The organism is Parasediminibacterium schistidii (genome assembly GCF_046546515.1).
Lineage (GTDB): Bacteria > Bacteroidota > Bacteroidia > Chitinophagales > Chitinophagaceae > Parasediminibacterium.
Map to the genome: position 1 here is coordinate 1 of NZ_JBKHKJ010000029.1, position 57,671 is coordinate 57,671.

Below are 57,671 nucleotides of genomic sequence, written 5' to 3' on the forward strand. Positions count from 1 at the left end.
TAAAGCGAAAAACTCCTATACAACCAATTTGCCACGAATGCACGAATAGCACTAATTTTTTATATTAATTGGTTGTTTTTAGCTAAACACCAGTTGCTTGTAGGGAGACTTTTATGCACCCTGTCAGGCTGTATATAAATTCATTGCACTACTTTTGGGTCATGTTGAACTAGTCCGCCTGTTGCTCATGGATAGGGTTCAGCTTCTTAAAAGAGTTAGAAAAAATCGAAAAAGTAACTATCACTTCTTTTGACCTGATAGAATAAAATTACTGCCAATAGTAAAATGAATAGCCCAAAGTCCATAACAATTACCCCTTCCCATCACCCTTTGCTTTAAAACTCCACTCAAACGTAAACTTTGCCACCACTACTCCCAACTCGTTGGTGCCAACAGAATTAGCTTGCAGCACAATTCCCTCGCCCGTTTTAAGTGTTGTGTACATGGCTTGCTGTATGGCCAACCCATCGTTGCAGGTAAACCGGATGTTGCCAACGGCTTTTTTGTAAAAATCACCTTGGCATTTTACTATCAACATGCTGATATCCTGTTGCCCAGAATGTGCAAATGCCAATATGCCCGTGCTAAATTCTGCCGCCATGGCCAGCACAGCAAAATAAATAGAGCGGAATGGGTTTTTGTTTAGCCAACAAAACCGTACCCGCACCACTGCTCGCTCCTCCTCTAATGACAGTACTCGCAACCCTGCCACCAAGCCCATTGGCAGGTGCGCCAGCATGAACTGGATATAAGAAAACCGATTGGTTATTTTCTGTTTGAAAGTATAGAACGAACTTTGCATGGCAATACAATTTACAAGCTACTGCAAGCTATATTTTTAAAACGGCTTAATTATTGTAAAGTTTATATATGGGTAAATGTATTTGCCATAAATGCAAGGGTCTCTAAGTGGCACAAAGAAAAAAGAAGGATATATGCCCTGTCTTTATTCTTCCCTTTAATGCCTTTGTACATCTTTGTCATCTCGTGCCTTCGTGGCTATAGTATAAGATGGCAGAGACAATTGCCTTAATCATTCAAATCATTTAATCAGAGGTCTAGAATGGCATACTTAAAATATTTCATTTTCCTGTTGTTTGTCTCCTGTGCTACTTCTGCCAGCACAGAAAACCCAGCGAGCAATACCCCTACGGTAAAAGGCATGGTTTCAAAAGCACAATTTGAAGCCATGTTCCCCCATCGAGACAAACTTTACAGCTACGAGGCGTTTATAAAAGCCACGGAAAGGTTCCCCAAGTTTGCAACCGAAGGCACAGAACTGCAAAACAAGCGTGAGTTGATGGCTTTTTTTGCCAACGTAGCCCACGAAACCACCGATGGTTGGCCTGAGGCAGAAGGCGGCCCTTATGTTTGGGGGCTAGTTTATAAAGAGGAACAGGCTTGCTTAAAAAAGCCATGCCCTGTTTACAACACAGGCGGCACCAGCAAGTACAAGCCTGTGCCAGGTAAAAATTATTATGGCCGTGGACCTTTGCAGCTTTCCTACGCATATAACTATGGACTTGCGGGCGAAGACCTGCATTTGCCGCTATTGCAAAAGCCAGAACTAGTTTGCACCAATGGCACGGTAGCTTTTACCTTGGCCTTATGGTTCTGGATGCGGGAGCAGCTACCTAAGCCTAGTTGCCACGATGTGATGTGCGGAAAATGGGTACCAACAGCAAAAGACATTACGGAAAAACGTGTGCCAGGCTTTGGCATGGTCATTAATATTATCAATGGTGGGCTGGAGTGCAATACCAATGTAAAAGAAGTAAGCGACAACCGCAACGAGCGCATAGGGTTTTATAAGTTTTTTTGCAAGCAGATGAACATACCCGTTGAGGATACTTGCGATTGCAGGGTAATGGGCAACTATAAATAAATTTGGGGTAGTTTTTGTAGCCACAAAGGCTCGAAGGCTCAAAGTAACACGAAGAAAAAAGAAGAAATAGCACATGCCTTTTTCTTTTCTTTAAAACTTTGTGCTTCTTCGTGTCTTTGTGGCAGATTAAACAAAATTGCACCCGAGTAGTACACAGATTTTAAGTAAATAGAAAGAAGAATGTTATATTTAATGCGATTAAATGCTTTGCCAGCCGTGAGATATGTTGCCATATTGCTGTTTAGCCTTGTGCTTAGTAGCCCTTTGTATGCACAAACAGAAAATGAAGTATATTGCTATATCAAAAAAGCAGGGATAAAGCACCCGGAAGTAGTACTGAAGCAAGCTATTTATGAATCAGGCCATTTTAAATCGAATATTTTTAAAAAAAGGAACAATCTTTTTGGTTTTAGGCATAACAAATATATTGTGTTTGATAGCTGGCAGTCTTGTATAGACTATTACAAGCGGTGGCAGGACAAGTATTATAAAGACGATAGCATAGAGTATTATAAATTTTTACAACACAGGAATTTTAGCGGCAGGTTAAAATTCCGCTACGATACCCAATTAAAACACACCAAAATAAAAGATGATTTAGTATGTTTGGACGATAAAAATGAAAACACAAAGCAATAAAATAGGGCAACCATTGATATTAATGAGCTATGCTATTGTGCTGTTGTTAATCATTTCCTTGTTTAAGCTACCTGTTGGCATGTTTAATGGCCATCCAAAAATTGATATATTGGTCGATATTAGGAAAGACACGCAGCTAAAGTTGGCGATAAGCACTATAATTAAAGAAGATACTGTTTCCTTTTCTAAAAATATCCACCCTCCCAAAGACTTTACGTTGATTGCCGACTATGGCTTTGATTATGCCAACTCCCTGAAGGGTTTTTACCAAAAACTGGATGGCATTAAAAAAACACATTCAAAAGTGCGCATTGCCTATTTTGGCGACTCATACATAGAGGGCGACCATGTAACTAGCCAAATACGCCAGCAGATGCAAAAAATGTTTGGGGGAAGTGGCATCGGCTTTATGCCTATGGCATCGGCCGTGGCAGGATTGTACAAGCAAATAAGCCTAAGCGGTGCTGGCTGGCTTGATTATAATTTTAAAAACAACCCCAATGGGGGTATCCTAGGCTTGTCTGGCCATGTTTTTTACCCTTATGGCAATGCAGCAGCTATTTTTAGTGCCAGAACAAGCGAGCCATTGAACGTTGTGAAATTATACACAGGCCAAACCGCTGTCAATGCAAAAGTAGAAGTGGCAAAAGATGGTAAAAGCCGTGATATATTGATTAATGGCAGCAAGACGATTAATGAAACGGTGCTAAACAGTGGCAGCCCTATTAAAACAATAAAAATTTCCAGCACAGACGAAAACCTACCGGTTTATGGCGTGAGCATTGAAGATAAAGAAGGGGTTTATTTAGACAATTATTCGTTCAGGGGCAATAGTGGCGCATGGAACCTCCAAATAAACAAAGAAACCATGAGTCAGCTAAACAGCTACCTGCATTACGACCTGATAGTGATGCAATATGGCATCAATGCCGTGGAGCATGACAAGCAAAAAAGCCCGTGGTTTGAAAACAGTATGAACGTGTTTATTAAAACCATGAAAAAAGCATTCCCTAATGTGCCGATATTGTTGGTAAGCACAAGCGACATGGGGCATAAGTATGAAGGCAAGTACCTTACCGAAAAAGCAGTGCCTTATATGGTGGCCACGCAAAGGCAAATTGCCCGAAACAACAAAATAGCTTTCTGGAATTTGTTTGAAGCAATGGGCGGCGACAATACCATGGTAAACTGGGTAGAAGGAGATACTGTTTTGGCAGCGAAAGACTATATTCACCTAAATGATAAAGGTGCCGTGAAGGTGGGCGATTTGTTTTTCAACAAGCTGATGGAATCTAAAAATTATTACCAGCAACATACCCTTACAAAAAAATAAAAAAGCAGATGCAAGGGATAGACATACATAAATTGGCAGAAGCACTACTATATCAGGAAAAAGACCCGCTTTTTTTTAACAGTGCTTTTTTTATGCTGTTCTTTGGGCTTTTCCTGCTGGTATATGTGCTTAGCTATCAGATAAACAAGCTAAGGGTGTATTTGCTCACTTTTTTTTCGTTGTATTTCTTTTACAAAACCTGTGGCTGGTATGTGGGTTTTATATTGCTGGCTGCTTTTTTCGATTATAATATCAGCCATACTATTTACAGCACCACCAATAAAAACTCTAGGAAAAAACTATTGGTTTGCAGCATTATAGCCAATGTGGGGCTGTTGTTTTATTTTAAATACACCAACTTTTTTTTAAACATTGCCAACGATTTTGCTGCCCACAAAGTACACCCCCTGAAACTCATACTGCCCGTGGGCATTTCTTTTTATACGTTCGAGAACCTAAGCTATACCATTGATGTATATAAAGGCGTGTTTAAGCCCGTAAGGAAATTTATCGACTACCTTTTTTTCCTCTCCTTTTTCCCAAAATTGCTCATGGGGCCTATTGTGCGTGCGGCAGACTTTGTGCCACAGATACACAAAAAACCAGTGGTAACCAACCAGCAAGTGGGCGAGGGGCTGTACCTGATAACGGCTGGCATCATTAAAAAAGTAATCATTAGCGACTATATCAATGCCAACTATGTAATTAATATTTTCGACAATCCGGGGGCACACACGGGCATAGAATGCCTGCTGGCAGTATATGGCTATCCCATGGTTATTTACTGCGACTTTTCTGGCTATTCCGATATGGCTATTGGCATGGCAAAATGGATGGGCTTTGATATCAACATCAATTTTCTTTCTCCATACCAGTCGGCAACCATTGGCGAGTTTTGGAAACGTTGGCACATTTCGCTTGCATCTTGGTTAAAAGACTATGTATATATACCACTAGGCGGCAACAAAGAAGGCAAATTTAATACCTATAAAAACCTGATGATAACCATGCTGCTAGGCGGCTTTTGGCACGGTGCAAGTTGGAATTTTTTATTTTGGGGCGCACTGCAAGGCACAGCCCTGATAGCGGAAAAACTGCGCACTGGTATGGGGCGGCAATACTTGCTGGTGTTGCCATGGTCTGCCAAGGCAACCAGGGTGGCAGCCACTATTATCACGTTTCATTTTGTATGCCTTGGCTGGGTATTTTTCCGCTGCGACACGTTTAGCAATAGCTGGGTAATGCTAGGGCAGATTGCTGGCAACTTCCATTTCAATTTGTTGAAGCCCCTTTTCAATGGTTATAAAATGGTTTTTGTCATGCTGTTTATTGCCATGGTGTTGCATGGTATTTCCTTTAAAAAAGAAGGCAGCTTTAGGCAATTGGTTGTAAACCTGCCCTTGCCCTTAAAGATTATTTATTTCTTCCTTTGTATTTATATAGCCATACAGTTTAAACAGGCGGAGATAATAAAGCCTATTTATTTGCAGTTTTAGGAGTTGTTTTTTCGCCACAAAGGCACGAAGGCTCAAAGTTGCACGAAGGAAAAGAAGAAAGAAAAAAGGCTTCGTGCTATTTCGTGCCTTTGAGCCTTTGTGGCAATATCCCCCCTACTCCACCAAATACCCCAGCTCCTTCATCCTGTTTTTAAACTTGGCTGCGTTTTCATTGGTTACCAGCAGGTTAAAGCCCTCGGCTTTTTGTACTACTTGTTTCAGCACGCTGTCTTGTGCCACCAATCGGTGCAGTTCCTTGCTGGTTGCTGGCAATGTAAAAACTTGCACTAGTTTGTTTGCCTTTACTGCCGTAGCGTTGGCAATCAAATCGTCAAAAAATTGGTTCCAATAAGCCGGGAAGGTGGTGTTAACCGTTTTTTTAAGAAGGGCAATCTTGTTTTCAATGTCTTTTTTGTTTTTGCAGTCCTTCAAAAATAGCTTGCTGGTAATGCGGAAGCGGTTGCTGCCTACTTTCTCCGAATAGTTGTTTAGCATCACCTCTATCACGTCCATATTGCCATTGGCAATAATCATCATGGAATCTTCTGACAAAAGGATTTCGTTTTTTGGCCTGCCGCCCTCCGCCTCGTAGGTGGGGGTCTTGCCAAATATATAAGCCCCCAGCTTGGTAAGCCGGAAATACATCAGCCCATCGTATGGTGAAAAATAAGTGCCGCCCAGCACGCTTGCGTCCACACCGGTATAGGCTATTTCAAGGAGCCCAAGCGAGGCATATAAAAACACAGTGCCTTGTATATAAGGGTTTAAGATAAAATCGGGGTAGGTATCCGAGCCTATGTATGCTTTGTCGCTATAGCCCCTCTCCGAAACTATGTCGATATACAACCTGTTCCCCGCACCGGTTTCCGATATAGGCTTCACGGGCAGCGACCTGCATTCTGTCAGTTCTATCAAATTGGTATCGCTTATCCAACTACCCACCGTCATTTCCTTGAAAACTTCATATAGCGTTTGCTCTGTAAGTTCCTGCATTTCGTATTCATCGCTTACAAAGCCCCAGCCTTTCAGGTGGTTCAGGATGTATTTGGAAGAATAAGACTTAAAATATTGCTTGTTGAACAAGGTTTTAATAATGTCCACGCTGTCCAAGTCCAGGTTCTTCTGCGAGAAGCCATATAGCACACCAGCCAGCAAGCAGCTCCGTATTTTGTTTAGCCCATCTATGTCAGATGGGTAAAACTCTGCAATAGCACAGCTTTTTTGCAGCTTGCCCAAGGTGCTTTCCATTGGGCGGCCGTTGGCCGTGTATTTGATATTTCCCTGCAAATAATACGAAATTAGGCGGGGCAGCTCGTCCAGTATCAAAGGCTCAGCATTAAAGCGGTAAACTGTTTCAAGGGGCTTTTCAATGGGTACAAGATAATAATGCCTTGGCTTGGGGTAATAATTTACAAGTACTTTTTTCACCTCTGGGTGCAAGAAAAGGAAGAAAGAAGGCCTGTCGTTATTGTGAAAATTGTACAATTCTTTTACGGTAAAAAAATAAAAAGCGGGTAGCAATTCTTTAGAGGAATAGCTGTAATAACCTGTTGAACCAGTACTTTCCGTGATAGGGTGCTTTAGGAAAGCAGTTAATTGCTTGTCGTCCATGCCGTCGTTCCACAACAATTTTTCTATCGCCTTCACCAGCGATGCTGGCAAACTGGCTAGGAATGCTTTGTAAACGATTTCGTTGCTAAATACAGAAAAGCACACCAAAGCAAGTTCAGCCCTGTTCTTGGCCTTTTTAGTATTGAAAATTTCTGTTATCCTTACATAATCTATCCCGTCAAAATGGGTATTGGAATTGGCTGCATAAAAAGCCTTTACAAGCTTGTACAAGCCTGTTTCCAGGTTGCTTTTTGTATAAGCCGTTTCTAAAGCCACTTGTATTTTTGCACTTAACATAATTTGCCCATTTTTTAAACGCCCAACATAAATTGAATATCATCCTCGCTAATGGCTTTCAGCGATGCACTGTCTGACGAGATGATACTATTGAAAATTTCTGCCTTTTGCTCTTGCAGCAACAATATCTTTTCTTCTATTGTTCCTTGTGTGATCAGTTTGTATGTAAGCACGGTTTTGTCTTGCCCAAAACGGTGGCTACGGTCTATGGCTTGGTTCTCGGCAGCTTTGTTCCACCATGGGTCAAAGATGAATACCATGTCTGCCGCAGTCAGGTTTAGCCCAGTGCCGCCTGTTTTCAGGGTAAGCAGGAACACTTTGCAGGAACTGTCTGCCTGGAACCGTTCTACCAGTTGCTGCCTGTTCTTGGTACTGCCGCTCATGCTTACATATTCCACGCCCTGCTCTTCCAGTTTTTCGCCAATTAGCTCCAATGCGTTCAGGAAATTTACAAATACCAGCACTTTGTGCTTGTTGGCTACTGCATCCAGCACTTGTTCTATCAACAATTCTATCTTGGGCGAAGGTATCGTGCCATTGCTAAGCCCCTCGGGCGTGGAAGCAAGTTGCCGTAGCTCGCTCAATGCTTGGAACACAAAAAACTGTGTGTTCTGTATGCCCTTCATAGCTATCTGCTGTTGTATGGCTTCTTGGTAGTACTGCCTGCGTTGCTCGTACAGTTTTTTCTGGGCATCGCTCATTTCCACATACAATGTCTGCTCTATCTTGTCGGGCAATTCTTTCAGCACGTCTTTTTTTAGCCGTCGCAAAATAAAGGGGTATATTTTTTTCCGCAGGTCGGCGGTAATGTCTTTGTCGTTGTTTTTCTGTATGGGGGTAAGGTAATACTGGTTAAAATTATCGATGCTGCCAAACATCGATGGGTTCAGGAAGCGGAACAGGGAATACAGTTCGCCCAAGTTGTTTTCTATGGGCGTGCCGCTTAGTGCCAGCCTGTGCTTGCATTGCAGCAGCATCACCGCTTTGCTGGTTTGGGCAGCCATGTTTTTAATGTTTTGCGACTCGTCTAGTATGGCATAATAAAAGGTTTCTTCCTTTAGCTTTTCTATATCGTTCCGCACCATGGCATAAGTGGTAAGGATAATATTATGCTCCATGGCTTCTTCCAATACCCGGTTATTGGCATAATAGGTATACGATGTAAGCTGCGGCGCAAATTTTTTCAGTTCCTTTTCCCAGTTGAACAATAGGCTTTTGGGCATCACAATCAACGTAGGCGTTGATTCTTTTGGGTAAATAGATGCCAGCAGGGTAATGGTCTGCAGGGTTTTGCCCAGCCCCATGTCGTCTGCCAAGCACCCCCCTAGCTTCACGCTGTGCAGGTATTGCAGCCAGTGATAGCCCTGTTCCTGATACGGGCGTAGTGTGGCGTTTACTTTAGGCAGCTTGGTTTTGCCTTTTCCTTTGCCCAGTGTGTTGAAGCCCTCAAAAACTTCCCTCGATTTCTTGAAACTGTCTGCTGCTACTTTTTCGTCTATCAGCTCTTCTACCAGCGGTAGGTCGAAGAAAGAAACGTTTACCTTGTTTTTCTTTTTGGTAAACAAGCGTTGCAGCTTCTGCATGTAGCTTTCATTCACTATGGCGTGTGTGCCATCGCTTAGCAATATGTATTTGTTTTTGTTGTATTGCTGCAAAGCATCAAAAAGCGAAAACTGCTCGTTGCCAAAACTCAAGTTGGCATCGCCTTCCAAAAAGTCTATACCGTGGCTTAGTTTCAGGTTCAGCTTTGGCCTTACGGTGGTTATTTTATATGCTTTTAGCTTTTCAGCACCTAAAATTTTATAGCTTGATAACAGGTTGGGCAAATCTGTATAAATAAATTCTGCCGCTATTTCTCTAGGTATGATGAACAGGTTGTCTTCCAGCAATATCTCTGCACCACCCTTCTTTTTCCCTTGCTTGGCGGTATGCTTCTGCAGCATTTTTTCTATTGCCTGTATGGCCATGTCGTTGCTTTCCTGCTCTATAGGTTTTACCTCTATCAGCTGTTCCAGCTCGTTGATAGCCGTGTAGGCAGACAGTTCATAATCGCTCAATAACCCTGCATCAATACCCGGCAACACCTGCGACACACGCATGTGCAGTGCTTCGTCTATGTCTAGTTTATCAAACAATAAAACGGGGGAAGTAGGTATTGCTTCTTTGCTAAACACCACGTTATAGTCCTCATAAACCAGTTCTATGTTCCTAGTAAACGAAAAAAAGATAGAGAGAAACTTGGTTAGGTCGCCCGGTGCAACCAAAGTGTTAAAATAAGGAAGTGTCCTGAAATTGCTGCCGATGGGGGCTGTTTCCACCACGCCTCCATTTACAAAAATATGGTCTTCGTTGATGAACTGGAACTGGGTGTGCACTTCGTTGTTCATCCATAACAGCACTTCTGAAGCTAAGCTTTTGCCATCTGCCGAAGGTGTTAAAGATAGTTTTAATGAATTAGCTGCTTCCAAGGCTTCTATAACCGTTCCATCCTGGGTTACCCATAGCTTGCTTTGCAACAAAGGCTCAATTAAAAATTCATGCTCGTGGAGGTAGGTTTTGTCAGATGGGTTTTCCCAATCCACGATATAATCCGACCGTTGCTGGATGGCTTGGATTGATTTAAGGATTGTGCGTGTAGGGCCGCTGTATTGTTGGTAGTCGGCTTCTACAGATTTGCCCTTGTCGTTCTGCACTTCTATATATGCCCCAGCATCGTCAAAAGCCAACCGGAAAACAATAGAAGCCACTTTGCCCGACGAGATGGACACGCTTTGCTTTTCCTTTTTAAATATTTCAAATACCGATTTTGCTGCCATAGTTGTAATGCTGTAAATCCATCAAACCTATTTTATTTTAGTCAGTTTGCCGAAAAAAGTGGAATAATTGCTTTTTTGGGTGAATAACCTGTGTTTTGGCTGTGGAAAAACAAGGGATAACATCAACAGGATGGTGAAAGTAATATACGATATTACAAGGAATTTGATAAGGTGCGGGAAGCACGGTTGAGTTTGTGGTAGCAAATACTGGCTTGTCCATTAACGAGGTTAAAATGCTGCAAAAGGGGATATAAATAGTTGCAAATAGTTGCAACTATTTATATCCCCTTTACTTTTTCTTTTAAAACGACATGCCCCCTATTTCTTCTATATGGGCGCGTTTGCAATTTCAAGAATTAAACACCCGTCTTTACCAATGTGCCTACGTTCATGCCTTCTACTACCCTTAGCAAATTGCCAGGCTGGTTCATGTCAAAAACAATAATTGGCATTTTATTTTCCATGCACAGCGTAAAGGCTGTCATGTCCATCACTTTCAGGTTCTTGCTGATGCAGTCCTCAAAAGAAAGTTTTTCAAATCGTGTAGCTGTTGGGTCTTTTTCTGGGTCAGCGGTATAAATGCCATCAACCCTGGTGCCTTTTAATATCACGTCTGCCTTCATTTCAATCGCCCTTAGGCTGCCAGCCGTGTCGGTGGTAAAGTATGGGTTGCCTGTTCCAGCCCCAAAAATTACTACCCTGCCTTTTTCCAAATGCCTTAATGCTTTACGGCGTATATAGGGTTCCGCCACTTGCTCCATATGTATGGCGCTTTGCAGCCTTGTATATACCCCTTTGCGCTCTAGCATAGCCTGCATGGCCATAGCGTTAATAACGGTGGCCAACATGCCCATATAATCGCCATGAGCCCTTTCAATGCCGCTTTCGGCTTCGTTCATACCACGGTAGATGTTTCCCCCTCCTATCACAATTGCCACTTGCACGCCGAGGTCTGTAACAGACTTAATGTCTATTGCATATTGCTCAATAATTTTCGGGTTAAATGGGTCGCCATTTTTCTGGTTGCCCAGCAAGGCTTCGCCCGATAACTTCAATAACACACGTTTGTACTTGGGTAGCATCTAACATTTTTTTGTTCGGCTGCAAATAACCTCTTTTTTTGGGGATGTTCCAAAGGCTATTTTAAAAAAGGGGCAAGTATTCATGATAGGACATAGGATTACAGAGAAAAGGAGAAAAATTATGCAAACCTTTATAGGGTTCAAAACCCTGTAAAGGCTTTTAGCCTAAGCATAAAAATGAGCAATAACAGGGTTTTGTTTTATTTCGTTGCAAATGTCGATACTAATGGCTTTTTCGTAAAAACCAATTACCTGTGGGTATTCCCAAGCTTTTTCCCTGTCTTTTTTGTCTAGGGACGAACTGATCATCACAGCATAAATCTTATTAGCATTAGGCATTTGCTGTATGGCATTTAGCAAGCCCCAACCATCCATTACGGGCATGTTGATGTCGAGTAACAACAAATAATGGTCATCAGTATTTGGCGGATTGCTAATGGCTTCAAATGCAGCTTTGCCATTAAAATAAGCTTGAGGGCTAGTGGCAATGCTACTGGTAGTAACCCGCCTTTTGTGCATCATTACAAAAGCGGGGTCATCGTCTATTATTAAAACTTGTAAGCTCATGTGCCTGTTTTTAGTAAAAAATACACAATAAAACAAAAGCAACATTACTACATATCAATAAAACAATATACCCCTTAAATAAAGGGGGTGCATTTGAAATCTTCGCTTTTTATTCCCTTTTTTATTTATCAGCAAGATAGATAATTGATGGTGATAGGCGTACCCTAATTCCCGACCTCACCCCAACCCTCTCCAAAGGGAGAGGGAGCAAGAACAAGGAGAGGGAGCAAGAGCAAACGAGGGGATAAGAAGAACTAAGCGAAGATTTGGAATGGCTTATTTTCTGCTTTTAAGTGATTTATTTTTTTGCTTTTTCTCCTTTTTGCCTATAACTCATTGATATTCAGTTGTTTGTGTTTTTTAAGCCTCATTTTTTATTATAATTTAAATGAATTTTACGATAATGTATTGATAATGGAATGATAGTTTTACTATAGTAGAATGATAATTTATTGATAAGAAACTGATAAGATTTTGGTAGTGGATTATTATTTTCCTAAACCAACTAACATCAGATGCGAGAGGCAAGGCCAAGATGCCCGTAGTTCCTCCTTTCATGTAAAATTGGCATGAATAGGCATATAGTCCAAAATAAAAATCCTATATGGGGGAAATATTCCCTCATGAGTATCCAAAATTTCCCCCATATCGGATACTTTTTAAACCTAGATTTTGCAGTTGAAATCTATTGAAAACAATTAAAAACGAAATTTTGAAATGCACCCAATAAAGGGGGCAGCCTTAACTTTGCCCCATAATTTCATGGTTCAAATTTTAAACAAATGCACAAACATATTACTTCGTGGCATAGCCCAGCACTAAATAAAAACATGCCCATAGCCACTTATGGCCATTATGGGTTTTGCTTGCTGCTAATACCTACGGCTGCAGCAGATTATTTGGAATACGAGCGTTTCCAACTCATAGAGGCACTTGCCCCATTGATTAATGCTGGCAAACTGAAAGTGTATAGCATAGACAGCATGAACAAGGAAAGCTGGATGAACTATAACATGGTGCCTGCGCACAAGGCCATCAGGCACAACCAGTTTAACAACTATGTTTACAACGAAGTAATACCTTATATCCGCAGCCAGAGTGGGCAGGGAACTTTTATTTATACCTGTGGCGCATCTTTTGGCTCTTTACATGCCATGAATTTGTTTTTGAAGCGACCAGATATTATCAACGGGGTTATTAGCATGAGCGGGGTTTATGACCTTACGGAATATACAAGGGGCTACTGGGACGAGCAGGTATATTACAATAGCCCCTGCCATTACATCCCAAATTTAACAGACGATTATTACTTGTCTAAAATAAAAGCCAGCCACCATATACATATTTATACAGGCAGTGGCGAGCATGAGGACCCTGAAGCCAACAAGCGGTTTTCTAGCATCTTGTGGGGCAAAGGCATTTGGCACGACCTAGGCATATGGGGCAGCGACATAAAACACGATTGGCCTACCTGGCGAAAAATGCTGCTATATATTCTGAACAATAAATTTTAAAGACTGGTAGCCACAAAGGCGCAATGACTCAAAGTGGCACGAAGGAAAAGGAGAATGCTTCGTAGCAACTTAAACGCTTTTATACAAAAAACAGTTAATTCGCTTGGTGTTTTAGCATATATATACAATAGTGGCTTAATATTACGACACATAATTCTTTTTTTTTGAATAAACAGGTTATACAAATCGTTTGCTTGCTTATACTTGCCATTGCTTGGCTGCCTTCAAAGGCACAATTTGTAACGGTTAGCGGTACTGTTTATGATATTACAGGCCGCAACCCTGTGGAAGCCATAGCGGTTTTTAGCAAATCGGGAAGGGGTACTTTTACCGACTCGCTGGGCAGGTATAGCTTCACGGTAAAAGCAAAAGACTCTATCTGGTTTTCGCTGATGAACAAATCAACCATGAAATATGCCATAGATACCATCAGCAACCTTAGCAGTTTCGATATCAGCATACATGTGAGGGCGACAGATTTGCCAGAAGTAACCGTAAGAAGCAAGAGCTACCGTTTAGACTCGCTTCAAAACAGGAGGGATTATCAAAAATATTTCGATTTTAAAAAGCCAGGCATCAAGCTAAGCAACAACCCCGGCTATAACCCTGGTGGCCTTACAGTGGGGCTGGACCTGGATGAGTTTATAAATATGTTCCGGTTCCGGCGCAACCGCAATTTGATGTTTTTGCAAAACCGCCTGATACAGCAAGAGCAGGACAAGTATGTAAACTTTAGGTTTAGCAAGGCAATGGTGCATAAGATTACCAAATTGGAAAGCCCAGAGCTGGATACATTCATAAAAAAATACCGGCCCGACTATGATTTGCTGCAAACATTCAACGATTTAGAAATGGGTTACTATATTGAGCAATATTTTAAAGAATACCAAATAAAAAGAAACAGGAGTAGTTTAAAGAAAATAGATGATTAATAAATTTTCCATATTAAACCGCTGGCTTTTTATTTAATCATTACTTGGCAAACCCCCTAAAAAACGCGAACAATCATTATGAAAAAAAAGCTTACCCCCCTCATCCTCCTTTTCATCATCCTTTCTGTGTATGCCAATGCACAAAAAATAGACTCTACCTTGGCACAATATGCCGATGATTACCCACAAGAAAAAATACACTTACATTTCGACAAGGGCATTTATATAAAAGGGGACATGATTTGGTTTAAAGCCTACTTGCTAACAGGGCTAGACCTATCGGACAACAGCAAAAATTTTTATGTGGATTGGTTTGACGATAAAGGCGCATTGCTAACACATACAGTAAGCCCGATATTTGAATCGAGTGCAAGGGGGCAATTTGAAGTGCCAGCAAACTACACAGGCAAGTTCCTGCACGTGAAGGCATATACGCAATGGATGCTGAATTTTGACACCGCTTTTCTTTATAACAAAGACATAAGGATAGACCAAACAGTAGCAGCACCATCTTCAACCGCTTCTGCCAAACCAGAAACCACAAAAAAATCAGCAAAGCAGCAGGCTAATTTGCCTGTGCCTGAGGCAGCCAAGCCCAAAACCCCAACAGCCACCATCCATTTCTTTCCCGAAGGCGGTGAATTGCTAAACGATGTAACTACAAGGGTTGCTTTTTTAATTGAAAATGAATTTGGCTTGCCCGTAAGCGCAGCAGGGGCGTTGAAAAACAATAAAGGCGAACTGATAGATTCCTTTATTACAGAGCACGATGGCATGGGCAGCTTTAGCATACAGCCAGACAGCACGCAGCCATATTCTGCAACCTGGCTAGATGAGTATGGCATTGCGCATACTACCCCTTTGCCTTTGGCGAAAACCGTTGGAGCAACCCTAGAGGTGCAGCCTGCAAAAGCAAAAGCGATGTTTTTTGTAAACAGGAGCAAAGAAGCTACCCCCAACTTGAAAACAATGTTTGTAATAGCCACCATGCACCAGCACGAGGTATATAAATCTAAAATAAACTTGTCTGAAAGACTGGCCGCCATCGGCGAAATACCTACCAAAGATTTACCCACAGGCGTATTGCAAATAACTTTGTTCGATGCCGATTATGCCCCGTTGGCAGAAAGGGTAACTTTTGTAAACAATTATCAATTCCTGTTTACGCCCCAAGTAAGGGTTACGAAAGCAGGGCTAGACAAAAGGGCTAAAAACACCATTGAAATACAAGTAGATGATTCTGTGGTTAGCAATATGTCAGTAGCAGTTACTGATGCTGGTTTGCTTACTGATGCAGGCACCAACATTGCATCTGACTTATTGCTAAGCGGCGATATAAAAGGCAATATCAACAACCCAGCTTACTATTTTTCTAGCAAGGCCGATTCTGTAACCCATCACTTAGACCTAGTGATGCTAACCCATGGCTGGCGGAAATTTAACTGGAAAGACGTGGCTAGTGGCACGCTGCCTAAAATTACGCACCCAAGGGAAACAGAATTCATGGAGCTAAAAGGGACCATTTATGGAAACATGAATAAAAGCGCGATGCTGAACCAAAAGATAATTTTATTGATGCAGGGGAAAGACAGCGTAAAACAAAGCTTGTTTTTGGATGTGGATAGGGCTGGTAATTTTGGCCGAAAAGGCGTTCTTTTTTACGATACTATTTATGTTTTTTACCAGCTAATGGGCGACAAAAGGCTAACTGACAGGGTTGAAATTGGTTTTCAAACAGGCCTGATCCAGCCGCCATCGATGAAGTACAGCAGCATTACCACCTCCCCTTTTTTATGGGCTTATAACTCTAAAGACTCAAGCCTGCTGGAAAGGAGCAGAATGTTTTATAATGAAAAAGAAAAAGTGAAACGGCAATTAGCTGCTAACGAACTGGCAGAGGTAACCGTTAGGACTAAGGTAAAAAGGGCCGTGGACGTGCTGGATGAAAAATATACCAGTGGGTTATTTGCTGGTGGCGACAGCAAACAATTTGACCTAACAACAGATCCTTTTGCAGTTGCTGCACAGGATGTGTTTTCGTATTTGCAGGGCAGGGTAGCTGGTTTGCAAATCAACAATTCAGGAGCGGATGTAACGCTTAGCTGGAGGGGCAGCACACCCGAGTTGTACCTAGATGAAACGAAAGTAGAGGTTGATCAACTAAGGAATACACCTATGACAGATGTGGCATACATAAAAGTTTTCCCACCGCCGTTTTTTGGAGCCACGGGCGGCGGTGCTGGCGGCGCCATAGCCATTTATACACGCAAGGGCGTTGATGTGAAGCCTACCCCTGGCGTAGGGCTAAACTTTAAAAGGTTGGCTGGCTACACTCCGTATAAGGAGTTTTACAACCCCGACTACGCTACAAGCACGCCTACCTATACCGAAGATGCAAGGACAACCCTATACTGGAACCCTTTTGTATTAACCTACGGTAAAAACCATACGGTGCAGCTTGAGTTCTATAACAACGACATTTCTAAAAAACTGCGTTTGGTAATAGAGGGCATAAACCGGGATGGCAAAATTGCAAGGGTGGAGAAATTGATAGAATAGTGATTTGTTATTTTGAATGCTAAATTTTAAATTAAAAATCCCAAAGGGCATAGTCCTTTGGGATTTTTTTGTGATTTAATAGCCAAACTCAAATGATTGGCCTTAATTTAAAATAAACCGATTAGTGTTTAAAATGCCTCAAATCTGTAATAACCATTGCTAGGTTTTGTTCTACACAGTAGCTAATGCTGTCTTTATCGCGAATTGAGCCACCCGGTTGGATAAATGCTTCTAAGCCTGCCTCGTGAGCCATTTGCACGCAGTCGTTAAAAGGAAAAAAGGCATCACTGGCCAGAACGGCCGCATTCAAATCAAACTGGAATTGTCCTGCTTTTTCTATGGCCTGCCGCAATGAGTCCACACGGCTGGTTTGTCCACAGCCCTTGCCTACCAGTTGCTTGTTTTTAACCAGCGCTATGGCATTGCTTTTTAGATGCTTGCAAATAATATTTGCAAAAACGAGGTTGGCTTTTTCATCCTCCGTCGTTTGCCTGCCGCCAACTTCTTTCCAATTGGCAAAGTTGCCCTTGTCGCTGCCTTGGTGCAATGTGCCGCCCAATAGAGATTTAAACTGGCCATTTCCCGTTTCGCCAACACCAACTTTTAGCTCCAGCAATATCCTGTTTTTTTTGCTTTTCAATACTGCCAATGAATCCTCGCTAAAAGAAGGGGCTATCAATACTTCAAAAAATATTTCATTAATGGCCTCTGCCGTGGCTTTGTCTATCTGCCCATTACTTACCAATACGCCGCCAAATGCGCTTTCGGGATCACCAGCCAAAGCCGCATCCCAGCTTTCTTTTACAGTAGCCCTTTCGGCAATGCCGCAAACATTGGTATGCTTGATAATAGCAAAAACAGCAGTATCCCCCGCTGCGTCAAATTCTGTTATCAACTGTATGGCAGCATCTACATCTACCAAGTTATTATAAGATAACTCCTTGCCGTTTAACTGCGTGAAAGATTGCGACAAGTTGCCATAAAAAACAGCTTGCTGGTGTGGGTTTTCACCATACCTCAGTACTTGTTGCTCACTGCTGGTTTGGAAAGTGGTATTGCTAGGGTTGAAATAGTTGCTAATAGCAATATCATAGTTCATCACTACTGCAAATGCCTTGGCTGCAAATGCCTTGCGTTGCTCCAAGCTAATAACACCTTCTTGGCTTTTTAATATATCATTTAATACGGCATAGTCTGCCTTGGCTGCAATAACTGTTACGTCTTTAAAGTTTTTGGCAGCAGCCCTTATCATGGATGGGCCTCCGATGTCTATTTTTTCAATTATCAGCGCTTCCTCAGTAGTGTTTTTCAATGTTTCCTCAAAAGGGTAAAGATCTACTATTACTAGGTCTATCTCGGGTATGCTGTATTGTTTCATCTCAGCCAAGTCTTGTTCTACATACCTCCTGCCCAGTATGCCGCCAAAAACGGCAGGGTGCAAGGTTTTTACCCGGCCACCCAAGATAGACGGGTAAGTGGTAAGGCTCTCAACAGGTACACAGGCAATGCCCGCTGCTTCTAAAAAGGCCTGTGTGCCCCCAGTAGAATAAATGGTAATGCCTAGGGATTGCAACTGCTTGCCCAAAACTTCCAGCCCGTTTTTATAAAAAACGGAGATCAATGCCGATTGAATTTTTTTTTCCATGATATTTATTGATAAGGTTGGCAGGAAAGGCACAGGCAAGAAGCCCATGTTTTTTTAAACTTGCGGCAAATGTAGCTTTTGAAGGCTTTGGTTGGGCAGGTGATTTTCTACAAAAAATTATGTTTTTATTGGAATCGCTATTTTATAAATACAATAAATGATTATTTTAGCATCAAATTATTAATAGTGGGAAAGGTAAAAGGACAGATAACAAAGGGCATTGGTGTTGCTCCATTAAAATCCGCAACTAAAAACAGTTTCTTGTTGAAAAAACATGCTAATGAAATAAAACCTAAGCCTAAAAACTATCTTCGTATAAGAACTTTACTAACCAATATAGAAGGTTGTTTGTCTGATACCATTTTGGAAGGACGAAATGGTAGTTTATGATTTATTATTTCGACACTTCATTTCTATGTGAAATTTTCAATTGTATTTTTTATATTTGTAAGCATGAAAGATAAAGAAACAGAAATAGTGATAGCAAATTTGCCCAATTCAAAAGGGGCGGTCATCTTCAAGAAAATGAGTGATGAGAAAAAAGCTATCCGTGCCCATATTCAAAATGGCGGAAAAATTTCAGAACTAAAAGGAAAATTTAACATTGTTAAAACCGTATCCATTACAGCAAAATGATGAGTACTCTTTTGAGTTCACCACTAACCAGAAAATAAAGTATGAAGTTTATTTTCTTGATTACAGGTTTATGTTTGCTGACTATCCAAATATTGCTTGCCCTATATATTCATTTAACATTGAGACAAAACAAGGAAATCCAGATAATACGTTTGGCGACGAAAGGGTTGGCTTAACTGTTGCTGTTATTTTTAATTATTTCTTTAACAATATAGAAAATGTTGCTTTGTATATCTGCGATAGTATAGATAAAAGGCAAAACGCACGAAAGAGAAAATTCGATTTATGGTTTTTTGTTTACAATGATGGCAGCCTTTTTAAAGAAGATGGTTTAGCAATAGTAGAGGGGGAGGAAATATATAATTCATTGTTATTGCACAAAGAAAACTTTCAATTTAAAGATATAATACTAGCATTTAAAGAACTAAATGAAAAGACAAGTGAAAAGTAGGTATGTTTAAATTGTTGCTTTATTTTAAAAAACCATCACCTTGCTACTGCTACTCATGTATAGCTACTAGCGGCACATGACTATGGAAAGCCAATTCTTTTGAATGGCTACTTATAAAAATATTTTCCAGCAGGCTATGTTTTTTAGGTATGATAATAGTTACATCCACTTTGTTTTCATCTGCAAATGAATTGATGGCTTCCGAAAAATTGGGGCTAACAATGAAATGGAATTTGGGGTTGTGCCCTGCAAATATTTTCTTTAAAGCCAAGCACTCAAACGAATCTTCATAATAAGAATGATGTGAGGTTTCTGCAACGTTCAGTATCAGTAAGGAGGCTTTGGTGTCGTTTAAAATGTCTTTGATTTGAGAATATGGCTTAGCATCTATTACATGGGCAAAATCTGAGACAAGCAAGAAACGGTCAATATGTTTATAAGAACGATTTGCTGGTACAATAATTACAGGAACAGAAGCAGTTTTTGCAATAACCGTAGTATTGCTGCCCAGTATTTTTTCATAGAAAACACCGCCACTAGTAATGCCCATCACAATAACATCTGCATTTATTTGCTGGCAAATTTTATTAATCTCCGAGGTAAAAGAGCCATAATCTGCTATTGTATCTATTGAAATGCCAATTGGGCAATCTTTTTCCAAGCTTTGCTTTAAATGCTGGAGCTCATTTTGCGAAGCTTGCTTAATGGTATCAAATTCCATTGTCCCTATGCTGGAAAGCAATGGGTCTGGCGTAACAACTATAGGGAAGGTAAAACCATTATACAGTACTATTTTGCTTGCGCCCACTTGCTGGGCAAGCCCAATAGCATATATAGCAGCATTTCTTGACGTACTGGAAAAATCGGCAGGCACAAGTATCGTTTTCATAACTAAAAAATTTAAACCTAAAGGTAGTTAACTAGTGCCTATAAAACATGATATTGGTCATGAAAAGCAGAATTTTAAAATGCCCCCAATCAAGCTGGCTAAAACGTGCCTTTGTATCTTCTCTTCATTAACCCCGATTTCAAAAACTAGCCCCAAAATTTTATCCTAACCAATTACTTCCCTATTTGTTCTACCTTTGAAACGAGGAAAGGCAAACATGGCAAAAAAAGCAAAAGCAATTACAGATACAAACAATACCCCCACACCAACAGAATACATAGAAGTGTTTGGCGCAAGGGAACACAACCTGAAAAACATAGATATTTCTATCCCTAAAAACCAATTGGTGGTGTTCACTGGGGTTAGCGGCAGCGGCAAGTCTTCCCTCGCTTTCGATACCATTTACAATGAGGGGCAGCGCCGCTACATGGAAAGCTTTAGTGCCTACGCCCGCCAGTTTATGGGTGATATGGAACGCCCTGATGTGGACAAAATCACTGGCCTTAGCCCTGTAATATCCATCGAGCAAAAAACCACTGGCAAAAACCCCCGCTCCACCGTGGGCACTGTTACCGAGATATACGATTTCCTGCGCTTGCTTTTTGCCCGTATAGGAGAAGCCTATAGCTATAACACAGGCAAAAAAATGCTGAAATTCAGCGAGGAAGAAATAGTTGACAATATTTTCGAGAAATTCAAGGATAGGAAAGTTTCGATACTCGCCCCATTAATCAGGGGCAGGAAAGGACATTACAGGGAACTGTTTGAAGACATCCGCAAAAAAGGCTTCCTGAAAGTACGGGTAGATGGCGAAGTATTGGATTTGAATGCCAAAATGCAGGTAGACCGCTATAAAATACACGATATTGAAGTAGTGATAGACCGATTGGCGGTAACAGCGGATATGCGGGTGCGTCTTAGCCAAAGTGTGCAACAAGCCCTGAAAATGGGAAAAGAGCTGATGTTCGTTGCCCCCCAATCGTTGGATAAAGAAGCTAAAAAAGCATTGACTTTTGAAGGATTAGGCGAACCAGCGGGTGAAATGATGTATTCCAAACAATTGATGTGCCAAGATACGGGCATCAGCTATGAGGAACCATCCCCCAATGCATTTTCCTTCAACTCGCCTTATGGTGCCTGCCCTACTTGCAAAGGGTTGGGCAATGTATTTACCATTAGCATGGATGCGGTTATACCAGATAGCAGCAAAAACATAAAGGATGGAGGCATTGCGCCCTTGGGCGAAAAAAGGGAAGCGCAGCTGTTTAAGAATGTAGAAGCAATTGCCAAAAAGTATAAAGTAAAACTGGAAACGCCTATAAAAGACATCTCTGTCAACGCCCTGAATATGATATTGTATGGCAATGAGCAGGGTATTAGTGAAGATATACTAGATTTTGAAAACCTGCCAGAAAGCAACCCATACCAAACAGAGTTTGAGGGCATTATTCCTATGCTGAAACGCTGGTTTGCGGGTAGCAATAGTACCGAGACCATGAGGGAATGGGTGGAGAAATTCATGGAGCTTAAAAACTGTCCATCTTGCAATGGGCAGCGGTTGCGGAAAGAAAGCCTATGGTTTAAGATAGATGAAAAGAACATTGCCGAACTGAGCGACCTAAACTTGGACAAACTCCAGTTTTGGTTTATTGGCGTGGAGGAACGCCTGTCCAACAAGCAAAACCTAATTGCCAAAGATATTTTAAAAGAAATAAGGGAGCGTTTGCAGTTTCTGCTGGATGTGGGGCTGACTTACCTTACCATCAACCGCCCCTCCCGCACCTTGAGCGGTGGCGAAAGCCAACGTATTAGGCTGGCAACACAAATTGGCAGTCAGTTGCAAGGTATTACCTATATTTTAGATGAGCCGAGCATCGGCCTCCACCAGCGGGATAACCACCGTTTGATTACCGCCCTGCAAAACCTACGGGATATTGGCAACAGCGTATTGGTGGTAGAACACGACAAGGATATTATGCTGGCTGCAGATTACCTGATAGATATTGGTCCTAAAGCAGGTCGTTTTGGGGGCAATATAGTAGCACAAGGCACACCCAAACAGGTATTGGAAAGCGGGAGCGACACGGCAGCTTTCCTAAATGGATCGAAAGGGCTGGAAGTGCCCAAGGAACGCAGGAAGGGCAATGGTAAAACATTGGAACTAAAAGGCGTGGTAGGCAATAACCTGAAAGGGGTAAGCGTTAGTTTTCCATTGGGCAAACTGATTGTGGTAACTGGGGTAAGCGGCAGTGGGAAATCGACATTGATTAATGAAACGCTGTATCCTATTTTATCCAAGCATTGCTACAATAGTCGCACAGCACCGATGGAATTTGAAAGCATCAAAGGGTTGGAAGCCATAGATAAGGTAATAGAGATTGACCAATCGCCCATTGGCCGTACGCCGAGGAGCAACCCTGCTACCTATTGCGGTTTTTTTACCGATATACGCACATTGTATGCCACAGTGCCAGAAGCCAAAATTCGTGGCTACAATGCTGGTCGCTTTTCCTTTAATGTAAAAGGCGGCAGGTGCGATGTATGCGAGGGTGGTGGTATGCGAGTGATAGAAATGAACTTTCTGCCAGATGTATATGTGCCTTGCGAAAAATGTAATGGCAAACGATACAACAGGGAAACGCTGGAAATACGCTACAAAGGCAAATCTATCAGTGATGTATTGAACATGACTGTGGATGAAGCAACGGACTTTTTCCAACCGGTACCTTGGATGTACCGGAAGATAAAGGTTTTGCAGGATGTAGGCTTGGGTTATATAACCCTTGGGCAAAGTGCCGTAACCCTTAGCGGTGGCGAAGCACAGCGCGTGAAACTAAGCACCGAGCTTGGCAAAAAAGACACGGGCAAAACCTTTTATATATTGGATGAGCCTACTACTGGTTTACATTTTCAGGATATAGAATTATTGGTCGGCGTAATTAATAAGCTTGTTGACAGGGGCAACACGGTATTGATTATAGAACACAACTTAGACGTAATTAAAATGGCCGACCATGTCATAGACCTGGGGCCAGAAGGTGGCGATGGTGGCGGCAAGATTTTGTTTGAAGGCACACCAGAGGAAATGCTGGACAATGCTATCAGTCATACGGCTAAGTTTTTGAAAATGGAGATGGGCGGCTAGGTATTTGTCGAAAAATTGTTTACTAATTTAAATATTTTACATTATTTTCGTTAAACAAAAAAGACAACTCCTCAATCAATATATTTTCCTGTAAAATCCCGGATGGAAACTTTAGGATGATTTGTCATTTTGGGGTTTTCATTTTTTTTGTATAGGCCATACTTTTATGCCTAGCTATTAGTTAGTTGTCATTTTTTGCTAATTCTTTTTTTGAGGTACTGGTGAGCCTCAATTCCTAATTCCCCCACCATGGGGGCATTTTGGGATACTCGTGGGAGCATATTCCCCCCATATAGGATTGTCCTTTTGCACGGATTCAAAATCAATACCAACTTTGTAGTAAAAGGCCCCTTGTTTTCATTAGAACAATCCCTGTAGTTAGCATAACCTTAGCTTGCTGTCTCGAGGGGTTTAATGCAAAAAAAAGATATTATGAACTACATCCGTACTCAAAAAACACTCAAAAAGCACTCAGTTTTCCGCGGAAATCACTCACAAAACACTCACATTTCACTCACAAATCACTCACATTTCACTCATAAAACACTCACCTTAAAAAACAAAAAAGCACTGTATTTCAATGAGTTATGATGCATAAATACCTAAAAATTAAATTCAGGAAGTCAAAAGCAGCCAAACCAAGCAGGCAATGCCCCTGAAAATGGGTCATAAAAGTTTTAGCTTTACCCCATCAAGGTTGCATTAAATGATAGGTTGGCACTCGCCAGCACCTCAAAAAAGAATTAGCTTCATTTTTCTAAAAACTTTCACTTTATCCAAGGCAACAAAAAGCCTTGTATAATGTCTCTACCATACTTAACCTTGGCACATGCGCAAAAAAAAAGAAATTCTGTTGTTTGTTTGTTTTGTTTACTGTTCCATTTATAGCATTGCCCAAACAGATACAACTGCTTTTTCTTTGCCAACAAAAGACAGGTTGTCCGTTCATGAACGAGACTTTTCAGATGTATTACATAGCTTTTCCAAAAAAGAAAAACACAAAGACACGGCAGCCAATGCTGCTGCCAAGTATTACCATACATCTTTAATACCAGCAGTTGGCTACACCTTGCAAACAGGATTTGCGGGCATACTAAGCGCCAACCTTGCTTTTGCAAACGATAACAAGCCAGACACTAAATTGTCCAGTATTACCACCAGCCTTACCTATTCGCAGTACAGCCAAACAATTGTTCCTGTGCTGGCCGACATTTGGACAAAAAACAACACTTACAATTTTGTGTCTGACAACCGTTTTATAGCTTACCCATCCGATATTTATGGGCTTGGCGGCAGGACAGACCCTAACAAAGGCTTAACCATCAATTTTACAGGCTTAAAGCTGCACGAAACCATATTGAGGTCTGTTCGCAAAAACTTGTACGCAGGAGTTGGGTTTTATTTCGATAAATTTTGGGGTATAAAAGCCCTTGATTCTTTAAAAAGAAGAGACAACACCCGGTTTACCCGTGAGTTAGGCTCCAGCGAAACGGCAGTGGGCGTGGCCCTAAAACTATTGTTCGACAGCCGTTTGAACCAAATAAACGCAACCAATGGCTGGTATGCAAACGTTGTTTACAGGCCTAATTTCAAGTTTTTGGGCAGCGACACCCGTTGGCAATCGCTGCTGGTGGATGTACGCAAATACGTTACGTTCCCTAAAAACTCTAGAAATACGCTTGCTTTTTGGAACCTTTACTGGCTTACCACCGCTGGCACTCCCCCCTACCTGCTGCTGCCAAGCACCGGGTGGGACGACCAGTACAACACAGGAAGGGGTTATATACAAGGGCGTTTCCGGGGCGACAACATGTATTATTTTGAAACCGAGTACCGCTACTGCATTACCAGAAATGGGTTGCTAGGCGGCGTTGTATTTGCCAATGTGCAAAAATTTTCAGGCGAAATTTCCAAGCAGTTTAGCTCGTTTACGCCAAGCTATGGGCTGGGGTTGAGAATAAAACTAAACAAATATTCAGGTGCTAACCTTTGCATAGACTATGGTTTTGGTAAAGATGGCTCTAAGGGCTTTTTTGTAAACCTTGGCGAAGTGTTTTAAGGGGTTTTAAAGTTTACATAAATATACTTTCTGCCTTTTCAATGCTTTCGGGCTTGCCTACATCTACCAAAATACTGCCTGTGTGGTTAAAGCTATTAATCCTATTGCTGGCACATAAATCAAGATAAACTTCTACCATAGAAAATTTGCCTTCCTGCTGCATTAACGGGAACAAGCGGGTGCTAATTACATGGATGCCACTAAAAGCAAGTTGTTTTAATGCTTTTTTTTGCTGTGGTTCAAAGGCAAGCACTGGGCCTTTTTCTTCCAATGTAGAAACATTCCGCCAGCCGCATAGGCTATTTGCTTCATTAAAAAGAAAGTAGCGGGATGTGCTTCTTTCAGAAACGGCTAATGTGGCCAAAGGCTTTTGTTTTTGGTGCTGTGCTATCATGCTTGTGAGTGGCATATTGGTAAGTATGTCGGTATTCATTACCACAAAATCTTCCTCCCCCTCAAAAAACCATGCTGCTTTTTTTAGGCCGCCGCCTGTTTCCAGCAGTGCATCTGTCTCGTCTGAAATAGCAATATTGCTGCCCCAGCCTTTGTTGTAGTTCACGGCGTCTATTATTTGGCTGGCATAGTGATGCACGTTTACAATCACGTCTGTTATGCCATGCTGCTGCAAGTATGCAATGTTTCTTTCTAGCAATGTTTTGCCATTTATTTCAACCAATGCCTTTGGTCGATGCAGTGTTAATGGCTTTAGCCTGCTACCCAAACCTGCGGAGAATAATATTGCCTTCATCTGTAATTATGAGTTATGAATGATGAGTTTGCTCACTCTTTGCCCCCTTGCCTATTGTCTCTTTGCCTACTTTACCCAATTTGCCTCGTTTGTGTGGGTTATCACTACTTTTACCTTATACTTATTGCGCAGGTGGCGGGCTGTTTGCTCGGCGGCATACACACTGCGGTGCTGCCCACCCGTGCAACCAAAGTTAATGACTAGGTTTTCAAAGCTGCGGTCTATGTAGTTTTCTACCGATATGTCTATCAGGTCCCAAACGCTATTTAGGAAATTGTTCATTAGGGTACGCTGCTCTAGGAAATCCTGCACCGGCTTGTCTTTACCACTCAGCTTCTTGTATTCGTTGTTGCGGCCAGGGTTTAAAATAGCCCGCATGTCGAACACATAACCACCGCCTGTATCATTATTAGTAGCAGGGATCCCTTTTTTATAGCTAAAACTGTTTATTGCTATCACCAATGGCGTGTTTTCATTGGCTTGCACGGGGGTAAAGCTTGCTATTATTTCTGGGCTAGTTATTTTTTGTAGTAGTTTTTCAAAAACAGGCATATTAATGCCTACCTTTTTATTGGCTAAAAAAAACTGAATGTTTTGCAATGCAAAAGGTATGCTGGTAAGAAAGTGGGCTTTTCGCTCAAACAAGCCCCGGAACCCATAAGCACCTAGCACTTGCAGCAGCCGGATAAGCACATAGCCGTTGTACTGGCTAATAAATGCAGTGCGGTCAATGGCTTTGCCTAGTAGGCATTCTGCTTCATTTATATAATAATTGAGCAGGCTGTTTTTCCATCCCTCGCTTAGGTTGGCCTTTGCCTGCCAAAGCAGGCTGGCAACGTCATATTGTAAAGCTCCTTTCATCCCCCCTTGGTAATCTATAAAAAATACTTCATCATTTTGTACCAATATATTCCTGCTCTGGAAATCTCGGAACATAAAATATTGCTGCCCTATTTTAGACAAGTAAGTGCTGAGGGTTTCAAAATCTTCTAGCAAGGCTTGCTTGTCGTAAGGAATCCCAAGGGTATCTAGGAAATAGTATTTAAAATAAAGCAAGTCGTTGGTTATTGCCTGCTTCCCAAATTCTTTGGCAGTAAGGCAGAAGTTGTAGTCGAAGCCCTCATGGCCAATAATTTGCATCTTGGCTAGTTGCCGAAGGCTTTTTTTAAATAGGTCATATACATATTCGTTCTTGCCGTGTTTTTCTATTTGGTTTAGCAAACTTTCTGTGCCTTTGTCTTCTTGGATATACATCGTTGTATTTTCATTTGTACAAAATACTACTGGCACGGGCAGGCCTGTTTTTTTGAAATGTTCAGTAAAATGTATAAAAGCCTTGTTTTCCTGCACATTTTCATTGTAAGTGGCTATAAAACTTTGGTTGCTTGTATAAATACGGTAGTACTCCCTGTTGCTGCCGCTTTGTGGCAGTTTCTCAATCCTGCCTATGGCTTGCTGCTGGCACTTTGCAAATAATTGTTCTATTTCGCCTTTAATAAATTCCATCCTAACGAGTTGATTTTAAACGAAAATAAAGGTATCTATTAATTTAAGGTTAATGATTTGCTTGTTTCGTATGGCAAAGGTACAATGAGTTTATTCTGCATGGGCAACTAACAAACTGAATGACTATATTTGTTGCCTTATCATTTTGGTAAGTGTATAAATATTAGTAAGGTATTGAAGGCTTATGCGTATTAAGGGTTTTAAACCAGCAAGAAGTTGTGGTAGTCATTTTTAATAAAATGTTCAACTTCTTTTGGGTTAAGCCCTTATTTTTTTAAAAGTTTTCAATGCCTTATTTATTTTTACTACCCATTGTTACTTAGTTCCATGTGAGTGAGGTAGCGGAGCTATGTAAAAAACAAAGGAAATGTTTTAATAATTGTAATAAATATATTTTAATGAGCTTAAAAACAGCCATATATTTTATTCTTTCAACCATTCTTTTTTCATCGTGCAACTATGAAAAAAAACTACACGAAACCTTGTATTTTAACGATGCGGCTGATAGCACAAGCAGGGTAGTTGCTAGGTACAATGCAACTATACAGGTTGACGACCGTTTAAGCATCGTTGTGTCTTCGCTGGATCCGGAAGCTGCCATGCCTTACAATGCAGCTACTACTGCAGGCTATTTGGTAGAAAAAGATGGCACCATCCTGTTGCCCCAACTAGGCAAACTAAACGTAGAAGGAAAAACGCTAAAAAAAGTTAGGGACACATTGTTGATAGCCCTTTCTAAATATTTGACAGACCCAGTAGTATTTGTGCAATTTGCAAATACAAAAATTTTGGTACTAGGGGAAGTGGGGCATCCTGGCCTCTTGTCCATAGTAGATGGCAAATTAACTATTTTAGAAGCTATTACATTGAGTGGCGACGTACCCATTACAGGGAGAAAAGACAACATTTTGATAGTAAGGGAAGACAATGGGGAGAGAACTTTTGGGCGGCTAAACATACAGTCTCATGATATATACAAATCGCCTTATTATTTTTTAAAGCAAAACGACCTTGTATATGTAGAACCAAACAAACTGAAAGTGAAACAACAAAGCGAGCAAACATTTATTAGGAATATTGGGCTGTTTACAACCACAATCAGCGTACTTACTTCTGTTATTTTTTTATTAACGTATCTTAGAAGATAATCAATGGCATCGTCACAGAGTTTGCGTCCAGTAGAGCAAAAAAAGAATGTGTTGCAGGATATTGCACCACCGGCTAGGTTATCGGGCAAGGAAATTGTATATAAATACATTGTTTTTTTACCGCTCTTTATTGTTTCCATCAGCGTTGCATTAACAATAGCATACATTAACATACGCTATAAAGTGCCTATTTACAATTCATCGATTAAATTATTGATAAAAGATGACAGGAGCAGCAAAGGCGGGGGCGAAGATTTGATTTTAGAAAACCTAACAACCTATAAGAAAAGGACAAACTTGTCTAATGAAATAGAGCTAATTAAATCGGGATCAATGCTAGTAAGGGTAGTTAAAATACTAAACCTAAACTGGCAGTATTTTGACGAGGGCAATGTGAAGCGTACAGAATTGTATGGAAACACAAGTTTACATGCGGACTGGATAGAGTTGAAAGACAGCAATGCGGTTGCTTCCGTAACGCTTGTAAGAAAACTCGGGGGGGTTTATCTAGAATTTGGACCCAATAAGTACCGGAAAATTGAAAATGGGGGTATTGTAGATTTTCCATTTGGAAAAATGCGAGTCTTTTTTAATACAGAAGAGATACTTAAAGACAACAAATACATTATTATTTACCAGCCAGCTATAAATGTAGCAGGTGGCCTTGCAGGTGGCGTAGCCATAAGGCAATTGAGCAAAGAAACAAGTATTTTATTTTTGAGCATTGACCAGGAAGTACCCCAAAAGGGAAGGGATATTTTAAATACATTGGTAAATGTTTATAATAATGTGAATGTTGAAGACAAAAACAGGATAGTGGACAACACAATAAAATTCATAGACGAAAGGCTGAATGTTTTAACAGAGGACTTGGGCAAGGTAGAAGGAGACCTGCAAGGGTTTAAGAAGCGGAACAATATGTATATAGAACCCGCTGCATTAGGCACCCAAGAATATGCCAAGATAGAAGGGCTTAAAGAAAAAATGACAGCGCAGGATTTGAGTTTTGAGGTTATAAAAGATTTGAAAAACTATGTTTCTACGCCACAAACCAAGTACGATTTGGTTCCTTCTGCCCTTGGTATAGAAGATGGTGTAATTAATGGTTTGATTGGTGAGTATAACAGTTTGCAATTCAAAAAGCAAGAGCAATTGAAAAAGATGACCGTTGAAAACCCGCTTTTTAAAAGAAACCTTCACCTTATTGAACAATCGAGGCTAAACATTCTGGAAGCCTTGGAGAATTATAAAAAAAACAAGTTGTTGGGCAGCAATGCTGCAAAAGACCAGTATAATGAATTGACAGCACAGCTGAAAACAATACCAGAACTGCAAAGGCAATTATTGGAAATAATGAGGCAGCAAGGAATAAAAGAAAAATTATATCTTTTCTTGCTTCAGAAAAGAGAAGAATCTGAAATAACCCGTGCCTCTACCATTGGCAATTCTGTACCCATTGATCCCGCTGTAAGCGGGGGGCAGGTAAGCCCAGACGTAGCTAATATTTACAGAAGCGCATTTGTGATAGGTTTTTTAATTCCTATTATTTTTATTTATTTGATTGATTTATTGAACGATAAGATTATTGTAAGAAATGACATAGCCAGGGTAACTGCAGCCCCCATCATTGGTGAGGTAGCCCACCATAGCAGCCAAAACAGGGTATTGGTTGTAAGCAATAAAGACAGGAGTGTTTTAGCAGAGCAATTTAGGATACTGAGAACGAATATTAGTTTTCTATTAGGGCCAGACTTAAAATCGCCTGTGTTGCTTGTTACTTCCAGTATTGCGGGCGAGGGCAAAACATTTTGCTCGATGAATCTTGCGGCAGTTTGGGGAATTGCAGGCAAAAAAACGGTAATATTGGAATTGGATTTGCGAAAACCCAAAATTGCAAAATCGCTAGGTTTGATTAACGAAAAAGGAATTACGCACTTTATGCTTGGGCAAGTAACTGCCGAGTCGTTGCCAATACCTATACCCAATACAGATAATTTGTATATTGTACCAGCAGGTATTATCCCTCCAAATCCATCTGAAATGATCATGGATCCCAGGATGGCCGAATTTATTGCCTACCTAAAAACTCAGTTCGACTTGATTATTATTGACTCTGCCCCCGTTGGCCTAGTAAGCGACTCTAAAATTATTGCGTTGTTGGCAGATGCCACTATATACATTATTAGGCAACGGTTTACAGTAAAAAAACAATTACCTTTTATCAATGAACTCTATACCCAGCAATTGCTGCCAAACATTGGCATATTGGTTAATGACGTAAAAATTGGTGGCATCAATTCTTATTATGGATATGGTTACGGTTACGGCTATGGGTATAGTTACAACTATAGCTATAACTATAGGTATGGCAGTGAAAAAATAACCGTTTGGACAAAGATTAAATCAATGTTCAAAATTTAAGGTGGCAAATATCATTATACTATTCACCACCTAGGCATATAGTACAGATAGGCAAATAAGGAAATAAGAGAAATAAGGTGAATAGAAACTTATTAAACAATAAGATTCATAATTCATAATTCATAATTCATAATTCATAAGTCTGTTTGTGCCGGATTGCAGGTATTTTTGACCCATCGTTACCCAATTTAGAAAGGGATATACTGAAGATGAGGGATGCTATGTACCGTGGCGGCCCTGACGGTGCAGGAATCTATATAGAGCCTGAATTAGGATTGGCATTGGGGCATAGGCGGCTGGCATTGTTAGACTTATCGGTAGCAGGGCATCAGCCCATGAAATCGGCCGATGAAAGCATACAGATTGTTTTTAATGGCGAGGTTTATAATTTTCAAACCATAAAGGCTGACCTTGAAAAAAATGGATACCAGTTTTTTACGCAAACAGACACAGAAGTTATTATTAATGCCTATTTGTTTTGGGGTACAGCTTGCTTCGAGCTATTTAATGGGATGTTCGCCTTGGCTATTTGGGACAAGAAAAAGCAACAATTAATACTAGCTAGGGACTATGCAGGCATAAAACCGCTTTACTATTACATTTCCAAGAAAAAACTGATTTTTGCATCTGAAATACGGGCTTTTAAAGCCATATCGCCTACCTGGGCAGAAAGCGAAGATTGGAAAATTCCATTTCTGGCTTATGGCCATTTGCCAGAGCCTTTTACTACTTTGCAAGATGTGCAACCCTTGCCCAAAGGCAGTTATGCCATCATTGAACTGCCTTCTTTACAAATTTTTATACACCCGTTTTACAATTATGTTTATAGTGAAGTTGTAAATGACGAGGTTAATGCCGTAAGCCTAGTAAAGAAAAAAGTAGAAGAAGCCGTAGAGAGACACCTAATTTCTGATGCTCCCCTAGGTGTTTTTTTAAGTGGAGGGATAGATTCTAGTATTTTAACAATCATTGCGTCGAGCCTTACAAAGCACAAGATAAAAACTTTGTCTATCGTTTTTGAAGAACAAGCATTCTCGGAAGAGTTGTACCAAAAAATGATAGTGGAGCAAACAGGCGTGGAGCATCATTCTTTTGTAGTAACCAACCAAATGCTGCGAGAGGAGTTTTCGCAGATTATGGAAGCAATGGATCAGCCATCTATTGATGGCATTAACTCATATTTTATTTGCAAATTTGCAAGGGCTTACGGGCTTACTGCTGTTTTGAGTGGCTTGGGGGCGGATGAACTGCTGGGCGGGTACGACTCTATACGAAAAAGCAAATTGTTAAAAAGTCTATCCCTATTGCCGTCTTTTGTTTTGGCACTAACCAATTATTCACCCAATGAAAAAATAAAGCGCATAGCTTATTTAGAAGATGAAAACCTGTGCAATAAATATTTGTTTTATAGGGGTGTTTATAGCTCAAGGCAAATAGCAGACATACTGGATTTGCCCGTAAAAAAAGTACTAGACGTGCTAAATAAAGTAGCTGTACCTAGTTGCAATAGCAATAACGAAGCCCAGCAGGCATGTCATGTGGAGCAACACCTGTACATGCAAAATCAACTGCTAAAAGACACAGACTACATGAGCATGTGGCACGGCATAGAAGTGCGTGTGCCTTTTTTAGACAAAGAGGTAATAAATGCCTGCAACACCATTGGTGCCCCACTAAAATATAATTTTAAAAAGAAGCCCAAGTATTTATTGATAGAAGCGTTTAAAGATGTGTTGCCTGCTGCCATTTGGAACCGCAAAAAACAGGGTTTTACCTTTCCTTTTGCAAAATGGATGAATATGATTGTGCCATCTATCCGGGGGCAGAAGTTCGAAATTAAATATGAAAAACTAACACAGTCGCTTATTCATTGGAGCAAATATTGGACTTATGTGCTGGCAGTAAGCAGCCCAAAAGATATTATATTCTTGAAAAAGGGGTTTGAGCGGGTATGTTTTTTTAACTTGGACGCTTTTGCTTCCATGGGTGGGATAGAAAAATTTAACCGGGCCCTTTTATATGGATTATCGGCTTTGGAATGGGAGTCATATTTTATGGCGGACGCAGCCTCAATGTACGACAGCTATGGCGATGATGCTTATTTTGCAAATCCTAATTACAGGTGCTATCATAAAAAAAAGGGTTTGTTTGTTTGGAAGGAATTATTGAACAGCTACAAGTACAAGCAAGTGGTACTAGGACATGTCAACTTTGCCATATTTGGGCTGCTCATAAAACTATTCCACCCAACTACTAAGATTTTTGTTGTAGCGCACGGCATAGAAGTATGGGGCAAAATAACAGGCCTAAAAAAATTGCTGCTGGAAAGATGCAACATCATTTTGGCTGTGAGCCATTTTACAAGAGACCAGTTGATAAAAATAAATAACATTAATGAAAACAAAATAGTAGTGTTTCACAATACACTTGACCCTTATTTTGTATTCCCAAAGCATTTTGCAAAGCCGCAATATTTGCTGGAAAGGTATAATATACGGCAAAGCGATAAAATAATACTTACCCTCACTAGGCTGGCATATACAGAAAAATACAAAGGCTACGATAAAGTGATAGACGCTTTGCCAGGCATTATTAAAGAACAGCCCAACATTAAATACTTAATTGCGGGTAAGCCCGACAAAATGGAGAGGGAGCGGCTTTTAACACTCATTAAATACCATGGGCTAGAAAAACACGTGTTCTTGGTTGGGTTTGTTGCCGAGGAAGAAATTACCGACCACTACCAACTGGCAGATGTATTTATAATGCCCAGCAAAAAAGAAGGCTTTGGCATTGTGTTTATAGAAGCCATGGCCTGCGGGCTTCCTGTAATAGCGGGCAACCAAGATGGAAGCGTGGATGCATTGCAAAATGGGAAACTAGGCATGTTGGTAGACCCTGAAAACCAGCAAGAAATAGTAGCTACTTTAACCAAAGTGCTACAAGGCAACAGCTATACTGCCGGGCAAAAAAAGCAATTGCAAGACAAGGTAGAAGGATATTTTGGATACCCACAGTTTTATGGCAACCTTAAAAAACAAATAGTGAATTAAAAAATTATGACAGAATTTACAATACACCACAAAACAGCATTGGTAGACGAGGAGTGGAGCGAAGTTATTTCACCAAAAACAGCTTTATTCGACTTGCGGCTAGGCGAAGTATGGCGGTATAGGGACTTGCTAGTAATGTTTGTGAAACGAGACTTTGTGGCTGCATACAAGCAAACTATCTTGGGCCCTATCTGGCATTTTGTGCAGCCTATTTTAACAACAATAATGTTTATTGTTGTTTTTAGCAGGATAGCCAACATATCCACAGACGGCATTAAGCCAATGCTTTTTTATATGAGCGGGCTAGCAATATGGAATTATTTTTCTGCTTGTTTAACAGGCACATCTAACACATTTGTGGGCAACGCAGCAATTTTTGGCAAAGTGTATTTTCCACGGCTAATCCTGCCATTATCAGTCGTTATTTCTAACATTATCAAGTTTGGGATACAGTTTTTGCTTTTTTTTGTAGTAATGACACTGTTTTGGATTGGCAGGGGCGATACGTTTTATTTTGGGTGGACATGGCTGCTAATACCAGTGCTATTAGTATTAATGGCCGGGCTAGGGCTGGGGCTAGGCATCATCATATCGTCGGTAACAACAAAATACAGGGATTTTACAGTACTTATCGGTTTTGGCATACAATTGCTTATGTATGCCACGCCTGTTATTTACCCATTGTCTTTTTTATTAAAAAAGGGCACGCACCTCTGGGTGATTAACCTCAACCCGCTTAGCCCAGTGCTAGAGGGTTTTCGCTATGCTGTTTTTAATACCCATAGTTTTAATTTTGCTTCGCTTTGGTACGCTTTTGCCTGCATGTTGGTATCCCTTTTTATTGGGCTGCTAATGTTCAACAGGATAGAACGCACATTTATGGACACAGTATAATTAAGAATTGGATATTGGGAATTCCTAATTCCCAATATCTAGTTCTTAATTCCTAATTCCTAATTCCTAATTCCTAATTGATGAGTGAAACAGTTATTAAGGTAGAGAACCTTTCAAAACAATACAGGCTGGGGGAAATTGGCACAGGCTCTATAAGCCACGACTTGCAGCGCTGGCTGCACAGGATAAGAGGCAAAGAAGACCCTTACCTAAAAATAGGCGAAGAAAACGACCGGACTAGCAAAGGAAGTTCAGACTATGTATGGGCATTGCGGGATATTAATTTTGAAGTAAAAAGGGGAGAGGTATTGGGTATTATTGGAAGGAATGGAGCTGGAAAATCGACCCTGTTAAAATTATTATCCAAAACTTCTGCACCTACTATTGGTAACATTAAAATAAAAGGCAGGATTGCAAGTTTGCTGGAAGTTGGCACTGGTTTCCATCCAGACTTATCAGGTCGAGATAATATTTTTTTAAATGGAGCCATCCTTGGGATGACTAAGCAGGAAATAAAATCAAAATTTGATGAAATTGTAGATTTTTCCGGGGTAGAACGTTATATAGATACGCCCGTAAAAAGGTATAGTAGTGGGATGTATGTACGACTTGCCTTTGCAGTAGCAGCCCACTTAGAGCCTGAAATTTTGATTGTAGATGAGGTATTGGCCGTTGGTGATGCCGAATTTCAAAAGAAGTGTTTAGGAAAAATGAAAGATGTTAGTGTGAATGATGGCAGGACTGTGCTGTTTGTGAGCCATAATATGAGTGCCGTTAGTTCTTTATGTACTAGTGGTCTCTATCTGAAAAATGGTAAATTGTTTAAACATAGCAATAATTTAGATAACATAATTGCAGAATATTTGCAAAGTGGCTATAATGATTCCACGGTTAATAGCTGGGCAGGAGACAATGGGGATGAAAGCTTGAGTTTAAAAGAGGTGAATATTTGGGGTGAAGAAGATGTAGCTTTCTTTTTCACGGACAAACCCCTTTTTGTTGATATTAAATTAGATACATATAAAGCTATTTCAGATTTAGTAATTGCGTTGGAAGTTGAGTCTTCACGTGGGCATCAGTTGGCTATAAGTGCACAGTATGATAATGCTAACGATGATTTACCCACAGAACTGTTGCCTGGCAGCCATCATTTTAGGCTTACAATCCCACCAAATACACTTGCTCAAGGCGACTATAAGTTAATCCCTAATATTGGCGTTCATAATGTGAAGCGTATTACTAGTGATAATATTGGTGTAAAATTTTCTGTAGAAAATACAAACGGACTGGGGCTTAAATTTTTAACTGGATCGGGGCAGCATAATATTCTAAGGCCAAATTGGAAGTGGCAAAAACTTTATTAGAAATAAAAAGTAATTAATTTATGTTCGCAGTCCAATTCCCCGAAATGCTTAATAGCAACCCAGACACCGATTTTAATGGGAATAGGGCTGCTTTTATAAAGGCTCAAAAGCCTGTTATATTCTGGCCAAATTTTAAGTACAGGTTTACAAAGGGTATTGGATTCAGTAAGCAACTTAAACGAAGTCCCTTTTTTAACCCGGATGAATATGAATTTGCTTTTAGTGTAAGGGAATTAAACAGGAAAGCAGATGTATTGGTACACTTTAATCAATATCCATTAGATTTAGAAAGACTTTTGCCGCCAAAGGGTTTTAATGGGCTTAAAGTATGGCATATTTATGAGTTTGTATTTCAGCCATCGGTAGTAAATAAAATGCTTGTAGAAAATGGTGTTGATTATCTTTTAGGATATGCAGACCATGGCAAGTATTCTCCCTTTTTCCAGAGTGCTTATCCTGCTTATACTCAAAAGGTAATCCCATTCCCCTTTGGCACTTCCAATCGATTTTTAGTTGATAGCAAATGGGAAGGAAGGGAAAACAAAGTAATTGCCTTGGGTGCAGTAAACCTTGTTAATGAAGAGGGTGGTACTATTGATGATAGCCTCAAATCGTATAGTGATTTCTATAAAGACAGGAAATTTACACATGAGTGGAGAAGGATGTTGGTAGAAAATGAAAGCCAGTTATCGGACATAATGGATTCGCAATTGCCACATTTCCCCGAAACAAAAAATAGCAAGTACGATGCCTTGCAAATGATGCTGGGCTACACTATGTTTGCAAACGACGAGGGCTTATTGGCATTCCCGCCAGCCCGTACCTTTGAAGGGGCATCAGCAGGTGCCGTGATGGTTAGTTCCAATCATCCTTGTTATACCGACCTAGGTTTTAAGCATGGTGTAAACTGTATTATGCACTGCAAGCATGATATAGGAGATTTCAGGGAGAAAGTAATCTATTTCCAACAACAGCCCCAGCTATTAAAAAAAATAGCGGAGGAGGGTCAAAAGCTAATAAGAACACATTATACCCAAGAAATAGTAGCAAAAAAATTGGCTGAGCAATTGAAAAGCCTTTATTCAACTGGAAAGAAACCCGAAACAAAATTTGAAATAAGTTAAATATAGTAGGATTGCCAACCATTATCTTGAATGTTATGCCCTTATTCAATTAGAAAGAAGTTCGAAACAAGAGTTGAAGTTTTTTAGATGGACAAAATCCCCTCAATATCTGGATTGAATGACATTGCCGTATATATCCCATTGTACAATAGTGCCGATTGGTGCAAGGGATTTATGCCCCTGCCAGGGATTAATTATTATGCGTCTGACAATGCCTCGACCGATGGCTCTGGCGATATTTTAGCAAAAAAAGGGGTTACTGTTATCCGGCATCAGCAAAGCGTTGGGCGGGTAGGCAACTGGGAATTTTGCATCAATCATTTTATTGGCACTGGGTATAGTTGGTTTAAATGGCTTTTTGCTGGGGACGAGCTTTTTGAAGGATGGGAAATTGCTGTGCTTGAGGCTGCCAACGATTACCCAGAAGCTAAATTGATTATAGCAGAGTTTGATATAGATATAAATGGAACTAATTTCAATTGGGAAATGTTTGATAAAACCCAAGTTGTACAGCCTGCAGATGCAATGAAAAAAGCTAGCTATATCAATTGGTTTGGCTCGCCTATATCTACGATTATACACAGGGACGCATTGTTGAAACACAATCGATTTAGCGATTTAGATTGGGCTGCGGATATGGTTTTTTGCGTAAATATTGCTTCTAGCTTCCCAACTTTATATTTAAAAAAGAAAATCGGCGCTTTCCATAGCAAGTATAGAAATTATTATACTGCCCATGTTTCCTCTCCGTTTTCGTTTATGGAAGAAGCAATTACTTATAACAAAGCATTAAAGTTGTATGGTCAATTGACAAAAGACAATGAATTTTGTGATAAGCGAAGGTTGGAAATTAGCAATGAGTTATTATACAGAATGAATCCAGTTCCTCATGTTGCAATTAAAGAAAGTTTTCTCAAAAAGATATTCAAAAAGTTATAGGTATTTTAAAAAATGGCAATACGGATTATTAAATTTAATGCTTAGAACTAATTATATTTTTGAACATTATTTAGAATTAGCTTTTTGTAAATGCAATTAGCATCTATATGATTTCCAACAAAATTGTTTCAATACAAATACTTAGGGCAATTGCTTGCTTATCAGTTTTATATGTCCATTTTTATGTTGATTTCCCAGTTACGGGCCATATATTTTGTGGGGCAATAGGTGTTGACTTATTTTTTGTTATCTCTGGGTATATTATTGCTTCTAGTATTGATAAATATGTTTTTGAAAGTAATAGGGGACTTTCTTTTTTAATAAATAGATTCAGTAGGGTGGCTCCTTACTATTACCTTTTAACCTTCTTGTTTGCATGTTTTTTATACATATTCCACAAGCATATCAGTACTGTTCGCCTAATAAAAAGCTTACTGTTTCTGCCCCAGCGTGAAGACCCTATTTTGTTTTTAGGATGGTCTTTAAATCATGAGGTTTTTTTTTACGCAGTTATTGGTTGTTTTCTATTGTTATTTAAGAAAATAAAAGCAAAATATGCTGGTTTGGGTTTTATGGCAACAATATTTTGTATTTATCTAATTCCTAGCAAAAATTACTTGATATTATTTTTTCAATCCAACTTAAACCTGATTTTTTTATTTGGCTATTTTGGATACGTTTATAAAGGGTTGTTACAAAAATATTTCAACCACTACATAATATTAGTTTTATCAATTTCTTCTTTTTTTATAATTCCATTTTTTACTACAGATTTTCCAGTTGTACAGGGCCAAACGTCTATAACACCTACTTGGGTTTATTCAAGGGAATGGATTTATATATGTAAATATTCATTTTTTTTGCCAAGGTGCATTGCGTGGGGGCTGCCTAGTTTTGCCCTTTTAATGTCATTGGTTGCTCAAGAAGCTACTTTAAAACAATTCTCAAATTCGGTGTTGGTTAAAATTGGGGATTATTCTTATAGTGTCTATTTGTTAGAGGCTTTTTTATGGTTAATTAAATTTGTGAAAGGCATACCTACAACTCTTTTGTATTCATCTGGTTTATGTGTTATTGTGTTATTGATTTCTTATTATATGTTTAAGGTTGAGACTTTTTTAGGGAAGTCATTTAAGAATTATTTGCTGAAAATTGTAATTAAATAAAATACACAATTGGAAATAATTAGCCATAGGGGTTACTGGAAAACAATAGCGGAAAAAAACCAGCCCGTTGCCTTTGAAAGGTCTTTCTCTTTAGGTTTTGGTACGGAAACCGATTTTAGGGATTATTTGGGAGAAGTAGTAATAGCCCATGATATTGCCACGCCATTAAATATTACCGCACAGCAATGTTTTGGTATATATAACCAGCATATTTGCAAAAGGATATTAGCATTAAACATAAAAGCAGATGGCTTGCAGCAAAAGCTAAAAAGCTTGTTGGAGGAGTATAGCATAGAAAATTATTTTGTTTTTGACATGTCCATACCAGACACCATAGGCTATATGAAAAAAGGCATAAAATTTTTTAGCCGCCAAAGCGAATATGAGCCTATTCCTGCTTTTTATAAAGAATGCGATGGTATATGGCTGGATGCTTTTATAGATACTTGGTATGATATGGGATTAATTAAAGAGCATATCGAAAATTGCAAAAAAGTAGCAATAGTATCTCCTGACTTGCATAATAGGGATGTATTTTCTTTGTGGGAAAAACTTAAAGAAGCCGAAATAGATAAGCTTGATGGGGTTATTTTGTGTACGGATATTCCTGAAAAAGCAAAAGCATATTTTAAATAGCAATGGAAAAAAAAATCAAAGCAGTAATATTCGATATGGATGGCGTGCTGATAGATGCCAGGGACTGGCATTATGAGTCGCTAAACAAAGCACTGGGTTTGTTTGGTGCAGAGATAAGCAGATACGACCATTTAGTTACTTTTGATGGCTTGCCTACAAGTAAAAAGCTTGAAATGCTGAGCCTAGAAGGGGGCTTCCCCAAAAAACTGCACGGCTTTGTAAATGAATTGAAGCAGCAATATACCATGGATATTATTTATGCCAAGTGCAAGCCAGTATTCCAGCATCAATATGCGTTGTCTAAATTAAAAAACGAGGGTTACCAGATGGCGGTATGTTCCAATTCTGTGAGGAACACCGTAGGGGTAATGATGGAAAAAGCTGGGTTGATGAATTACCTTGATTTTTTTATATCTAACCAAGACGTAAAAAAAGGCAAGCCAGACCCAGAAATGTATATTACAGCAATGAGCAGGATGGAGTTGCTGCCGGAAGAGTGCCTGATAGTAGAGGACAATGAAAATGGCGTAAAAGCAGCGTTGGCCTCGGGTGCGCACCTAATGAAAGTAGAAAACCCAGATGACGTGCATTATTTCAATATTAAAAACCGGATTGTAGAAATAGAAAATGATTAAAATTATCATCCCCTTGGCCGGGCCATCGGAGTTGTTTAGCAATGCCGGCTATTTTTACCCCAAGCCACTAATAGAAATTAATGGCAAAACGATGATTGAGATTGTACTGGAAAACCCCAGCAAGCTTGCAATGCCGCATCAATTTATTTTTATAATAAAGGAAGAAGATGCTATTAAGTTCCATATTGACAATACGTTGAAACTATTGAGCACAGGTGGAGAAATTGTAAAACTAAAAAAACCTGCGAAAGGTGGATTATGCAGCTCGTTAATGGCTATTGATAAAATAGAGGATAATGATAGCATCCTAATACTCAATGGCGACCAGGTTATTGATATTGATTTTAACGTAGTGAATACTTTTTGGCAAAATGAACAAGCTGAAGCAGGGTTGATAACGTTTAATGCGGTACACCCGCGTTGGTCCTACGCTAGAATTGAGGAAAACCAAGTAGTGCAAACTGCAGAGAAAAACCCTATTAGCAACCATGCTATTGCAGGTTATTATTTTTTTAAAAAAGCAAAGGATTTTTTAGCAGCAGCATATGAATCTATCAAGAACGATGTACAACTAGACGGCAATTTTTTTATTTCCCCAGTTATTAACCAGTATGTTTTGCAGAATAAAAAAGTAAAATCCTATCCTATACCTACGGATGCATACCACTCTTTTTATTCGCCCCAAATGGTTACTGAATACGAAAGGAATAAAAAATTATAATATTAAAAATTACAACCTGTATGGAAGTATATAAACTAGAGGATATGGTAAAAGGGTGGTTCATTGGAAATTTCCAACCAACACTTTTAAATACTAATGATGTAGAAGTAGGCGTGAAAAAATACAAGGCCGGCGATGCGGAAGGCTACCATCACCATAAAATAGCTACTGAATTCACTGTTATTTTAAATGGCGAGGTAGAAATGAGTGGAAAAACGTATAATGATGGGGATATAATTGTGATAAAACCAGGGGTATCTACAAATTTCACGGCAATAACAGATGTAACTACAGTAGTAGTAAAATTACCAGGTGCCAATAATGATAAATATATAGACAAATGATAAACATTGTAATTCCGATGGCTGGCGAAGGCAGCCGTTTTGTAAAAGAAGGGTTTGAAAAACCAAAACCATTTATAGATGTTGATGGCCTGCCCATGATAGAAAGGGTAATGGAAAATGTAAATTGCAAGGATGCAAAATTTATCCTGATAGGCAGGAAGGCACATTTAGCAAAGGAGCATGAGCTGGTAAAACAAATAAGCGAAAAATACAACGCTACTTTTATTGGGATAGATAAATTGACAGAGGGCACGGCTTGCACAGTTTTGTTTGCAAGGGAGTATATTAACAATGATGCCCCGCTATTGATAGCAAATTCTGACCAATTGATAGATATTTCTATACAAGCCTTTGTGGACGATTGTGCTAAAAGAAAATTAGATGGCTCTATTTTAACTTTTACCGACCATGAACTGAACCCAAAATGGTCTTTTGCCAAAATAGATGAGGATAATTTGGTTACAGAGGTACAGGAAAAGAAAGCCATATCACAGTATGCAACGGTAGGGATTTACTTATTTAGTACAGGGAAAAGTTTTGTGGATGCAACCATAGACATGATTATTAATAACGATAGGGTGAATAATGAATTTTATACCTGCCCTGTATATAATTATGCGATAAAAAATGCAGCTAGAATAGGTATCTATAATATGGAGTTTGAGCAAATGCATGGCTTAGGTACACCAGAAGACTTGGAAATATTTTTGAGTAATAAAAAATAAGCGCAGATAAAACACAAATGTCAGTTCCAACTGTTTCTATCATAATGCCAGCCTACAATGCTGAAAAATATATTGCAGAATCTATTCAGTCGGCTAGGGAGCAAACTTTTGATGATTGGGAGTTGATTGTTGTGGATGATGGTTCTACAGATACTACTGCTAAAATTGTAAAAGAAGCGGCAATAAAAGACGATAGGATAGTATATATATATAAAGAAAATAAGAAGCTGCCGGCTGCTCGCAATACATGCATTAGGAATTCTAAAGGCGATTTTATTGCTTTTTTAGACGCAGACGATTTGTGGATGCCTGAAAAATTGCAAAAACAGGTTTCAATATTCGAAGAGCAAAAAGTAGATATTGTTTTTACCAATGGGTTTATTTTGCAGGAAGAAACACAAGCTTTGATAGATTACCCTACTAAACCTGGTTTTTATGGGCCAAAGGAAATGTACGGCTTGCAATATTTTGGAAACTATATACCAGTATTGTCGGTACTTATAAAAAAAGAGTTGATAGTTGCCATTGGGGAACAAGACGAATCTTTAATATATGGCTGTGAAGATTGGGATTATTGGTTGAGGGCAGCAAGGATTGGTGCTACATTTTATGGTATGCCTGAAAAATTATTTAAATATAGGGTGCATGAGGGTGGTATGTCTAGAAAGAGAACCGTAATGCAATTGGCTGAGTTTACTGCCTTGTATAAAAATATTGATTATCGCTTTTTAAGCAAAGGAAATATATATATAAGGCTTGCAGGCTTAATGGAACAGAACGCCCCGGCCTTGCTAGCAGAGGGTAAAAATGAGTTGGCTGCTCAAGAAATATGGAGTGTGTTGAAACTTAGGTTTAGCATGAGATATTGGATGGTATATTTAATAGCAAAGCTAAATATAAAGCCTTTGTTTAAGCATGTAAACTATTTTTTTCATTATGGTAGCATTCTATTAAAGGCTAGGAAAAGCTAATTAATATATGTATAACTGGATTGAAAGAAAGCTTGTATTTCCTATATATTTCCGTTACTTAATTTGGCATAGTAGCTTTAAAAAAAGGTATTGGGCATATAGGTACAAGCAACTGTACAACGTGCATTCGTCGGTAGTATTTGGAAAATATACAGAAATACAGTTTGAATCAAACAGAGCAAAGCTGGAAATTGCAGAAAAAGTAGAGTTCAGGAAATACTGCCATCTTTTATTGCACATGAATGGCAATTTAAAAATAGGTAAGGGAGTTTTTTTTAATAATTATTGCTCTATCAGTTGTTTAGGTAAAATAGAAATAGGTGAAAATACAATAATAGGCGAAGCCGTTAGAATATACGACCATAACCATAAATACCATTACTTGGATGGAAAATTGAATGTGGAAAAAGAGTGTTTTACAATTGGTACAATTACAATTGGCAAAAATTGCTGGATAGGCAGCAATGTTACCATCCTTAACAATGTGGAAATTGGCGACAATGTAATAATTGGGGCTGGCTGTATAATTTACAAATCAGTAGCATCCAATTCAATTGTTAAAAGCAAGGTTGAACTAGTTACATAAACTGTATGAAAAAAATTCTTTTTATTTCTACTAACGATTGGATGCCTTGGGGTGGGAGCGAGGTTTTGTGGCATAAAACAGCATTGCTGCTAAAAGAAAGAGGCTACCAAATTTATATATCTGTGAAGTTTTGGGATACGATGCCAGAACATATAGCTTCTCTACAGGCAGCTGGATGCATTATTGATTTCAGGAAACAATCAAAACCTGCTCGTTTCCATACTAGAATATATAGAAAATTGATGGGTATCCAAAAAACAACTTTCAATTTGCTAGATAAAGTAAGCCCAGATTTAGTAATTATTAATCAAGGAAGCATATATGATGGGCTAGACTGGGGCAAGGCTTGCTTGGAGAAGGGAATTAAGTATGCGTTTATTGTACAATTGGTAAATCAGTTATCAGTTTGGAACGATGCTTTTGTAAATCATCTAAATAATATATTTTCAAAAGCAATAATTATTTTCTTTGTTTCAAAACAAAATATAGAATTGCTTGAATCTATTATTGCCTCAAAAGTTACAAATGCAACAGTTATCCGCAACCCATGTAAGGAAAATAATGTAATTCCCTATATCGATGGCAAAGCAATATTTAATATAGCTTTTGTAGCAAGTATTAATTCTTTCCACAAAGGGCATGATATGCTATTTGAAGTGCTAAACAACCAAAAATGGAAAGAACGAAATTTACGTATAAATTTGTATGGGAAAGGGCCTAATGAACAAACATTAAAAAGATTAAAGGAAAAGTATCAATTAGATAATGTTTTTTTTGCTGGTTTTGAACAGGATATAGCCAAAATTTATAAACAGAACCATGCTTTTATGCTTTGTTCTAGGATGGAAGGTCAATCTCTGGCTTTGATTGAGGCCATGTATTGTGGAAGGGTGCCAATAGTAACCAATGTTGGAGGGGCAAAAGAATTAATAGATAATGGCATAGATGGTTTTATTGCCAAATCTCCTAATGTATATGAGATAGATAAAAATTTAGAAGAATCTTGGGGAAGGAGGCACGAATGGGAAGAAATGGGCAAAAATGCGGCTCAAAAAATAAGAGTCCTTATAAATGAAGACCCCGTGGAGCAATTTGCCAACACTATAATAAAACACTTAAATGCCATTTAAAGTACTTTTTGTTTCACACGATGCAAGCCGTACTGGCGCACCAATCGTTTTTTTGCATTTACTTAGATGGATTAAAGAAAACACAGATGCAGAAATTTCTATTTTATTAAAAAGTGGGGGAGATTTAGAGAAAGAATTTTCAAGTTTTGGAAAAAAATATGTTTTTTTTGATGCACCCCCCAAAAAAAATTTTTTTGAAAAATTTTTTGACAAGTTTTATCTTAAATATAACAAACAGACTTTAAAGCAAACACAAATAATTAAAGATATAAGGGAACAAGATTTTGACTTGATTTATTGCAATACTGTTGATAGCCATTTGATGGTCCCAATCTTAAAAAAACATACTCGCTGCCCTATTATTTCTCACATTCATGAAAATGAATATAGCATTAATTCCTTTTATTTAGATTCCATGTCGCCAGCAATATTGAAAAATATTAGCCATTTTATAGCTGTTTCGGAAAGTACACGAGAAAACCTTATAAACAATTTTAATATAAATCCTAATGATATTTCTTTGTTTTACCCATTTATACCCCAATCAAAAACGAAAAATCCTCAAATAGGCCCACAAATAATAAGAGATGAATTAGGGCTTACAAATGAGTTTATTGTTGGTGGCTCAGGATTGGGAAGTTGGAGGAAGGGGATAGATTTGTTTATACGCCTTGCTTTAGAGTTGAATAAAATCAACCCTTTAATAGAAGTAAAACTTATTTGGGTTGGCTATATAGATAAGGCAGTGTTATATGGGTTTGAATATGAAAAAAAGAGGCTCGGTATCAATGGTAAAATAATTTTTACGGGAGTAAAACCAAACCCATTAGATTATTTTCAACTTTTCGATGTATTTGCACTTACTTCTCGGGAAGACCCTTTTCCCTTGGTTTGCCTAGAGGCCGCATCCCTAGGAAAACCAATTATTTGTTTTGAAAAGTCTGGTGGAATGGTTGAATTTGTAAATAAAGGTACAGGCTGGGCTTTACCATATGGAGATATAAGAGCAATGGCTGAAACAATCTTACAACTTGAAAATAATAAGAGTGAAATTAATAAAAGAGGTGAAATGGCACAGCTAGCCGTTCGTGATTATGATGTTAACCTAATTGCGCCAAAAATTTTTGATTGTATAAAATCCATTGCATTGAATGGGTAGGTATTAATAAAGCATTAAAATTAATTAAATATAGTTGTCAATTACACCTAAAGTTTCCGTAATCATCCCCAACTACAATCATGCCCCCTACCTTACCCAGCGGATAGATAGCGTGCTAAACCAAACATTTCAAGACTTTGAATTAATTATTCTTGATGATTGCAGTACTGATAATAGCAGGCAAATAATAGGTGCCTATAAAAACCACCCCAAGGTGGCAAGTGTTATATATAATGAGAAAAATATGGCAAGCCCTTTTAAACAGTGGCAAAAAGGGATAAATGAATCGAAAAGCGAGTATATATGGATAGCAGAAAGCGATGACCTAGTAGATTTTGATTTCTTGGAAAAACTGCTCCGCTATGATGCAGATTTTAGTTTTTCGAGAATAATTGATATTGATGCGGAAGGAAATGCCTCAAATAGCGCAAGAACATGGTTCGATATTTTTGACAATGTAAACTGGGATGAAAATTTTTTAATGGGTGGCATGGCTTTTTTCCAACTCCTAAAAGAAAGATGCGTAATATCCAATATCAGTTGCCTCCTATTCAAAAAATCATATTTTCTTCAATATTTCGAGAAGGTTATTGGCATGAGATATTGTGGCGACTGGTTGTTTTATTTGCTTTGTGCCACCAATGGGGCTTCTTTTCAATATGTTGCCAATACTACCTCTTATTTCAGGCAGCATAGCCAAACAACGCGTTGGCAAAACAAAGATTTTGTGCGGCCATTGGAAGAAAGGCTAGTGTGTGCAGCTTATATAAAAAAATATGATGCCAACAATCCAATACTAAAAAATGACTTAAAACGCCATATAGTAAACATCCCATACAAAGAAATTATAGATTTTTTTGCTAAAAAGCCTTTAATGGCTATTTCTTTTTTCAAGTACTTCTTTGCTGCATTTATTATAAAAGCTAGGCAAAAAGCATAGGTTGTTTCAAAAAATAAATTTAAAATTTAGTATAGATCAATGCCTAAAGGTGTATCTGTTATTGTTTGCTGTTATAACAGTTCGTTAAGGCTGCCAGAAACATTATGTTACTTGGCAAAGCAGCGTTGCAGTATTCCTTGGGAAATTATCATTGTAGATAACAACTCATCCGACAATACATCTGAAGCAGCATCAAAACTGTGGGAATGCCATCAATCGTCAACGGCTTTCAGCATTGTTCAGCAACCGGTTACTGGGTTAAGTGCTGCAAGGCAAATGGGAGTGTTGCGTGCAAAATATGAATACATGATTTTTTGTGATGATGATAATTGGCTAGATAAAAATTACGTAAATACAGCTTTTGAAGTTATTGATAGCGATAATGACATTGCCATTGTAGGGGGCATTGGGTATCCTGTTTTTGGCGGGGATAAACCAAATTGGTTTGATACATTTTACAATGGTTATGCCGTATATGGGCAGGACGAAAAATCTGGAGAAGTAAAGTCCGTATATGGTGCAGGGATGGTATTGCGGAAATCATTTATAGAAACCTGCAATAAACTATTTATCCATAGCATTTTATCGGATAGGAAAGGAAATGAATTATCATCAGGGGGTGACGCTGAAATTTGTTACTGGGGAAGGATGGCAGGCTTTAAAATATGGTTTGATGAGCGTTTGGCATTTAAGCACTATATACCAATGCAACGGCTAAGTTGGGACTACCTAAAAAAATTACATATCGGTTTTGCAAAATCTTTTGCCATATTAAATTTATACGAAGCCGCTATTACAAATAGAAGAAAGCAGTTGCCCTCTTATTATTGGCTGAAGAAGGCTTTTTATATGCTGCTGATTTATATCAAATACTCCTTTTTGTTTTACAAAAAAATCCGTAGCGGCAAAGGGGAACATGAGGAAATATTGTTATTGTCTTGGGTTGCCCAGGCAAAGATGTATTTGCGCTTAAACATCCAGTTTAAAAAAAATCAAAGGAAAATATTTTATTATAAGCAACTGCTTGCTAACCACCATGGCTTGCCAATCTCCTAAACTCAATTTATTTTGTACGATTACCTAATTGTTGGCTCCGGCCTCTTTGGTGCAGTATTTGCCCGCCAAATGGCAGATGCTGGCAAAAAATGCCTAGTTATAGACAAGCGCGCGCACATAGGCGGAAATGTATATACCGAAAACATTGCAGGCATAAATGTACATAAATATGGCGCACATATTTTCCATACCAACGACAAGCCCATTTGGGACTATGTAAATGCCTTTGTAGAATTTAACCGCTACACCAATAGCCCACTTGCCATGTATAATGGCAAACTTTACAATATGCCATTTAACATGAACACGTTTTACCAAATGTGGGGTGTAACAAAGCCAGATGAGGTTAAAAAAATAATAGCCAAGCAAATAAAAGCATCTGGCATTACCACTCCACAAAATTTAGAAGAGCAAGCCATTAGCATGGTTGGTACCGATATTTTTAAATACCTTATAAAAGGATATACCGAAAAGCAATGGGGCAGGGATTGTAAAGACTTACCCGCTTTTATCATCAAAAGGCTGCCACTGAGATTCACTTACGACAATAACTATTTCAACGACAAATACCAAGGCATACCCATTGGTGGCTATACTAAACTAGTTGAGGGTTTATTAGAAGGGATAGAAGTAAGGCTAAGCCAAGATTATTTTGACCAAAGGGATTTTTTTAATACCTGTGCGAAAAGGATTGTGTATTCTGGTAAAATAGATGAATTTTTCAATTACGACGAAGGGTATTTAGAATACAGGAGCCTACGATTTGAGACTACCCACCTTGAAGATACAAATAATTTTCAAGGCAATGCCGTGGTAAATTACACAAACCGGGAAGTGCCTTATACAAGAATTTTAGAACACAAACATTTTGAATTTGGCATGCAGCCCACAACTGTTATCACAAAAGAATTTTCGCAGGAATGGGATAGCAATAACGAGCCGTATTACCCTATCAATGATTTGAAAAATGAGCAGCTCGCATCTAATTATAAAAAAAGGGCAGCTGCCATACCAAATGTAATTTTTGGAGGAAGGCTGGCAGAATATAGGTACTATGACATGCACCAGATTGTTGCCCAATCCCTTAAAATTTCCAAAGACGAGATAAGCAAGCAATGGTTAAAGTAATATGGTTTAAAAACAGTCATGAACAAAGGCTAAACTGGCTGAAATTTGGTTTGATGCAATTGCATATCCAAAAAAAAATTGTTTTTCTAGAAAAGGATAGCAAAACACTATCTGGTGAAAGTATAAGCGATGCTGCAAAGCAACACACCCACAAGCACACAGTATTGATAAAAGTGATAAAAAAAGGTGAAGCCAAATGGGTGATGGCAGATGCAGAAGATTCGTTTTTTTTTGTACAACCGCTTATAAAAGACGTGGACTTATATTTTTGCAGCGCCTATAATACTGATTTTTTTGTAAACAAAAAGTTTGAATACAAGCTCCCTTGGCAATCAGATAAAGACATAAAGGAATACAAAGCAATTGCCAATGATTTGATTGATAAATATGGCAGTCATTTTCATAAAGCAAGGAGGCTGGCACCCATTAGCCCAAGCCTTTTTCCAGCAACCCCTTCAAAAGGAGCTCTTTCCCAAAAAATATCCAATATAGTTTATAAAATACACCAAATTCTTTTTGGATCCAATAGCTGGGGAGATGCCTACGATTTGTTTGATAAACGCTACCAAGAATTATTGGGGTATAGGCACCAACCCCTGCAATACGATATAGTATTGCACGACTCATTGTGGGGCTGGCCACAACATAGGATTAATTTGCACAAACGCCTAAAAGGGTTAGCAGGAGAATTTTCAATTTTATCAGAATTGAAATATGCTCCAGATGGTTATGTAAAAGAATTTAATGCCGAGGATTTTCCTATGGTTACCCAACCCATAGCTGGTAATTATGAGCAAAAAATAGTAGCTTCCAAATTAGGGGTTTTTGCAACTGGCTTTCATTTTGGTTGGCGGAACATTGTGCTGCTTGCATTAATGGCGGGCATCCCTGTTTATACAGACTATATTATCCTAGAGCCTTATTTTGATTTCAACGAATTTCAACTATTTTATAACAATAATGAGTTTAACGATTTAAAGGAAATACTATTATCAATTAACGAGAAAAGCTGGCAAGATATAAAAACCCATAACCAGCAAATGTTTGACAAGTACATGCACCCTGCAAAAGTTGCCGCTTATTTTGTAGATACAGTATAATTCTCCCATGAAAATTGCTTTTTTTTCTTACGAATATCCACCCGAAACGGGGGGTGGCGGAATAGGCACATATTTGGTGCAAATGGTTAGCTATTTGCCTTTATTTGGGCATAAGCCAGTGGTATTTTGCGCTACAAGTGGCGATATCGCTTTTTGGGAAAATGACTATGTATATAGGTTACCGGCCAAAAATTGGGGTGAATTTAATGAGGCGTTGCCAAAATACTTTGAATTAATCAATAACGATATTGGATTTGATATTGCTGAGGGAACCGATTTTAGGGCAGGGGGCATAACAGTTCTTAAACAGTTCACCAACCTGCCCTTTGTAGTAAGGGCACATACAGCCAATTATATAGTAGATAAGTTTTTGTACCAGCCTTTGGCTGGCATGGCTAAATGGCGGTTTATTTTGGGTGCTTTCACAAAGTTTCAGATGCCCCGCCTTCCTAAGCCGCCTAGGGAAAGTAATTATGCAGTAGAGCAAGAAATTGTTCAAAAATGCGATGCGTTGCTGTCGCCTTCTCATTCGCTAGGCAAAATGTATCAGCAATTGGGTTGGCGGAAGCATTATACATTATCCCCCTTTTTTTATCAGGCATCAAACGATATATTGACCATCTTACCTAAAGAGGAGCAAGCAAAACAAATTAATATTGTTTTTTATGGCAGGCTGGAAATAAGGAAAGGCGTATTGGAAATAGCAGAAGCAATACCTACAATACTAAAAAAGCACCCTTACGTTACATTTTATTTTATAGGCAATCCTGCAAACTCGCCCAAAAGCGGGGTAAATATGAAATTGTATCTACAGCTTAAATTAGATAGATTTAAAAACAATGTAATTTTTAAAGATGCTTTTCTACCACAAAATATCGGGGCAATACTTTCACTAGGCGATATATTCTTATTCCCAAGCAGGTACGATAGCTTTGGTTTGGTTTGTTGCGAAGCCATGGCTGCTGGCAAAGCAGTAATAGGTAGCAACAGTGGCGGCATGGCCGAGATAATAGAAAACGTGGTTTCAGGGTTGCTAGTAGATGCCAAAAGCCATAGGCAGATTATAGAAAAAGTAGGCCAGCTAATTGAAAACCCTGCTTTAAGGGTATCAATGGGCACCAATGGGCGCAAACAAATTATTGATAAATATAGCGCATCCACCATTGTGCCATTGCAAATTAGCATGTACCAGCAAGTAATTAATAAATTTAAGAATGATACAAAAAAGCAGTAGCCGCAATTATTTTTTAGATATTTCCAGGGGTATTGCTGCTTCTACTGTTGCTTTCTTTCATTTTGGGCAAATGCGCAACCAGCATGATTTTTATGGCAATCTTATTAATTATGGCTGGCTTGGGGTGCCTGTTTTTTTTATTATTAGTGGCTATAGCATTAGTAGCTCTATCGATAATACTACAAGTATAAAACAGTTTTGGCTCAAAAGATTGTTTAGGATATACCCCGCTTACTGGCTTAGCGTAGCACTCGTATTTTTAATAGTAATACTGCAAAAGATACTAACTGGCCACAATACAATAGTAATACTTCCAATAAAGCCTATTGACTTAGTAAATACTTTTGTTTCCTTTTATGCACCTATCTCCCATACGCCCATGATAAATTGGGTATATTGGACATTGGTATACGAATTGTTTTTTTACCTTGTTTTTTCGATAGTGCTATTCATCCCCAAGCAATATCGCCTATGGTATTTCTCGGGCATAATTTTAATAAGCATTGTTTATGTTTTTATTAAAGATATTAGTGTATTGTTTTTTCTAAAACTCATTGGCTATTTTGGGTTGGGTGTATGCTTAGACGAGATAAGAAAAAAAGGCTGGGGGTTTAACATTTATATTGGGGCAACCCTAGCTATGGCTAGTATTATCCTAAACCGAAAATACTGTATTGGTTCAGAGAGTGATATGAATTCGATGATTGCTTTTTATGTCGGCATTGCTTTTGCAATTGCTGTATATTTTGCATCTCCCTATTTTAAAACCAAACCCTTGTTTGCAAAATTGGGGGATATTTCTTACAGCCTATATCTTTTTCATATACCTGTGGGTAATTATTTTTTAAGGTCAATTTTTTTAAGTTTTTTCCCTACAGCCTATCATTCAATCCCTCCTTTCATTCTGGACATTTTTTATTTTATTGTTTGTGTTTTATTTAGCCACTTGGTTTATAAAACTGTAGAATTGCCTGCAATGGGGTTGTTAAAGAAAAAAAAATTGTAGAAAGTGGGGATTTGTAAACTTACAGTTATTATATGCACCTATAAACCCAATTTGGATATTTTCAATAGGATTTTAGCAGCATTGAAACAGCAAACATTTGGTTACGATCAGTGGGAGTTGATAATAGTGGACAATAATAGCCCTGCACCACTTGATTCTGAAATAGATATTTCTTGGCACCCTTTTGCCAAGATTATAATTGAGCAACAACAAGGGCTTGCCTTTGCAAGGATAAGGGGTGTAAAAGAAGCAAGCACGGAATTAATTGTTTTTATTGATGACGATAATGTTGCCCAGCCCAATTATTTGCAGCAAAGCTTATCCATAGCCAGCCTACAGGCAGAAGTAGGGGTTTTTGGCGGCAAGGCCTTGCCAGATTTTTATCGCCACCAACCAGCAGATTGGGTAAAAAATGCTGGTGGCTTGCTAGGTTGCAGGGATTTTGGTAACATAGAATTAATCAGTAATACCAACAAGAAAAACATAAATGAATATCCGTATTTTTCACCTATTGGCACTGGAATGTGTATCCGAAAACAGGTGTTTGAAAACTATGTAAATGAGATAAAAAACGATTCATTCCGGCAAAACCTTGGTAGGAAAGCGGCAGCCCTTACTTCTGGGGAAGATAACGACATTGTGATTACTGCGTTAAAAAATGGATGGCAAGTAGGTTATTTCCCGCAATTAGAGATTTTGCACATTATACCTGCCAAAAGAACAACTCCTGAATATTTAGGCAATATGAATTATGCTCAAAATAAAAGCTGGGCAACGTTGTTGCAATATCATGGTATAAGCCCCTGGCAGCCAATTGCCAAATGGACAGTGCCATTGCGGAAGATAAAAGCATGGGTTAGTAGTAAAGCATGGCAAAGCAGCCTTAATTATATGAAATGGCGGGGTATATGCGGGATGTTTGACGGTATGGCGGAGATAAAAGCAATTTAAAACAATACCTAGGTAGTAACAAATAAATCAATTAATCCCAGTGTTTCAAGCCATTATTAATACCCTTTACCGGAAGCCCAGGAGCCAATGGAATATTTGGAAAAGATTTGGTGGTTATTTTGAGTATAAAAAAATGCTTGCCGGGGAGAAAGAAATGCGGCAAGCTGCTAAAAACCTTGTTGTATCGAAAGAAAAAAACGGATTGCCAATTTTACAAGTATGTTTCTTAACTGGCAAAAAATTTTGGCATCAAACCGTTTTTTGTGCTTATTCCCTGCAGAAGGTTACCCCAAATAATATCCATTTTACTTTTTACGACGATGGCACACTTAGTGAAATTACAACCATAAAAACACAAGTACCCAACAGCACTTGCGTCTTTATCAATGAAATTGAAGGAAAAGTAAAAGCTGTTTTACCGGAAAGCCAGTTCCCCTATTTAAACCATAAAAGGGAAGTATATAAGCATATAAGGAAACTAACAGATGTACATGCAGGAAGCACGGGCTGGAAATTGATACTGGATTCTGATATGTTATTCAAAAATAAACCTACAGAAATAATAGAATGGTTGAAAAATCCCCACCAGCCCATTTATATGCAGGATATAAAAAATGCTTATGGTTTCCCCAAGCCATATATGGAAGATTTAGCAAATACTCCTGTGCCAGATTTAATAAATGTAGGCTGCATAGGGCTTAAAAGTGAAAGTATAGATTGGCAGAAAATAGAATATTGGGCAAAATCATTAGAAGAAAAATATGGCAATAGTTATTATTTGGAGCAAGCCTTGTCTGCAATGATTATAGGAAATACAACTAGTATAGTTTTGGCAAAGGATGAATATATTGTTTACCCCAATCTTGAAAAAAGTTCCCCAAAGGCAAAACTGCTGCACTATGTTGACTTATCAAAAGCGGGTTATTTTACTAAGGAGTGGCGAGGGTTTTAAAGAAGGGATAAAAGTTTTTCTCTTTAAAGGCACAATAGCAGCGATATAGTTATAAGCATACCAGCTAAAGTTAATCAAAAACAATAAGCATGAAAAAACCGCCATTACCATCATATCAAGAATATAAAGCAGCATTCCTAGCCAAAGGGGTACACTTCCCTTTACAAAAAATAACAGCCCCAAAAGATGGCCTTCTTACCATGCTGCCCTCAAATGGTAATAGACAAGGCTGGCCTTGGAATGAAGAAGTTAAATCCGAGGAATACAATGAAAAAATTGCATGGCCTAAAATCTCTGTAATTTCCCCTTCCTACAACCAAGGTGCATACTTTGAGGAAACCATAAGGAGCGTTTTGCTTCAAAATTATCCCAATCTAGAATATATAGTTATTGACGGGGGCAGCAACGACAATACTGTATCTATTTTAAATCAATATGCCCAATGGATCAGTTATTGGCAAAGCGAAAAAGACCGTGGGCAAAGCCATGCTATTAACCTTGGGTTTAGCATTGCCAGTGGTCAAATTTATTGCTGGATAAATAGCGATGACTATTTTACAAAAGGCACTTTGAAAGAAGTGGCATTGGCTTATGTATTAAAAAAAGCCCAGTTTATATATGGCAACTGTTATAACTTAAAAGATGGGGTATTCTCGCCCTTCCGTGTCGCCATTACTTTTGATAGGTACTTGTGCATACCCGGCTTGTCGCAGCCATCTACTTTTTGGGCTGCAGAAATTCACCAGCCAATATGGGAGGAGTTGAGTTGCACCCTGGATTTTGAATTGTGGATGCGCATTGCTAAAGGAGCAAGAAAAAAGTACCTAGACATATATTTGTCCGTGGCAAGGGAGCATAGCGAGTCTAAAACACACACCCAAGACGAAAAATTAAGGCAAAGGTGGAGAGAAGACCAAGACAGGCAATGGAGCGTACATGGCCCTGTGCCTTGGCACAGGCTAAACAACGAAAGAAGGTATGTGCAAAAGCTTTTCAGGATGTTTCCTTTATTGAAAAAATTATTTTGAAAATAATTATATGGCTGAGTACACTCCTACAAAAATATTTTATCCGTAACTTAGCCATCATTAAAAAGTAGCAATATGAATATGCTGGATGCTTTAGGCACAATTATGCTGGACACGCATAGCCTTGGCAGTTTTTCCGATGACGAGTTCTTTGCGTTTTGTTTAGACAAGCGCGACTTGAAATTTGAAAGGGACGAAAACGGCAATATTTATATCATGGCAAATACTGGCGGGTTAACAGGCTAGGGTTAACAGGCTATTACAACAGTGAAGTATCTCCTGAATTAGCAATGGAACAGAAATAAAAAGCAAGGTATTTGCGTCGATTCTTCTACTGCTTTCACGCTTCCAAGCACCGCCGTACGTTCGCCCGATGCTGCTTGGGTAAAAAAGGAACGTTGGGAGGCACTTACTGCAAAAGAAAAAGAAAAGTTCGCCCCGCTTTGCCCAGATTTTGTGGTAGAAATAAAATCGCCAACAGACAAGTTGCCTGCGTTAAAAGACAAGATGAAAGAATGGGTGGACAATGGCTGCCAGTTGGCGTGGCTCATAAATCCTGAGGAACAACTAACATATATTTTTTCTTCACCAGAGGAAACAACAGTGCCTTTTGATGCTCCCTTGCTAGGCGGGGATGTGTTAGATGGATTTCAAGTTACTTTGGCTACCCTTTTTGCCGTGTAAGCAAAAAATTTTTTTTAAACCTCTATAATTTTTGCTTAATCCAATCATGACCTCATTGCCATTAGTTTCTGTTATAATGCCTTTGTACAATGCAGAAAACTATGTGGCAGAAGCTATACAAAGCATACTCAATCAAACTTATACGAACTGGGAGCTAATTATCGTAAACGATGGCAGTACTGATACCAGTCTTGCGTCAGCAAAACAATTTGAAAATGAAAAAATAAAAGTTTTTTCAAAAGAAAATAATGGGGCTGGTGCAGCTAGGAATTATGGTTATAAGCAATCAAAAGGGCAATTTATAAAGTTTTTTGATGCGGATGATATGCTAAATCCCGGAATGCTTGATGCCCAAGTACAATTGGCCGGCAAAAATACTAACGCTGTAATTTCTGGAAAATGGGGTCGGTTTTATAACGATAACATAAACGATTTTAAATTATCCCCCGAAGCATGTTGGCAGGATATGGCACCATTGGAATGGCTTTGCAGCAGCTGGTACAATGGCACTGCCATGACACAACCCGGCATTTTTTTAATACCCAAGGCAATCATTGAAAAAGCGGGGCTTTGGGACGAAAGCCTGAATTTGGTAGATGACCTAGAATTTTTTACTAAAATAATCCTGGCTTCGCAAGGCGTAAAATTTTGTGATGCATCTGTTTTGTATTACCGTTCAGGGCAAGGGAATAATTTATCAGGGCAAAAAAGCAGGAAAGCCATAGAATCTTATTTTAAAGCAATGGAGCTTAGCACAAGCTACCTT

At 39.1% G+C, this 57,671-nt stretch carries 49 protein-coding genes and 1 pseudogene (1 of these 50 running past the window's edge); 41 read left to right on the plus strand and 9 right to left on the minus strand.

What is annotated here, in order from left to right; all coding sequences use genetic code 11:
* Positions 1-310 precede the first annotated feature (310 nt).
* Positions 311-802 (minus strand): thioesterase, encoded by a 492-nt coding sequence (locus tag ACHFIY_RS15300; RefSeq protein ID WP_410846985.1) that lies wholly within the window; start codon positions 800-802, stop codon positions 311-313.
* 261 nt (positions 803-1,063) lie between these two features.
* Here ACHFIY_RS15300 and ACHFIY_RS15305 point away from each other — a divergent pair, with 261 nt between their 5' ends.
* The 4 genes from ACHFIY_RS15305 to ACHFIY_RS15320 all read left to right on the plus strand — a co-directional run bounded on the left by ACHFIY_RS15305 (position 1,064) and on the right by ACHFIY_RS15320 (position 5,353).
* Positions 1,064-1,885, plus strand: coding sequence for a chitinase (locus tag ACHFIY_RS15305; RefSeq protein ID WP_410846986.1), 822 nt, complete (start codon positions 1,064-1,066; stop codon positions 1,883-1,885).
* Positions 1,886-2,065: 180 nt separating this feature from the next.
* Positions 2,066-2,524: a glucosaminidase domain-containing protein gene (locus tag ACHFIY_RS15310; RefSeq protein ID WP_410846987.1), complete on the plus strand. Its 459-nt coding sequence runs from the start codon at positions 2,066-2,068 to the stop codon at positions 2,522-2,524.
* Positions 2,505-3,857 (plus strand): SGNH/GDSL hydrolase family protein, encoded by a 1,353-nt coding sequence (locus ACHFIY_RS15315; RefSeq protein ID WP_410846988.1) that lies wholly within the window; start codon positions 2,505-2,507, stop codon positions 3,855-3,857. The genes ACHFIY_RS15310 and ACHFIY_RS15315 overlap by 20 nt, the downstream gene beginning before the upstream one ends.
* Before the next feature lie 8 nt (positions 3,858-3,865).
* Positions 3,866-5,353: an MBOAT family O-acyltransferase gene (locus ACHFIY_RS15320; RefSeq protein ID WP_410846989.1), complete on the plus strand. Its 1,488-nt coding sequence runs from the start codon at positions 3,866-3,868 to the stop codon at positions 5,351-5,353.
* Between the two features lie 114 nt (positions 5,354-5,467).
* On the opposite strand, the gene ACHFIY_RS15325 is transcribed toward ACHFIY_RS15320, so the two are convergent.
* From ACHFIY_RS15325 to ACHFIY_RS15340, 4 genes are all read right to left on the minus strand, one after another.
* Positions 5,468-7,261 (minus strand): hypothetical protein, encoded by a 1,794-nt coding sequence (locus tag ACHFIY_RS15325; RefSeq protein WP_410846990.1) that lies wholly within the window; start codon positions 7,259-7,261, stop codon positions 5,468-5,470.
* A gap of 14 nt (positions 7,262-7,275) precedes the next feature.
* Positions 7,276-10,077 (minus strand): DEAD/DEAH box helicase, encoded by a 2,802-nt coding sequence (locus ACHFIY_RS15330; protein ID WP_410846991.1) that lies wholly within the window; start codon positions 10,075-10,077, stop codon positions 7,276-7,278.
* 356 nt (positions 10,078-10,433) lie between these two features.
* Entirely contained in the window at positions 10,434-11,159 is a 726-nt protein-coding gene (gene pyrH, locus ACHFIY_RS15335; protein WP_410846992.1) for a UMP kinase, read from the minus strand.
* A 165-nt stretch (positions 11,160-11,324) separates the two neighbouring features.
* Entirely contained in the window at positions 11,325-11,726 is a 402-nt protein-coding gene (locus tag ACHFIY_RS15340) for a response regulator (RefSeq protein WP_410846993.1), read from the minus strand.
* Between the two features lie 782 nt (positions 11,727-12,508).
* Here ACHFIY_RS15340 and ACHFIY_RS15345 point away from each other — a divergent pair.
* The 3 genes from ACHFIY_RS15345 (at position 12,509) to ACHFIY_RS15355 (ending at position 16,731) form a co-directional block, all read left to right on the plus strand.
* Positions 12,509-13,240, plus strand: coding sequence for an esterase family protein (locus ACHFIY_RS15345; protein ID WP_410846994.1), 732 nt, complete (start codon positions 12,509-12,511; stop codon positions 13,238-13,240).
* A 164-nt stretch (positions 13,241-13,404) separates the two neighbouring features.
* Complete coding sequence (locus ACHFIY_RS15350) at positions 13,405-14,172, plus strand: peptidase associated/transthyretin-like domain-containing protein (RefSeq protein WP_410846995.1); 768 nt, start codon at positions 13,405-13,407, stop codon at positions 14,170-14,172.
* A 78-nt stretch (positions 14,173-14,250) separates the two neighbouring features.
* Positions 14,251-16,731 (plus strand): hypothetical protein, encoded by a 2,481-nt coding sequence (locus tag ACHFIY_RS15355; RefSeq protein ID WP_410846996.1) that lies wholly within the window; start codon positions 14,251-14,253, stop codon positions 16,729-16,731.
* A gap of 121 nt (positions 16,732-16,852) precedes the next feature.
* On the opposite strand, the gene purH is transcribed toward ACHFIY_RS15355, so the two are convergent.
* A complete protein-coding gene (purH, locus tag ACHFIY_RS15360) occupies positions 16,853-18,376 on the minus strand; it encodes a bifunctional phosphoribosylaminoimidazolecarboxamide formyltransferase/IMP cyclohydrolase (RefSeq protein ID WP_410846997.1) in 1,524 nt (507 codons plus the stop codon).
* Positions 18,377-18,454: 78 nt separating this feature from the next.
* On the opposite strand from purH, the gene ACHFIY_RS15365 reads away from it, so the two are divergent.
* The 3 genes from ACHFIY_RS15365 (at position 18,455) to ACHFIY_RS15375 (ending at position 19,463) form a co-directional block, all read left to right on the plus strand.
* Positions 18,455-18,766 carry a hypothetical protein gene (locus ACHFIY_RS15365; RefSeq protein ID WP_410846998.1) on the plus strand — a complete coding sequence of 104 codons (312 nt, stop codon included), beginning with the start codon at positions 18,455-18,457 and terminating at the stop codon, positions 18,764-18,766.
* Positions 18,767-18,829: 63 nt separating this feature from the next.
* Positions 18,830-19,012, plus strand: a complete 183-nt coding sequence (locus ACHFIY_RS15370) for a hypothetical protein (RefSeq protein ID WP_410846999.1) — start codon at positions 18,830-18,832, stop codon at positions 19,010-19,012.
* Between the two features lie 70 nt (positions 19,013-19,082).
* Positions 19,083-19,463 (plus strand): DUF6169 family protein, encoded by a 381-nt coding sequence (locus ACHFIY_RS15375; RefSeq protein ID WP_410847000.1) that lies wholly within the window; start codon positions 19,083-19,085, stop codon positions 19,461-19,463.
* 49 nt (positions 19,464-19,512) lie between these two features.
* Here the strand turns inward: ACHFIY_RS15375 and ACHFIY_RS15380 are convergent, their stop codons facing one another.
* Positions 19,513-20,352: a universal stress protein gene (locus ACHFIY_RS15380; RefSeq protein ID WP_410847001.1), complete on the minus strand. Its 840-nt coding sequence runs from the start codon at positions 20,350-20,352 to the stop codon at positions 19,513-19,515.
* Positions 20,353-20,569: 217 nt separating this feature from the next.
* Between ACHFIY_RS15380 and uvrA the strand changes: the two genes are divergently transcribed.
* Both uvrA and ACHFIY_RS15390 read left to right on the plus strand, forming a co-directional pair.
* Positions 20,570-23,497, plus strand: coding sequence for an excinuclease ABC subunit UvrA (gene uvrA, locus ACHFIY_RS15385; protein WP_410847002.1), 2,928 nt, complete (start codon positions 20,570-20,572; stop codon positions 23,495-23,497).
* Between the two features lie 829 nt (positions 23,498-24,326).
* Positions 24,327-25,556: a BamA/TamA family outer membrane protein gene (locus ACHFIY_RS15390; protein WP_410847003.1), complete on the plus strand. Its 1,230-nt coding sequence runs from the start codon at positions 24,327-24,329 to the stop codon at positions 25,554-25,556.
* 13 nt (positions 25,557-25,569) lie between these two features.
* Here ACHFIY_RS15390 and ACHFIY_RS15395 read toward each other — a convergent pair whose 3' ends face one another.
* Positions 25,570-26,304 (minus strand): nucleotidyltransferase family protein, encoded by a 735-nt coding sequence (locus tag ACHFIY_RS15395; protein WP_410847004.1) that lies wholly within the window; start codon positions 26,302-26,304, stop codon positions 25,570-25,572.
* A gap of 66 nt (positions 26,305-26,370) precedes the next feature.
* Positions 26,371-27,810 (minus strand): RapZ C-terminal domain-containing protein, encoded by a 1,440-nt coding sequence (locus ACHFIY_RS15400; protein WP_410847005.1) that lies wholly within the window; start codon positions 27,808-27,810, stop codon positions 26,371-26,373.
* A gap of 398 nt (positions 27,811-28,208) precedes the next feature.
* On the opposite strand from ACHFIY_RS15400, the gene ACHFIY_RS15405 reads away from it, so the two are divergent.
* From ACHFIY_RS15405 to ACHFIY_RS15545, 29 genes and pseudogenes are all read left to right on the plus strand, one after another.
* Positions 28,209-28,958, plus strand: coding sequence for a polysaccharide biosynthesis/export family protein (locus ACHFIY_RS15405; protein WP_410847006.1), 750 nt, complete (start codon positions 28,209-28,211; stop codon positions 28,956-28,958).
* 3 nt (positions 28,959-28,961) lie between these two features.
* On the plus strand, positions 28,962-31,379 hold the full coding sequence (locus tag ACHFIY_RS15410; protein WP_410847007.1) for a GumC family protein: 2,418 nt from the start codon (positions 28,962-28,964) through the stop codon (positions 31,377-31,379).
* 146 nt (positions 31,380-31,525) lie between these two features.
* Positions 31,526-34,432, plus strand: a complete 2,907-nt coding sequence (gene asnB / locus ACHFIY_RS15415; protein ID WP_410847008.1) for an asparagine synthase (glutamine-hydrolyzing) — start codon at positions 31,526-31,528, stop codon at positions 34,430-34,432.
* A 6-nt stretch (positions 34,433-34,438) separates the two neighbouring features.
* Positions 34,439-35,326 (plus strand): ABC transporter permease, encoded by an 888-nt coding sequence (locus ACHFIY_RS15420; protein ID WP_410847009.1) that lies wholly within the window; start codon positions 34,439-34,441, stop codon positions 35,324-35,326.
* An 80-nt stretch (positions 35,327-35,406) separates the two neighbouring features.
* On the plus strand, positions 35,407-36,690 hold the full coding sequence (locus ACHFIY_RS15425; RefSeq protein ID WP_410847010.1) for an ABC transporter ATP-binding protein: 1,284 nt from the start codon (positions 35,407-35,409) through the stop codon (positions 36,688-36,690).
* Positions 36,691-36,710: 20 nt separating this feature from the next.
* Positions 36,711-37,814, plus strand: a complete 1,104-nt coding sequence (locus tag ACHFIY_RS15430) for a glycosyltransferase (RefSeq protein WP_410847011.1) — start codon at positions 36,711-36,713, stop codon at positions 37,812-37,814.
* A gap of 87 nt (positions 37,815-37,901) precedes the next feature.
* Positions 37,902-38,753, plus strand: coding sequence for a hypothetical protein (locus tag ACHFIY_RS15435; protein ID WP_410847012.1), 852 nt, complete (start codon positions 37,902-37,904; stop codon positions 38,751-38,753).
* Between the two features lie 107 nt (positions 38,754-38,860).
* Positions 38,861-39,919 (plus strand): acyltransferase family protein, encoded by a 1,059-nt coding sequence (locus ACHFIY_RS15440; protein WP_410847013.1) that lies wholly within the window; start codon positions 38,861-38,863, stop codon positions 39,917-39,919.
* Positions 39,920-39,928: 9 nt separating this feature from the next.
* Positions 39,929-40,555, plus strand: a complete 627-nt coding sequence (locus tag ACHFIY_RS15445; protein ID WP_410847014.1) for a PI-PLC domain-containing protein — start codon at positions 39,929-39,931, stop codon at positions 40,553-40,555.
* 2 nt (positions 40,556-40,557) lie between these two features.
* Positions 40,558-41,190 carry an HAD family hydrolase gene (locus ACHFIY_RS15450; protein WP_410847015.1) on the plus strand — a complete coding sequence of 211 codons (633 nt, stop codon included), beginning with the start codon at positions 40,558-40,560 and terminating at the stop codon, positions 41,188-41,190.
* Entirely contained in the window at positions 41,183-41,911 is a 729-nt protein-coding gene (locus tag ACHFIY_RS15455) for a glycosyltransferase family 2 protein (protein WP_410847016.1), read from the plus strand. Before ACHFIY_RS15450 ends, ACHFIY_RS15455 begins: the two co-directional genes overlap by 8 nt.
* Before the next feature lie 20 nt (positions 41,912-41,931).
* Positions 41,932-42,255 carry a cupin domain-containing protein gene (locus ACHFIY_RS15460; RefSeq protein WP_410847017.1) on the plus strand — a complete coding sequence of 108 codons (324 nt, stop codon included), beginning with the start codon at positions 41,932-41,934 and terminating at the stop codon, positions 42,253-42,255.
* Positions 42,252-42,980, plus strand: a complete 729-nt coding sequence (locus tag ACHFIY_RS15465; protein WP_410847018.1) for a glycosyltransferase family 2 protein — start codon at positions 42,252-42,254, stop codon at positions 42,978-42,980. The genes ACHFIY_RS15460 and ACHFIY_RS15465 overlap by 4 nt, the downstream gene beginning before the upstream one ends.
* Positions 42,981-42,997: 17 nt before the next feature.
* Positions 42,998-43,951: a glycosyltransferase family 2 protein gene (locus tag ACHFIY_RS15470; protein ID WP_410847019.1), complete on the plus strand. Its 954-nt coding sequence runs from the start codon at positions 42,998-43,000 to the stop codon at positions 43,949-43,951.
* 7 nt (positions 43,952-43,958) lie between these two features.
* Positions 43,959-44,537, plus strand: a complete 579-nt coding sequence (locus ACHFIY_RS15475) for an acyltransferase (protein WP_410847020.1) — start codon at positions 43,959-43,961, stop codon at positions 44,535-44,537.
* Positions 44,538-44,659: 122 nt separating this feature from the next.
* Positions 44,660-45,667 carry a glycosyltransferase family 4 protein gene (locus ACHFIY_RS15480; RefSeq protein WP_410847021.1) on the plus strand — a complete coding sequence of 336 codons (1,008 nt, stop codon included), beginning with the start codon at positions 44,660-44,662 and terminating at the stop codon, positions 45,665-45,667.
* On the plus strand, positions 45,657-46,826 hold the full coding sequence (locus tag ACHFIY_RS15485) for a glycosyltransferase family 4 protein (protein ID WP_410847022.1): 1,170 nt from the start codon (positions 45,657-45,659) through the stop codon (positions 46,824-46,826). Before ACHFIY_RS15480 ends, ACHFIY_RS15485 begins: the two co-directional genes overlap by 11 nt.
* 34 nt (positions 46,827-46,860) lie before the next feature.
* Positions 46,861-47,766, plus strand: coding sequence for a glycosyltransferase family 2 protein (locus tag ACHFIY_RS15490; protein WP_410847023.1), 906 nt, complete (start codon positions 46,861-46,863; stop codon positions 47,764-47,766).
* A gap of 39 nt (positions 47,767-47,805) precedes the next feature.
* Positions 47,806-48,822, plus strand: a complete 1,017-nt coding sequence (locus ACHFIY_RS15495; RefSeq protein ID WP_410847024.1) for a glycosyltransferase family 2 protein — start codon at positions 47,806-47,808, stop codon at positions 48,820-48,822.
* Positions 48,823-48,834: 12 nt separating this feature from the next.
* Positions 48,835-49,950, plus strand: coding sequence for a UDP-galactopyranose mutase (glf, locus tag ACHFIY_RS15500; protein WP_410847025.1), 1,116 nt, complete (start codon positions 48,835-48,837; stop codon positions 49,948-49,950).
* Complete coding sequence (locus tag ACHFIY_RS15505; RefSeq protein ID WP_410847026.1) at positions 49,938-51,050, plus strand: hypothetical protein; 1,113 nt, start codon at positions 49,938-49,940, stop codon at positions 51,048-51,050. Before glf ends, ACHFIY_RS15505 begins: the two co-directional genes overlap by 13 nt.
* 7 nt (positions 51,051-51,057) lie before the next feature.
* The gene (locus tag ACHFIY_RS15510) at positions 51,058-52,284 is read left to right on the plus strand and encodes a glycosyltransferase family 4 protein (protein WP_410847027.1); all 1,227 of its coding nucleotides are present in this window, start codon (positions 51,058-51,060) and stop codon (positions 52,282-52,284) included.
* Entirely contained in the window at positions 52,265-53,290 is a 1,026-nt protein-coding gene (locus ACHFIY_RS15515; protein ID WP_410847028.1) for an acyltransferase family protein, read from the plus strand. Before ACHFIY_RS15510 ends, ACHFIY_RS15515 begins: the two co-directional genes overlap by 20 nt.
* 3 nt (positions 53,291-53,293) lie before the next feature.
* A complete protein-coding gene (locus tag ACHFIY_RS15520; RefSeq protein WP_410847029.1) occupies positions 53,294-54,241 on the plus strand; it encodes a glycosyltransferase in 948 nt (315 codons plus the stop codon).
* A 40-nt stretch (positions 54,242-54,281) separates the two neighbouring features.
* Positions 54,282-55,193 (plus strand): hypothetical protein, encoded by a 912-nt coding sequence (locus ACHFIY_RS15525; protein ID WP_410847030.1) that lies wholly within the window; start codon positions 54,282-54,284, stop codon positions 55,191-55,193.
* A gap of 89 nt (positions 55,194-55,282) precedes the next feature.
* The gene (locus tag ACHFIY_RS15530; RefSeq protein WP_410847031.1) at positions 55,283-56,221 is read left to right on the plus strand and encodes a glycosyltransferase family 2 protein; all 939 of its coding nucleotides are present in this window, start codon (positions 55,283-55,285) and stop codon (positions 56,219-56,221) included.
* Positions 56,222-56,296: 75 nt separating this feature from the next.
* Complete coding sequence (locus ACHFIY_RS15535) at positions 56,297-56,467, plus strand: hypothetical protein (RefSeq protein WP_410847032.1); 171 nt, start codon at positions 56,297-56,299, stop codon at positions 56,465-56,467.
* A 54-nt stretch (positions 56,468-56,521) separates the two neighbouring features.
* Positions 56,522-56,905, plus strand: a pseudogene (locus ACHFIY_RS15540) (Uma2 family endonuclease); the annotation flags it as partial.
* Between the two features lie 31 nt (positions 56,906-56,936).
* Positions 56,937-57,671: the 5' portion of a glycosyltransferase family 2 protein gene (locus ACHFIY_RS15545; RefSeq protein WP_410847033.1), read on the plus strand. It continues 234 nt past the right edge of the window; the window shows 735 of its 969 coding nt (coding positions 1-735); it begins with the start codon at positions 56,937-56,939; its stop codon lies off the right edge, out of view.

Bases quoted from the DNA above. Each gene is read 5' to 3' on its own strand.
- ACHFIY_RS15300 (WP_410846985.1), bottom strand. From the start codon at position 802: ATGCAAAGTTCGTTCTATACTTTCAAACAGAAAATAACCAATCGGTTT.
- ACHFIY_RS15305 (WP_410846986.1), top strand. From the start codon at position 1,064: ATGGCATACTTAAAATATTTCATTTTCCTGTTGTTTGTCTCCTGTGCT.
- ACHFIY_RS15310 (WP_410846987.1), top strand. From the start codon at position 2,066: ATGTTATATTTAATGCGATTAAATGCTTTGCCAGCCGTGAGATATGTT.
- ACHFIY_RS15315 (WP_410846988.1), top strand. From the start codon at position 2,505: ATGAAAACACAAAGCAATAAAATAGGGCAACCATTGATATTAATGAGC.
- ACHFIY_RS15320 (WP_410846989.1), top strand. From the start codon at position 3,866: ATGCAAGGGATAGACATACATAAATTGGCAGAAGCACTACTATATCAG.
- ACHFIY_RS15325 (WP_410846990.1), bottom strand. From the start codon at position 7,261: ATGTTAAGTGCAAAAATACAAGTGGCTTTAGAAACGGCTTATACAAAA.
- ACHFIY_RS15330 (WP_410846991.1), bottom strand. From the start codon at position 10,077: ATGGCAGCAAAATCGGTATTTGAAATATTTAAAAAGGAAAAGCAAAGC.
- pyrH (WP_410846992.1), bottom strand. From the start codon at position 11,159: ATGCTACCCAAGTACAAACGTGTGTTATTGAAGTTATCGGGCGAAGCC.
- ACHFIY_RS15340 (WP_410846993.1), bottom strand. From the start codon at position 11,726: ATGAGCTTACAAGTTTTAATAATAGACGATGACCCCGCTTTTGTAATG.
- ACHFIY_RS15345 (WP_410846994.1), top strand. From the start codon at position 12,509: ATGCACAAACATATTACTTCGTGGCATAGCCCAGCACTAAATAAAAAC.
- ACHFIY_RS15355 (WP_410846996.1), top strand. From the start codon at position 14,251: ATGAAAAAAAAGCTTACCCCCCTCATCCTCCTTTTCATCATCCTTTCT.
- purH (WP_410846997.1), bottom strand. From the start codon at position 18,376: ATGGAAAAAAAAATTCAATCGGCATTGATCTCCGTTTTTTATAAAAAC.
- ACHFIY_RS15370 (WP_410846999.1), top strand. From the start codon at position 18,830: ATGAAAGATAAAGAAACAGAAATAGTGATAGCAAATTTGCCCAATTCA.
- ACHFIY_RS15375 (WP_410847000.1), top strand. From the start codon at position 19,083: ATGTTTGCTGACTATCCAAATATTGCTTGCCCTATATATTCATTTAAC.
- ACHFIY_RS15380 (WP_410847001.1), bottom strand. From the start codon at position 20,352: ATGAAAACGATACTTGTGCCTGCCGATTTTTCCAGTACGTCAAGAAAT.
- uvrA (WP_410847002.1), top strand. From the start codon at position 20,570: ATGGCAAAAAAAGCAAAAGCAATTACAGATACAAACAATACCCCCACA.
- ACHFIY_RS15390 (WP_410847003.1), top strand. From the start codon at position 24,327: ATGCGCAAAAAAAAAGAAATTCTGTTGTTTGTTTGTTTTGTTTACTGT.
- ACHFIY_RS15395 (WP_410847004.1), bottom strand. From the start codon at position 26,304: ATGAAGGCAATATTATTCTCCGCAGGTTTGGGTAGCAGGCTAAAGCCA.
- ACHFIY_RS15400 (WP_410847005.1), bottom strand. From the start codon at position 27,810: ATGGAATTTATTAAAGGCGAAATAGAACAATTATTTGCAAAGTGCCAG.
- ACHFIY_RS15405 (WP_410847006.1), top strand. From the start codon at position 28,209: ATGAGCTTAAAAACAGCCATATATTTTATTCTTTCAACCATTCTTTTT.
- ACHFIY_RS15410 (WP_410847007.1), top strand. From the start codon at position 28,962: ATGGCATCGTCACAGAGTTTGCGTCCAGTAGAGCAAAAAAAGAATGTG.
- ACHFIY_RS15420 (WP_410847009.1), top strand. From the start codon at position 34,439: ATGACAGAATTTACAATACACCACAAAACAGCATTGGTAGACGAGGAG.
- ACHFIY_RS15425 (WP_410847010.1), top strand. From the start codon at position 35,407: ATGAGTGAAACAGTTATTAAGGTAGAGAACCTTTCAAAACAATACAGG.
- ACHFIY_RS15430 (WP_410847011.1), top strand. From the start codon at position 36,711: ATGTTCGCAGTCCAATTCCCCGAAATGCTTAATAGCAACCCAGACACC.
- ACHFIY_RS15435 (WP_410847012.1), top strand. From the start codon at position 37,902: ATGGACAAAATCCCCTCAATATCTGGATTGAATGACATTGCCGTATAT.
- ACHFIY_RS15440 (WP_410847013.1), top strand. From the start codon at position 38,861: ATGATTTCCAACAAAATTGTTTCAATACAAATACTTAGGGCAATTGCT.
- ACHFIY_RS15450 (WP_410847015.1), top strand. From the start codon at position 40,558: ATGGAAAAAAAAATCAAAGCAGTAATATTCGATATGGATGGCGTGCTG.
- ACHFIY_RS15455 (WP_410847016.1), top strand. From the start codon at position 41,183: ATGATTAAAATTATCATCCCCTTGGCCGGGCCATCGGAGTTGTTTAGC.
- ACHFIY_RS15460 (WP_410847017.1), top strand. From the start codon at position 41,932: ATGGAAGTATATAAACTAGAGGATATGGTAAAAGGGTGGTTCATTGGA.
- ACHFIY_RS15465 (WP_410847018.1), top strand. From the start codon at position 42,252: ATGATAAACATTGTAATTCCGATGGCTGGCGAAGGCAGCCGTTTTGTA.
- ACHFIY_RS15470 (WP_410847019.1), top strand. From the start codon at position 42,998: ATGTCAGTTCCAACTGTTTCTATCATAATGCCAGCCTACAATGCTGAA.
- ACHFIY_RS15475 (WP_410847020.1), top strand. From the start codon at position 43,959: ATGTATAACTGGATTGAAAGAAAGCTTGTATTTCCTATATATTTCCGT.
- ACHFIY_RS15485 (WP_410847022.1), top strand. From the start codon at position 45,657: ATGCCATTTAAAGTACTTTTTGTTTCACACGATGCAAGCCGTACTGGC.
- ACHFIY_RS15495 (WP_410847024.1), top strand. From the start codon at position 47,806: ATGCCTAAAGGTGTATCTGTTATTGTTTGCTGTTATAACAGTTCGTTA.
- ACHFIY_RS15505 (WP_410847026.1), top strand. From the start codon at position 49,938: ATGGTTAAAGTAATATGGTTTAAAAACAGTCATGAACAAAGGCTAAAC.
- ACHFIY_RS15510 (WP_410847027.1), top strand. From the start codon at position 51,058: ATGAAAATTGCTTTTTTTTCTTACGAATATCCACCCGAAACGGGGGGT.
- ACHFIY_RS15515 (WP_410847028.1), top strand. From the start codon at position 52,265: ATGATACAAAAAAGCAGTAGCCGCAATTATTTTTTAGATATTTCCAGG.
- ACHFIY_RS15530 (WP_410847031.1), top strand. From the start codon at position 55,283: ATGAAAAAACCGCCATTACCATCATATCAAGAATATAAAGCAGCATTC.
- ACHFIY_RS15535 (WP_410847032.1), top strand. From the start codon at position 56,297: ATGAATATGCTGGATGCTTTAGGCACAATTATGCTGGACACGCATAGC.